Genomic DNA, 52,444 nt, shown 5'->3' with positions numbered 1-52,444 from the left:
CAGTTCGGAGTTGGTGACAAACGGGTGATGGCGCCACACCGGAAACAACGCATCGGGGTAGCGGGCGTCTTTGACCCGGCGCACCACCAGCCGCACGGTCAGGGTGCGGCCAGAGCCCAACCGCAGGGTGTAGGGCGTTTCGGCGACTTGGGCATCAGAGATCAACGCCCCGGTGTCGGGGTCGGTCACCGCACCGGGGTAGTGCACCGGGGTGTAGGCGGCCTCGTCGATGGCTGCGATCGCGGCGTTGATGCGTTTGTTGCGGCTCACCGACAAGGAGAATTCGGCGCCTTGGGCCACGCACGTGGTGATCACCTTCTTGGTGCCAAACGCCGAGTCGCCGCGCACCATGATCGCCCCAGCGGCCCCGCAGGCGCGGGCAGTGCCGATGGCCACCGTGATCTGGGAGGCGGCCGCGCGCCCGGAGCCGGCTTTGCCGCTGCGCAGCCGGGCCTCGGCGATCACCGGTGCGGCTTGTGCGGTGGAGATGGTAGTGATCTGCGGTGAGAGGCCTTTGCGCAGCAGCGCGCGGCTGGCGATCTTGGTGTGCCCGAAGCTGGCGCCCTGCTTGGCTTTTCCGTAGACCGGGCGCAACAGCGAGTCGATGTCGACAAAAGCGCGCTGCTCGATGCCGGGCAAAAGCGGTACCCGCGCCGCGAGCGCCACCAGATGGGCTCGACCTACCGCAGCGAGTTGGTTGGCGTGCCCGAAAGTGAACTCGCGTAGAAAGATCCCCAACGTGGAGGGCGCATACACCTCGTCGAACACCCGCGGGGTGCCGCCCGCGCGTAGTACATTGGCATCGTCGATGCAGTCCGCGCCGCACATCATGCCCGCGATGATCGAAGTCAGCTTGCCGGCCGGATTCACCGCCCCCGACGCCACCCGCGTCGACGGCAGGTCCACATGTTCGCCGATCAACCGCGAAAGACCAGCCTGCTCAGCCAGGTCCAACACCGGCACCAGCCCGGCCGCCGATACCAGATTCTGCTCGTCAAAGACCGCCGAGTCGGCGGTGAACGTATACGATGAGTGCATCGAAAGTGCCTTCTTGAACTCTGGACAAATACGACGTAAGCACTCGTATTATCCCAGTTCAGAAGGCATTTTCGCTGTTCACACGCCGATCAAATCACCGGCCCAACCACGGATTCAGGCTTAGACACCTACAGCGACCTGTTCCCCCGCCGGACCTGGACGCGGTCGCCGCCGCGTTCGACCGCGAGGTGGGGTCGCTTCACTCCACACCAGAACCAACCAACCCCCCGCTCTACTTCGAGCAGGGGGTTGGTTGGTTCTGCGACCCTTTTCCAACACCAGTGAAATTTCTTCATCATCTTCAGTTTATTTGAAGAAACCAGACTGGTTGTCACTGCGGTTAAAAAAGCCCGAATCAAAGTTTCCAGAGTTTCCTAATCCAGAGTCTTCAAGACCAGAGTTCAGTATTCCCGTGTTACTGCCACCGGAACCGAAGTTCAGTATTCCAGTGTTACCGCCTCCGGAACCGAAGTTCAGTATTCCAGTGTTACTCCCACCGGAACCGAAGTTCAGTATTCCAGCGTTAGCGCCACCGGAACCTGAGTTTAGTATTCCAACGTTAAGTCCACCGGAACCGAAATTCAGTATTCCAGCGTTATTACCACCGGAACCGAAGTTCAGTATTCCAGTGTTACTGCCACCGGAACCGAAGTTCAATATTCCAGTGTTACCGCTACCGGAACCTAAGTTCCCTATGCCGGTGTCGAACTTACCAGTACCAGAATTTAAGAAACCTACATCCTGTCCTCCAGTACTTGTGTTGTAGAAGCCCACGTCGTTGTTCCCATTGAAAAATCCCGTGTCAAAATATCCCGTCAGATTCTTGTTCATAAAGCCAGAACTGAAGTTTCCCGTGTTGCCAAAGCCCACGTCGTAGCTTCCGGTGTTACCAAACCCCGACTCGTAGGTTCCCGTGTTCCCGAAGCCAGAAACCGTGCCGTGCTGACTGACCACACTGCCGATACCGGTATTTACACTTCCCGAGTTCCATATTCCGGTGTTGATGTTCCCCGAGTTCCCTATTCCAATGTTGAGGGTACCCGAGTTGAACAATCCGATATTTCCTGTGTACACCTCCGTAACCGGACCAGATGTGGTAAACGCGTCTGTACCGCCGGAATTGAAAGCACCTACATTTTCCCAGCCTGAGTTGAAAATCCCATATTAGTGTTGCCGGAATTACCTATACCCAAATTAGTGTCACCAGCGCTGTATAGACCTACGTCATGTTGACCCGAGTTGAACAATCCCATGTTATCCACCCCGGAATCCAGCAACCCCATGTTATGCGACCCGGAGTCGAAAACTCCTGAGTCGAATGATCCGGCGTTAAATAATCCAGAGTTAATAGATCCGGTATTGAACAAACCGTAGTTCAGAATACCGGCGTTGAACAAACCAAAATCTTCTTCACCAGAGTTGAAAAACCCTGAATTGAAACTTCCAGAATTGAACATGCCATAGTTGTTAGCGCCAGAATCAAACAAACCGGTATTTTCGCCGCCATCGAACTCGGCGTTTCCCGAGTTAAAGAATCCAGTGTTGCCGGTGCCAGAGTTGAACAGCCCGGTGTTATGAGTTCCAGAGTTCAGCCCGCCGAAACCTATCTGGTTGTTCCCGGTGAGACCGATACCGATGTCATGGTTACCAGTGTTGGCGAGTCCGATATTGTAGTCGCCAGTGTTGGATAGCCCCCAGTTGAAGCTACCGGCATTTCCAAGGCCTATGTTTCCGCTACCGAAGTTCAGTCCGCCGATACCAATCTGATTGGTACCGCTGAGGCCGATACCAATGTCGTTACTGCCGAGGTTGCCGAACCCGAAGTCGTGGCTGCCGGAGTTGCCCAGTCCGATATCGAAGCTGCCCAGGTTACTGAACCCGACGTTGTTGTCCCCGTTGTTTCCGGATCCGATGTTGAAGTTACCGAGGTTACCACTGCCCAGGTTCGAGTTACCGAGGTTTCCGCTACCGATATTCCCCGACGAGGGAGTGGGAGTACCGGTCGCATTGTTTTCTGAACTTCCGTTACCGAAACCAATATTTCCGTTTCCGAAATTACCCAGACCCAGGTTTCCGTCACCGCGATTACCCGATCCAAGGTTAAGACTACCGGTGTTTCCTCCACCGATGTTGAAGCTGCCATGGTTACCCGAGCCCAGGTTGAGACTGCCGGTGTTTCCACTCCCGATGTTAAGACTGCCGAGGTCACCCAGACCCACGTTGATGTGGATATTTTCCACAGCTGTTTGTAATGTCTGCAGCGGAGAAGTATTGGCTCCCTCCGCAGCGGCATACCGGAGTCCACCTATGCTCAACGCTTGAGAGAACTGTGCCTGAAAAGCTGCCGCCCGTAGAATTAACCCGTGAAACTGTGAACCGTAGGTATTGAACACCTCCGAGATCGACATGGATATTTCATCTTGAGCTGCGGCAAAAATCTGAGTGGTCGAACCCACCGCCGCCATCTGTGCGTCCTGAATCACCGATTTCAGACTGGTTAAGTCCGAAGCCGTTGCGGCTAAAGCATCAGGTAAGGCGGTCACAAACGACATCTCTCACTCCTGTTCCGTAGGAGATACGAAAATTCTATGTGTTGCCGAACAATACACGAATGAAGTAGATTTTCTAGTCCATGTCGGGTAATGTCGCGGACCGTGCGGCAGACGTAGAAATGCGGAGGGCAGGGCGGGTTCCGTGGGGCTCCGGTCCGCCGCCACCGCCGAAGCGGGATCGGGGGCTCCTCAAGATACTCATCTGTATTGCGGGATACGTGAGCGGTTCATCCTCATACTCCACGCCCCAGTCGTCGTCAGGAGTCCGTCTTGTCGCGTCGGACCAGGACTCGTCCAGCACGGTGTCGATCTCGGTCAGCAGGGAGTCCAGGGCATTCGCGCGGCCATCATCTAGTGTCCTGCGCCGTTAATTCGTTACATAATTGTAATCGGTGGGCTTCGGCGCCGTTCCGCAACGAATGATGTTGGTGGGTGGGGTGATTCGTGTATGGCATCACGTGGGCGACCGACGGCGGAGTTGGCGTTGACCGAGGAGGAGCGTCAGGCTCTGGTTCGGTGGTCACGGCGGGCGAAGTCGTCGCGGGCATTAGCGTTGCGGTCGCGGATCATCCTGACCTGCGGTGAGGGTTTGTCCAACAAGGCGGTGGCCGCGAAACCGAGTGTGTCGCAGCCTACGGTGGGCAAATGGCGTGCCCGGTTTGTGGACAAGCGACTCGATGGGCTGGTCGACGAGGCGCGTACCGGTCGCCCGCCGTCGATCCTGTTGGACAAGGTCGACGAGGTGATCGTGACGACGCTGGAGCACAATCCGCCCCACGCGACACACTGGTCGCGGGCCTCGATGGCAAAGCGCAGTGGCCTGTCGCGCTCGACGATCGGGCGGAAGTTCGAGCTGAAACCGCATCTAAGCGACGGTTTCAAACTGTCCACCGGCCCTCGGTCTGAACTTCTGCCTACCCACTGCCTACCGGGCAGGCTGCCGACCGAAACAAAGAAACCCGCCCTGTCCTGTTTTGCTGGGTCAGAGCGGGTTTTCTGCTGTCGGGGTGGCGGGATTCGAACCCACGACCTCTTCGTCCCGAACGAAGCACGCTACCAAGCTGCGCCACACCCCGTGTGAAGCCACGACAGCCTATCGCACCGGCGGGCAGTCAGCGCATCGAGGCCGCGGGCAGGGAGCGCCCGCGGTCGCTGGTCACGTCGCGGCCTCCCATCGGGGCGGCGATGAGTGTCAGCAGCGTGGCCTCAGGCCTGCAGCAGAAGCGCACGGGCGCGAATGGGGAGGTCCCGATCCCCGCCGAGACGTGCAACTGCATCGTGGCGCCCCACCGCGACGGTCCCTTCGCGCGCGAGCGGTCCAGGCCGCAGTTGGTCACCAGGGCGCCGTAGAACGGCAGGCACAGCTGCCCGCCGTGGGTGTGGCCCGCCATCACCAACTGGTAGCCGTCGGCGGCGAAGCGGTCCAGCACCCGCGGCTCGGGGGAGTGCGTCAGACCGAGCCGCAGATTGGCGGCGGGGCTGGCCGGGCCCGCGATCGTGCCGTAGCGGTCCCGGTCGATGTGCGGGTCGTCGACGCCGGCGGCGGCGATGTGCAGTCCGGCCACCTCGAACTCGCGCCGGGCATGGGTGAGGTCGAGCCAGCCGCGCTCGGTGAACGCCGCCCGCAGGTCCTGCCAGGGCAGCGGCTTTCCGCGAATCCGCTGCGACGGATTGGTCAGGTAGTTGAGCGGGTTCTTCAGGCGCGGCCCGAAGTAGTCGTTGCTGCCGAAGACGAACACGCCCGGTCGCGACAACAGGTCCCCCAGTGCCTGGACGACCGCGGGCACCGCCTTGGGGTGTGCCAGGTTGTCGCCGGTGTTGACCACCAGGTCTGGCTCCCAGCCGGACAGCTCGCGCAGCCAGGCTTGTTTGCGGCGCTGGCCGGGCAGCATGTGGAGGTCGCTGATGTGCAGCACTCGCAGCGGCGTGGAGCCCGGGCTCAACACGGGCATGGTGATCTCGCGCAGGACAAAGGCGTTGCGCTCGACCGCCGCGGCGTAACCGATACCGGCCACCGCCGAGCCGACCGCCGCGGCGCCGGTGCGCATCAGGGCGGGCAAAACGTCAGGCATGAAGGCAGCGTACTGCGGCACACGAATGGGCAGCGCCACCTGTACACCTTCGGCAGTCGGCAGTCGGCAGTCGGCAGTCGGCGGTCGGCGTCACGGCCGGCGGGCGCCGGCGACCGTCGCTGTGCTCATGCCAGCGCGCCGTGGTCCCGGCCGGGCCGCACCCAGGTGATCTGGGTGGGAATCGGCCCGTTCGGCAACCACGGTTGCGTGCTCAGGGCGTCGGCAACTTTCCACGTGCCCCGCTCGATGACTCCGAGTGCGGCGTCGATGAGCTTGTAGTGCTGCACGCCGCTGCCGAATGCTTCGGACTCGACCCAAACGACAACGCACTCGCCGGGGAGGAAATGGGCCTCATCTTGCACGGCCTGGATCATGTCCTCATTGTGAAAGTGGCCCTCGCCGAAATTGAATCCGATGATCGAGTTGCAGAGGAACTCCGCTTCGCGCACGGTGCGGCTGTCGATGTCGGGTAGTTCGCGCAGCAACACCGAGAACAGACCGCGGCCTTGACTGTGCAGGCTGCGCCACGCGATCGTCTTTTGCAACACGATCTCGTTCCAGGGCGCGTCGTAGCCTGCGCCTTCGAACTGGTCGATCTGGTTGCTCGCCGAGCGGGTGACCTTGTTGAGTTTGTCTTCGGCACCGGGTGCGAAAGCCCACAGAGCCGAAGCCCAGTTTCCCGCATACTGCCGCATTGAGGGCAAGAACGAGACCTTGTCGGGCCGCAGGTTTCCGAGAACCGGAAAGAAAAGCAGCCCGGCGAGGATGATGACGGCCAGCCAAGGCGGCGACATGTTCCACGGGGCGTAGCCCTGCCATGCCGGGAAGCCGAGGAAGAGAAACACCGTCGCGTACGCGAACAGGACGTTCCACTCCAGCGGGACGGCCAGGGGGAAAGTGGACACGATGAAGAGGTGGAAGCACACCATGAGGATGACCGCGGCCACGGTCAACCATTTGTTGGTGGACAGCAGCAGGACCAGGGGCGCGGTGATCTCGACGAAGGTCCCATTCATGTGGGCTATGAAGCGCGCGAACGCGGAAGGCTTCATGTCTCGCGGGAAATCGCGGTAGTGAAGACGCCTGATCCACGAGAACGGCACCGCGGGACTGTTGCTGATCATCGGTGGGATCACGCTGGAAAAATGCTTACCGAGTTTGGAAAACCCGGCGCCGAACCACACCACCACGATCAGCATTTTCAACGCGATGATCATGTTGCAGAACGGCAGCATGGCGAAGAAAATCAGGGCCGGAAGATACTGTTCCCCTCGTGCGCCGAGAAAGATGACCTTGTCGCGCAATCCAGTGAGGATCAACAACACGATAGGCGCTGCCAGTAGCACGGGGTCGACCAGTCCGCTCGTGTTGCCCGGCAGCACTGCTGACAGTGAATCACTGTGCACGCCAGGCAAAGCCAAAGTGAGGACGATGCTCGTCAGCAGCGACAGGTACAACACGACATCCGTCGGGGTGCGGCGGCTACCCGAGGTCAACGGGACCCAAGTCCAGGGCCGCAGCCGAATTGTCCCCGTCCGGGCCCAGAACAGGATGCCGCCGGTCATCGGTTTCACCTTGCCTGCCAACGGCCCCCATGACCCGCCGATGCCTATGGCCTCGACCAGGGTGGTCCAGAGGATCGCCTTCTGGTACACGATCGGTTGGTTCCACCATTGCGACACGTGCCAGAACGCCGGCAGGCCCGAAGTGAGGGTGGCGATGGTGATGCCACCGATCGCGTAGAACACGAACACCTTGAGCAAATAGATGCAGTGCACCATTTTCGGTGAGCCGAAACCATTTTCGGCCCAGTCGGCACCGAGGATGCGTACCCGTTCCATGAGCGGCTTCTGCAGAAATGTCTCCGGGTCGACGTCGGGGAGGTCGGGTTTGGTGAAACCCATGCTGGGTGTCCTTTTGTTGCTGGTTGACAAATGACCGGGTCCGCAGAGGACGCCCCTCGAGGCGAGGAGGTGGGCCTACAGTAGGGCGAGTGACCTCTGGCACACAGTGTCGGAGCGACGAATCTGCCGCGTTGATTTGTCGATGGGTCACAAGGACCCCGGCCGTCGATCAGTGCGGGTGAAGCACTGCCGATCCGTACCATCGGCAGACGAGCAGCGCGACCTCGACGTCGAGCCGGTCGTCCCGAATGGGTTTCCCGCGGCGTTCGATAGCCCGATCCATGCGATATTTCACGGAATTGAAATGCATGCCGAGTTCCTCGGCGGCCAGCTTGTAGCTGCCGGCCCGCAGAATCACCCGCAGCGTCTCACGCAGCCGGGCGTCATTCTCGGTGTCGGCTGCCAACGGGCCGAGCACTCCGGCGACCCAGTCGCGCAACAGGGGCACGTTGGCCGCGAGCAGCGCGGCAACGGCGACGCCGGGATCATCGACCGCCAGGGTGATCGGTGTCATCGAGGCCTGGGCAGTGCCCAATCCCCAGGCCAGCCTTGCGCGTCTGTGCGAGCGGCGGAACCCGTCGATGCCGTGATCGACGGACCCGATGGCGATGTTGGGAGGATCGTCGCATCGGGGGATCGCCGTGCGGATGCGATCTACCGAGTTGGCAGGACACGAGCGGTACGGGAGCCATACCCACGAAGTGGCTCGATCGACCGGAGCGAACAGGGGAGTGCCGTCCACCTCGATCCTGGCGCCGAGATCGTGAATGAACCGGTGCAGGCGCGAGAGGTCATCGTGGTGGTCATCGGCGTCGGGGTACCAGACGATCAGGGCCAGGTGGTGCCACCGCAACGGATAACGGATATCGACGGACGCCACGTCGAGATCGACGGACGTATCTGTGGCCAAGAGTTCGCGGACCTTGAGCGTGCGCACGCTGTGCTGGTTTTCCACCCATCGCTCACGTTCGTCTTCGTACACGGCGACGACTTGTTGAGACACCGAGTCGATGTAGTCAAACGTCACTCGGGTGATCGTCTCGATGGTTGCCACGCGTGCCAAGGGATCGATGTTGAGCGCTTCGAGTTCGGCGAAGATGAGCTCAGTCAGCCGACGCTGGCCCAGCCGGTAGCCGCGAACAAGCGCATTGACCGGGACACCGTGCTGGGCCAGTCTGCGTGCGTATTCGACGGCGGCTGCGGGCGCGGTGATGCGATCGACGGCGATCGCGTGATGCAGGGCGTGCAGGATTGTGTCGATGTTGCCCTCGACGCTGGCGCTGAGCAGTTCGACAGTGGCGGCGTCGCCGCGCAGTTCGGGTACCTTGGCGGCAATTTCGTCACGGACTTGACCCGTGACCGTCGCTCGGCGCTCATTGAGCCGAGCGGCGATCGATGCGACGTGACGCTCGACCTCAGCCACATCGCTGGAGTCCGTCGCCGCCACCAGTCGACCATAGATTTTTCCGTTCACATCCGCCTCGATTTTGCTCTGGATTCAGCTCGTCGGGTGTCGTCACCAGTGTTGGGCGCCCCAAATGCAGGTGTAGGCGGCGTTGACCGCGAACACGCCGATCTGTGCGTGAAGGGCCATGCTGGCCAGCCGTTTGCGAAACCGTCCAGTAGGGATGTCGGAGACGGTGCGGCGGAACTGTTTCCCCCGTGTTCGGCTGCGGGCGCCGGCGAAGTCGAGGTCTACGACGGCGATCGTGGTCAACCCGTGCCGCTGGCAGTAGTTGATGAGCGCGGTGACGGCGTCGCGGACCTCGGCGTCGCGTCCCCGGCGGCGCAACCCTCACGTCCCACCCAGTAGGGCACCGAGGGGATCGCCCACAACGCGCTGCGCCCACTCCTGGCCGCGATCGGAGAACACTGCGGGACACGACAACGCGTAGCGCCCGCGCGCAGTGTTGGCGAAGTGTTCCCATGGTTTGGGCAAGCTCGAGAACGACGTGCGCATGGGTCTGCTGGCGTAGGCGTCGGCGGAACGGACAACACTTCTTCCGACGGTCGCAAATCGGCACACGTTTCGTGCGGTGGTGGTCAGGGCTGGGTGAGGTAGTCCCTGAAAGCTTTTCGGGTGATCCCGCTGGTGGAGGAGTGTTGGTCTCGGGCGCGCTGCTCTGACTTTTCGATCAGGGGTGGGGACCGTGGTCTTCGTCGCGGCGCCTACGGGGGCGGGGCGCCCGGCGGCGGCGGTGGGGCCAGCAGCGGGATCGTGATCGGCGGCAGGCCAGGGATCTCCACGACCTGCGAACCGATCGGCACGGGCGCGCCCTCCGGCGGCGGAGGTGGTGCCGGAGGAACGCCGTTGCTGATCTGGATCGTGATGATCGAACCCGGGATGGTCTGGCCGTTGGGCGTCGTCCCGACGACCTCCCCGTACTCGGCGGAACTGTTGACCGAGGCGGTCTGGTCGGCCACCCGGAAACCCGCGTCGGTGAGGCGCTGGCGGGCCGCGTCCACCTTCAGCCCCGCCACGGCGGGCACCCGCGACGCAGGGGAGCCGTCGACGTAGCGGGGATCGGTCGGCGGCAGGTGCACGTCGCCGAACATGGTGGCGATCGGTTTCATCGCCGTGAACCAGGTGCGCGCGGGTTCGTTACCGCCGTACAGGTTGCCTTCGCTGCAGTGGCGCAGCGGCGACGAGCACAGGTCTGTCGGGTTGGTCGAGTCGTCGTAGATGTAGTTCGCCGCCGCGTAGTGGTTCGTGAAGCCCACGAAGCTCGACGAGCGGTGCGCCTCGGTGGTGCCGGTCTTGCCCGAAACGGGCAGGTTCCAGCCCGCCGCGCCGGCCGAACCGGAAGCCGTCCCGCCGCCCAGCGCGTCCTTGCTCATCGCGTTGGCCAGTGTGTTCGCCAGCCCTTCGGGCACCACCTGGTCGCACGTCTCGGTGGTGACGGCCACCTCGGTGCCGTGGCGGTCGGTCAACTTGTCGATGGGACTCGGCGGGCACCACACACCGCCGGAGGCCAGGGTGGCCGCGACGTTGGACAGCTCGAGCGCATTCACCTCGATCGGGCCCAGCGTGAACGAACCGATGTTCTGCCGCTTGATGAAGTCGGCCAGGCTCTCGTTGCTGTCGGGGTTGTAGTCGCGTGCGGTGCCCGGGTCGGCGTAGGACCGCAGCCCGAGCTTGATGGCCATGTCGACGGTGGGCGTCACGCCGACCTGCTGGATCAGCTTGGCGAACGCCGTGTTGGGCGAGGTGGCCAGCGCGTCCGTCACGTTCATCGAGCCGCGGTAGTTGGCGGCGTTGATCACGCACCAGGTGTCCTTGGGGCACCCCTTTGCCCCGCCGCTGCCCATGCCCTTGGCCTGGAACCGGCCCGGCACCTCGAGGGATGCGTTGATGCCCATGCCCAACTCCAGCGCGGCGGCGGTGGTGAAGATCTTGAACACCGACCCGGCGCCGTCGCCGACCAGCGAGAACGGCTGCGGCCGCATGGTCTCGCCGACGTCGATGTCCAGCCCGTACTTGCGGTTGCTGGCCATCGCCATCACCTTGTGGGTGTCCTTGCCGGGCCTGATCACGCTCATCACGCTGGAGATACCCGGCAGGGACGGGCTGGCGAACTGGTCGATGGCCGACTTGACCGGGATCTGCACATCGGGGTCCAGCGTGGTGCGGATGGTGTAGCCGCCGCGGGCCACCTGTTCCTTGCTGAGCCCCGCGCGCGACAGGTATTCCTGGACGTAGTCGCAGAAGAATGCGCGGTCACCGGCCGCGATGCAGCCGCGCGGCAGCTCGTTGGGCTGCGGCAACACCCCCAGCGGGGTCGTCTTGGCGGCGCGCAGGGCGTCGGCCTCCTGCGGGATGTTCTCGATCATGGTGTCCAGGACCAGGTTGCGCCGGGCCAGGGCGCCCTCGGGATTGGTGTAGGGGTTGAGCGTGCTGGTGGACTGCACCATGCCCGCCAGCAGCGCCGCCTGCTGCCAGTTCAAATCGGAGGCGTTGATGCCGAAATAGGTCTGCGCGGCGTCCTGCACGCCGAACGACCCGTTGCCGAACGACACGAGGTTGAGGTACCGGGTCAGGATCTCGGGCTTGGTGAAGGTCTTGTCGAGCGTGAGCGCCATCCGGATCTCGCGCAGCTTGCGCGCCGGGGTGGTCTCGACGGCCGCGCGCTTCTCGGCGTCGGTCTGGGCCGTCACCAGCAGCTGGTAGTTCTTCACGTACTGCTGCTCGATGGTCGAACCGCCGCGGGTGTCGACGTCGCCGCGCGCATACCCGGCCAGCCCGGTCAGCGTGCCCTTCCAGTCCACCCCGTTGTGCTCGGCGAAGCGCTTGTCCTCGATCGACACGATCGCGAGCTTCATCGTGTTGGCGATTTTGTCGCCGGGAACCTCGAAGCGGCGCTGCGTGTACAGCCAGGCGATGGTGTTGCCCTTCGCGTCGACCATCGTCGACACCGCCGGCACCTCACCTTCCAGGAGCTGCGCCGACCCGTTGGCCACCACTTCGGAGGCGCGATTGGACAGTAAGCCCACACCGCCGGCCACCGGGAACATCAGGGCGGTGGCGACCACACTGGCCAACAGGCAGAACCCGGCCAGCTTGAGAACCGTGAGACCTGGTGAGGGGCGGTCTGGCATGCCTACCACAGTAGCGGGCCGCAGTCACCCCGATCGTCTGTCGAGACGACACAACACCGGAACGCGCCGGCGATCAGCGAGGTTGCGCCTGTTCGGTCACCCTGTTCGGGCTGAGGCATGCTACGTCAGGACTGGGGTTACCGGCCAGGACGGCACGCGCGTCCCAAAAAAGCGTTATGAGACTGTTGCGCAATTGCCACCGGACCACCTAACTTATACACACGGTGGGATTCGGCAAACACCGATGTGCACAGTGTGGCGTAGATCGCAGTGGGGTCTGCACCCGAGGAGGGTGGCCGCGAAGGGCGGCCGGGCAGGAAGGGAACGACTCGTGTCAGGAACACGGCCCACCGCGCGTCGAACAAACATCGCGGCTGCGCAAGGCGTACTCCGCAGCGTCGATCCCGATGAGCGGGTCGGCTGGGTTGCCAAAGCGCTGTGCCGGACCACCGATCCCGACGAACTCTTCGTCCGGGGCGCCGCCCAGCGTCAGGCCGCGGTGATCTGCCGTCACTGCCCGGTGATGCAGGAGTGCGGTGCGGACGCGCTGGACAACAAGGTCGAGTTCGGCGTGTGGGGCGGCATGACGGAACGTCAGCGCAGGGCTCTGCTCAAGGAGCACCCCGAGGTGGTGTCCTGGGCGGACTTCTTCGACAAGCGCCGCAATCGCAGCGTCGGCTGACGGGCACCTGTCGCGTCACCGCTGAGGGCGAACCTCTCTAGGTCGACACTGCCGTGCCGCGCGTCCCGTAGGGAGACGGTCAGCTCGTCGCGGCGGTGAGTTGGTCGGCGAGTGCGCGCAACGCCTCGAGGTCCGACACGTCGAACGGCAACGAGGGCACCCCCACCACCGGCACGTGCGGGTTGGCCCCGGTGAATCGCGACAGCAACCGCACCTCCCGCTTGGCGGTGTGCGCGCGATCGGCGTGAATCCGCAGCACGGCCGCGGTCAACGCCGCGGTCTGCGGGTCCTGCCCCGAACCGAGCCCCGAACCGAGCCCCGAACCGAGCCCCGAACCGAGCGTCGCCTCCAACGTCTCGCTGCCGTCCGCAGCCCGCTCTGCCGGCAGCGCACACAGCGTCGGGTGGGTGCGGTTCAGGACCAGCCCCGCCAGCGGCATGCTCTCCTGTGACAGCCGGTCCACGAAGAACGACGCCTCGCGCAGCGCGTCGGGTTCGGCCGCCGAGACCACCACGAACTGCGTACCCCGCCGTTTGAGCAGCGCGTAGGTGCGCTCGGCCTTCTCCCGGAACCCGCCGAAGGTGGCGTCCAGCGACTGTACGAATGCGGCTGCGTCGCCGAGCATCTGGGAACCGAGCACGGTGGAGAGCGCCTTCATCGCCAAACCCATTGCGCCGGTGACCAATCGGCCGATGCCCCGGCCGGGCGCGAGCAGCAAACGCCACAGTCTGCTGTCCATGAAGCTGCCCAGCCGCTTCGGCGCGTCCAGGAAGTCCAGTGCGTTGCGCGACGGGGGGGTGTCGACCACGACCAGGTCCCAGCGGTCCTGTCCCAGCAGCTGCCCCAGTTTCTCCATCGCCATGTACTCTTGCGTGCCGGCCAGCGACGTGGCGACGGTCTGGTAGAACTGGTTGTTCAGGATCGACTGTGCCCGGTCGGGTCCGGAGTACTGGACCACCATCTCGTCGAACGTGCGGCGCATGTCGAGCATCATCGCGTGCAGCTCGCCGGTGACCTCGGGGGCCAGTGGCACCCGCTGCGGGACGTTGCCGAGTTCGTTGACGCCCAACGCTTGTGCGAGCCGCCTGGCCGGATCGATCGTCAAAACGCAGACGTTGCGGCCATATTCGGCCGCTCGCAATGCGAGCGCGGCGGCCGTGGTGGTCTTGCCGACGCCGCCGGCGCCGCAGCAGACCACGACACGGTTCGACATGTCGGACAGAATCGCCTTCATGTCAAGGACTGTCGGCGTGGCGCTCATCGAACCCCCTGTTGGGCAAGCGATTCCGAAAGCTCGTAGAGGCTGCCGAGGTCAACGCCGTCGGATATCGCCGGCAATTCGAGTCGGGGCACCTGTAGCGCGTCGAGCTGTTGGGCGGTCTCGGCGCGCGCGGTGATCCGGGTCGCGTGCTCGATGGTCTCGGTGAGCAGGCCGGCGAAGTCGGCCTCGCCGAGCTTGATCCCGGCCACCTCGAGGCCGGCCCGAACCGAGTCCGCGTCGATCGCCCCCTCGGCGGCCTTGGCGAGGTCGCCCGGGTCCAGGTACGCCGGGATGTTGCGGTTCACGATCACGCTGCCGATCGGCAGCGCCATCTCCGCGAGCTCCTCGATGGCTTCCAGCGTTTCCTGCACCGGCAGCGCCTCCAGGAGTGTGACGAGGTGGATCGCGGTCTGGTCGGAGTGCAGCAGGTTCACCACCCCCTCGCTCTGCGAGTGCACCGGCCCACCCTTGGCCAGGTCGGACACGGCCTTGGTGACGTCCAGGAAGCGCGCGATGCGGCCGGTCGGCGGTGAGTCCACCACCACCGCGTCATACACCGGCAGCCGGTTGCGGTCGACGCGCACCACCGACTCCTTGATCTTTCCGGTGAGCAGCACGTCGCGCAGGCCGGGTGCGATCGTCGTCGCGAACTCGATGGCCCCGATGCGCCGCATCGCCCGGCCCGCGATGCCCAGGTTGTAGAACATGTCCAGGTATTCCAGGAACGCCGCCTCGATGTCGATCGCCAGCGCGTTCACCTGGCCGCCGCGCTCCGCCGTCGCGATCTTGAGCTCCTGGTAGGGCAGGGGGGGCACGTCGAACAACTGCGCAATCCCTTGCCGGCCCTCGACTTCGACGAGCAGCACCTTTCGACCGCCCGCGGCGAGCGTCAGCGCCAGTGCGGCCGCCACCGTCGATTTGCCGGTGCCGCCTTTGCCGGTGACGAAATGCAAGCGGGCCTTGGACAGGCGCGCCGGCCAGCCCGCGGGACCACCGCCAGGAGTGCCGGAATTGGTTGCCACCTTCGCATGCTAGCCCGAGCGACTCCGGCCCCCCGCAGATCGGGGTGGACCGATAGGCTCACGGCATGAGTCAACCGACCGCCTGGGAGTACGTAACGGTTCCGCTGCTGACGCACGCCACCAAACAGATCCTGGACCAATGGGGCGCCGACGGCTGGGAGCTGGTGTCGGTGCTGCACGGGCCCACCGGCGAGCAGCACGTCGCGTATCTGAAGCGCCCCAAGGGATGAATGCTTCGGCCCGGCTCGTCCAGCTCGGCGTCACGCTTCCCGAGGTGGTGACGCCGCTGGCCGCCTACCTTCCTGCGGTGCGGACCGGAAACCTGGTCTACACGGCGGGCCAGCTGCCGATGGAGGCGGGCAAGCTGGCCGGGACCGGCAAGGTCGGCGCCGAGGTCACCCCCGAGGAGGCCAAGACGATGGCGCGGGTCTGCGCCCTCAACGCGCTGGCTGCCGTGAATGCGCTGGTCGGCATCGACGCGGTGACCCGGGTGGTCAAGGTCGTCGGTTTCGTCGCATCGGCCGCGGGTTTTCACGGCCAGCCGAGCGTGGTCAACGGCGCCTCCGAACTGCTCGCCGAGGTTTTCGGCGACAGCGGTGCGCATGCGCGGTCGGCGGTCGGCGTCTCCGAGTTGCCACTGGACGCGCCGGTGGAGGTCGAGCTGATCGTGGAGGTGGCCTGACGGCCGGTGTCGGGGCTGACGAGCCGCTGAGCCATCCCGCATACCGGCGGTTGCGGGCGGTGACCGACACGGCCTCGGTGCTGTTGGCTGACAATCCCGGGCCGCTGACGCTGGAGGGCACCAACACGTGGGTGCTGCGCGGCCCCGGCAGCGACGAGCTGGTGGTCGTCGACCCGGGCCCCGACGACGACGAGCACATCGCCCGCATCGCCGCGCTGGGCCGCGTCGCGCTGGTGCTGATCAGCCACCGCCACGGCGACCACACCGACGGCATCGACAAGCTGGTCGAGCTGACCGGCGCGACGGTCCGCTCGGCCGGCAGCGGTTTTCTGCGCGGTCTGGGCGGCGAGCTCACCGACGGCGAGGTGATTGATGCGGCGGGGCTGCGGATCACGGTGCTGGCCACCCCCGGCCACACCGCCGACTCGTTGACGTTCATGCTCGACGACGCGGCGCTGACGGCCGACAGCGTGCTGGGGCGCGGCACCACCGTCATCGACAAGGAGGACGGCAGCCTGGCCGACTACCTGGAGTCGTTGCGGCGGCTGCGCGGCCTGGGCCGGCGCACGGTGCTGACCGGGCACGGGCCGGAGCTGGCCGACCTCGAAGCCGCGGCGTCGGGCTACCTGGTGCATCGCGCCGAACGTCTCGAGCAGGTACGCGCCGCGTTGCGCGAGCTGGGTGAGGACGCCAGCGCACGCCGGATCGTCGAACACGTCTACGTCGACGTCGACGAGAAGCTCTGGGACGCGGCGGAATGGTCCGTCCAGGCGCAGCTGGACTACCTGCGCCGGTAGTCGCGCCGGAGACTGAAGATCCGCAGGAGAAATGCGAGTAGAGGGCTGCAGAATTACGGCCTCGCGCCCCGCGCACCTAGCGGGCGCGGCGGGCCAGCCGCTCGGAATCAGAGATGAGCACGCTCTTGCCCTCCAGGCGGATCCAGCCGCGGTGGGCGAAATCGGCCAGCGCCTTGTTCACCGTCTCTCGGGACGCGCCCACCAGCTGGGCGATCTCCTCCTGGGTCAGGTCATGGGTGACCCGCATGGCGCCGCCCTCCTGCGTGCCGAAACGCTGGGCCAGCTGCAGCAGCTGCTTGGCCACCCGTCCGGGCACGTCGGTGAAGATGAGGTCGGCCAGGTTGTTGTTGGTCCGGCGCAGACGCCGGGCCAACACGCGCAGCAGCTGCCCGGCGATCTCGGGCCGGTCGGCGATCCAGGCCCGCAGTGCTTCGCGGTCCATCGAGACCGACCGAACCTCGGTGATCGTGGTCGCGCTCGACGTCCTCGGCCCGGGGTCGAAGATCGACAATTCGCCGAACATGTCCGACGGGCCCATGATGGTCAGCAGGTTCTCCCGGCCGTCCGGTGAGCGGCGGCCGATCTTGACCTTGCCGGAGATGATGATGTACAGCCGGTCTCCGGGTTCGCCTTCGGCGAAGACCGTGTGTCCGCGGGGGAAGTCGACGGGTTGCAGTTGCTTTGTCAACGCGTCGACCGCGCCGGGCTCGACCCCTTGGAAGATTCCTGCTCTTGCCAGGATCTCGTCCACGTTGCCCTCTTCAGCTTTCCGACGATGTGATGTAGTCAGGCTAACCGCATGCTCGCATCTTGAGTCTAGAGGTAGGCCGCAGCGCCCAACGTGACAACGCTACACACGATTGACATCTCGTGGGGTCCCGACCCGCGGATTGCCGTGTGGTTCGGTGTGTCGCGATGTCGGGAACACGGACTCGCCCACGCCGGAGAAGTCGGTGGCCGGTGTCGGCGCGGCGTGACGCGGTCCGCCGCGCGCCCCGGCCGGCGGGGCTTGCAGTTCCCGCTGCTCCCGGCGCCTGTGCAGGTATTCCAGCGCCTCGGGCATGCCCTCGCGGGCCAGGGTGTGCATGTCGATGGCCTCGGCGGGCTCCGCGGACTGGTCGGCCCCTCCGGCCGCGGGCGGCCGGAGGGGCCGGAGGGGTAGGTCGCGTTCAAGCCGTCCGAGGCCGAAGGCCGTCAGCATCAGCAGCCCGGGAACACAGGCCACCAGCAACCACGACACACGAAGAGTAAACATGGCCATCCATCACCACGGGATCTCGGCGAGATCACGAAATCAGTACTCTGTCGAAGGTGAGTGCGGCAGACGCGTCCCGGCGCACCCGGCCGACCGCGGCCGAGCGGCGCTGGGCGCAAGAAACTCGGACCGGTTTGGTGCGACGGGCACGCCGGATGAATCGCACGCTGGCGCAGGCCTTTCCTGATGCGCATTGCGAGCTGGACTTCGCCACGCCGCTGGAGCTGACGGTGGCGACCATCCTCTCGGCGCAGAGCACCGACAAACGGGTCAACCTGACGACGCCGGCGCTGTTCGCGCGCTACTCCTCGGCGCTGGACTATGCGCAGGCCGACCGCACCGACCTCGAGGGCCTCATCCGTCCCACCGGGTTCTTCCGTAGTAAGGCGACCTCCCTGATCGGCCTCGGGCAGGCTCTGGTCGAGCGGTTCGACGGCGAGGTGCCGGCCACGCTGGCCGAGTTGGTGACGCTGCCCGGAGTGGGGCGCAAAACAGCCAACGTCATCCTTGGCAACGCCTTCGGTGTTCCGGGCATCACCGTCGACACCCACGTCATCCGGCTGGTGGGCAGGTGGCGCTGGACTGCCGAACAGGACCCGGTCAAGATCGAGCATGCGGTCGGCGCGCTGATCGAGCGCGCCGAGTGGACGATGTTGAGCCACCGCGTGATCTTCCACGGTCGCCGTGTCTGCCACGCCCGGAAACCGGCCTGCGGGGTCTGCGTGCTCGCCAAGGACTGCCCGTCCTTCGGGCTCGGTCCCACCGAACCGCTGCTCGCCGCGCCGCTGGTGCGGGGCCCCGAAGCCGAGCACCTGCTGGCCCTGGCCGGGCTGTAAGCACGACCTTGGCCCGCAGCACGCGCTGGACCATCGCGATCGTGGCGGTGGTGGTGGCACTGGCGGCCGCGCTGGTAGCCCAGCTGCGCGACGACACCCCGGGGCCCGCGGCGACCCGTGTCGGCGCCGAGCGCGAGCACCGCGACGCCGACACGCCGGCCGCGCTGGCGGGCCCGCGGCGGCGGGCGAATCTACGGCCCTGCCCCGCTCCGGCCGGCGGACCCGGCTCCGCGGCGCTGCGCGGGGTCACGGTGGAATGCGCCGCCGACGGGGCCGTCGTCGACGTCGGCGCCGCGCTGGCCGGGCGGCGGGTGGTGCTGAACTTCTGGGCGTACTGGTGCGCCGCGTGCACAGCCGAGCTGCCCGCGATGGCCGAGTACCAGCGCCGGGCCGGCCCGGCCGTGACGGTGGTGACCGTGCACCAGGACGAGAACGAGGCGGCCGCCTTGCTGCGGCTGGCCGAGCTGGGGGTTCGGCTGCCGACCCTGCAGGACGGCCGGCGCCGGGTGGCGGCGGCCCTGCGGTTGGTTAACGTGATGCCCGCGACGGTGGTGCTGCGACCGGACGGTAGCGTTGCCCAGACGCTGCCCCGCGCTTTCGCCAGCGCCGACGACATCGCGGCTGCGGTCGGAGACCAGGCGGAATGAGGCGGCAGCTCGAGACGGACGGGCGTCCAGGCGAGCCAGTGGAGGTGGCGGTGAGTGCACGGGGTACCGCCCGCACGCAGGGGTCGGATCCCATGCCGTCCGAACTCTGTCCGCGCTGGTTGCGGCCCCTGCTCGACAACCGCGGCCAGATTCCCGACGCTTATCGGCGCCGGCTCCCGCCCGACGTGCTGGCGATGCTGACCTCCGGGGCGGCCGGGGGTGGGGGGCCGGGCAGCGCGAGGCGCGACGCCGCCGTGCTGGTGCTGTTCTCGGGCCCTGAGTCCGGGCCCGCCGGCGACGGCGTTCCCGATGAGGCCGACCTGCTGGTCACCGTCCGGGCCGCGACGCTGCGCCACCACGCCGGCCAGGCGGCGTTCCCCGGCGGCGTCTGTGACCCCACCGACGACGGTCCCGTGGCCACCGCCCTACGCGAAGCGCGTGAGGAGACGGGGATCGACCTGGCCAGGCTGTATCCGCTGGCCACGCTGGAGCGGGCCTTCATCGCACCGTCGCAGTTCCACGTGGTCCCGGTGCTGGCCTATTCGCCAGATCCCGGGCCGGTGGCCGTCGTCGATCCTGCCGAGACCGCGGTCGTGGCCCGCGTTCCGGTGCGCGCGTTCATCAACCCGGCCAACCGGCTGATGGTCTACCGCGGCGACCTCGGCCGCCGTTGGGCCGGACCGGCGTTTCTGCTCAACGAGATGCTGGTCTGGGGCTTCACTGGCCAGGTGATCTCCGCGCTGCTCGACGTCGCCGGGTGGGCCCGGTCCTGGGACACCACCGACTTACGCGAGTTGGACGAGGCGATGTCGCTGGTCGGCGACCGGGGTGGGTCGCCCCGATGAACGTGAACTCGATGACACCGTCGCAGTGGCTGGACGTCGCCGTGCTGGCGGTGGCCTTCATCGCGGCGATCTCGGGATGGCGTTCGGGCGCCCTGGGTTCTGTCCTGTCGTTCGCCGGCGTGCTGCTCGGCGCGATCGCCGGCGTGCTGCTGGCGCCGCACATCGTCAGTCACATCGCCGCCCCCCGTGCCAAGCTGTTCACGGCACTGTTCCTGATCCTGGCGCTCGTGGTCGTCGGCGAGGTGGCCGGTGTGGTGCTGGGCCGGGCGGTGCGGGGAGCCATCCACAGCCGTGTCATCCGGACCGTCGACTCCGTCATCGGGGTGGGCGTCCAGCTCGTCGTCGTGCTGACCGCGGCCTGGCTGCTGGCCACACCGCTGACCCAGTCGAAAGACCAGCCGGAGCTGGCCGCCGCGGTGCGGGGCTCGCGGGTGCTCGCGCAGGTCAACGACGTCGCCCCGCCCTGGCTGAAGACGGTGCCCAAGCGGCTGTCGGCGCTGCTGAACACCTCGGGGCTGCCGGCGGTGCTCGAGCCGTTCAGCTCCACGCCGGTCATCCCGGTCGCGTCCCCGGATCCGGCCCTGGCCACCAACCCGGCGGTGACGGCCGACGCGCCGAGCGTCGTCAAGGTGCGCAGCCTGGCGCCCAGCTGCCAAAAGGTCCTCGAGGGCAGCGGATTCGTCGTAGCACCCGACCGGGTGATGACCAACGCGCACGTGGTGGCCGGGTCCAACAGCGTCCAGGTGTACGCCAGCGGCAACCCGCTGGACGCGACCGTGGTGGCCTACAACCCCGCGGTCGACATCGCCATCCTCGCCGTCCCGCACCTGCCGCCGGCGCCGCTGGCCTTCGCCCAGACCCAGGCCAAGACCGGCGCCAACGTCGTGATCCTGGGGTATCCCGGTGGCGGCAACTTCACCGCGACCCCGGCCCGGATCCGCGAGATCATCAAGCTCTCCGGCCCCGACATCTACCGGGATCCCACACCGGTCACCCGTGACGTCTACACCATCAGAGCCAATGTGGAGCAGGGTAATTCGGGTGGGCCGCTGATCGACCTCGACGGCCATGTGCTCGGCGTGGTGTTCGGCGCCGCCGTCGACGACCCGGATACCGGGTTCGTGCTGACGGCCGACGAGGTGGCCGGGCAGCTGTCCCGGATCGGTGACACCCAGGCGGTGAACACCGGGGCCTGTGTCAGTTGACTCCGTGCACCTGGTCGAGGAACCGCATCAGGTGCCGGTTGATTTCCGCGGGCAGCTCTTCGTGGCTGAAATGCCCCGCGTCGGCGACCGATACGTAGCGCCCGTGCGGGGCGTAGCGCTGTGTCCGGTCGACCGGGTCGGCCAGAACGTAGGGGTCGTCATCGCCGCGCAGGTGTAGCAGCGGCACACCCAGCTGTTGCGACATCGAGGCCATGAATCGCCGGCCTTCGCTGCGCAGCTGGCTGCGCACCGCCCAGCGTTGGTATTCCAGGGCGCAGTGCGCGGCCGCCGGGATCTGGATCGCCGTGCGCAGGTAGCGGATGCTTTGGGAAAAGTCTTCGGAGGCAACCCATTTCGCGCTGCTGCGGCTGATGACGAGGCGCTCGATCTCGGCCGCGTCGTCCCGGGTCAGCAGGCGCTCCGGCCAGAGCGGCAGTTGATAGCGCAGCAGCATGGGCAGCAGCGCGTAACCCTGGTCCCGCCGGTTCAGGGCCGAGCGGCGCAACGCGGCCGGATGTGGCGAGCTGATCAGCGCGACGGCGCGCACCAGGCGCGAATGCAGCAGCGCGGTGGTCCAGCACGCCAGCCCGCCGTCGGCGTGGCCGATCAGGGTCGCCGAGGAGTGCCCGAGCGCGCGAATCAGTCCTGCGGTGTCACCCGCGAGCGTCCAGCCGTCGTAGCCGCGCGGGGGCTTGTCGCTGCCCCCGTAGCCGCGCAGGTCGACCGCCACCACGCGCGCACCGGTCAGCCCGCGCAGTTGGTGACGCCACGACCACCAGAACGATCCGAAACCGTGCAGCAGCATCACCAGCGGTGGTGCCGTGGCCGGGTTCCCCGGGTCCGGCCCGGCCGCCAGCGCTTCGACGACATGGAACCGGATGCCGTTGGCGTGCACGTCCAGATGCCGCCACGGCCCGTCGATGCGGGTCATCGACGGATCGGGAGCCGCCACCTACCAGCCCGAAGTGTCGGCGGGGGTGCTGCTGCCCGGCGTCTCGTGCTTGCCGCGCGGCTCGGCGCCCCCCTTGTCGCGACCGGAGGTCAGGGCCGTGCGTGTCTCGCGGACCGATTCGATCGTCGTGCGCGGTCCACGAATCCGGCGCACTTTCACAAAGCCCAGCAGCGCGAGCAACGCCCCGACCACCACCATGATCGCGAACACGATCAGGTACGCCACCCAGTGCCACAGCCAGGTGTCGAGCAGTTCGGCGAGGAAGAAGAAGAAGAAAAACGTGGAGTAGAACAGCACCACCAGGGCGGCGATGAAGAACACGCTGCCGGTGAGGCCCTTCTTGACGTCGCGGGTGATCTCGGCGCGGGCCAGTTCGACCTCGGCGCGCAGCAGCGTGGACACCTGAGTGGTGGCGTCTTTGATCAGGTCACCGATCGAGGGCTCGGCCGGCCGGGCGTGCGGATCGGTCAACGGAATCGCGGTCAGCGTGCTGGGCACACCGTTCTTGCGATTGGCTCTGCTCACAGACGGTCCTCTTTCCTCAATCCCCGGCAGCTTCGAGTGCCCGGCGTGCGTCGTCGCGGATTATCGCGGATTATGTTGCCATGCGTCGCGCCGCCGGACGAGGTCAGCCGAGAAGCGCGGCGCAGCCGCGACGGCTGCGGACCGAGCAGTCGATCAGAGGTGGCTCGCGGCGTAGTCGGCTCCCCTGGTGACCATGCCGTCCTCGTACGCGGACACGTTGTGCATGGCGAAGTCGAGCCCATCGGAGCACACGGGGTCGTTGTCGGCGCACAACTCGATCGTCTTGGGCTCGTACAGCGGGCCGATGGTCACCGGCGGCTCGCCCAGGAAGCTCATGGCCCTCTCGTTCGGCAACCCGAACAGGACGACCGAGGAGACGTGCTCGGCGACGTCGGGCCCAAGCGGCTTGGGTACGGTCGCGGGATCGACGCCGTCGGGCACCACAGGCGAGGTCACGAAGCCCATCACCGCCGCGCCCTGCGAGTACCCGCTCAGCACCATCTTGGTCGTGGGGCAGTTCTTGGTCATCGAGACCACGTGCGCACCCGCGTCCCGGACTCCGTCGATTCCGGTGTCCCACTGATCGGTTGCGGGGTAGTTGACCGCGTACACCCCCAGCGACTGCGCGCCCACGCGGGAACGCAGCTGGTTGACGAATGACTCGCCGACGGGGCCGATCCCGGGCGGCTCACCGGTGCCCCGGGCGAACACCACCTGCGTGGCGGGGCACGGCGCGGCGGCCGCCGGCGGCACGGGCGCGCCGAGCTGAACGCAGGCCGCGACGGCGGTTGCGGACAGCAATTTCATGATGCGCGATGAACTCATGTTTAATAAATTCCCGCTCGCACCGCGGTCAATCTGAGAGAACTCTGTGGGCCTGTGCTGCAGCAACTTCTGTAATGCCGGGTGCATCGGCTTGCCGGGCTTTCCGCCTTCGTTCATTCTCGTGCGACCGCCTACTTCGATTTCCATCTTCTTCGGATTTCGGCATTCTTCGATGAGAAATGGTATCGCACGACGGCCTGTACAGCGACGACCCGCCGTGGGGACATCGAATTCGGTACCGAACCTCTTTGTGGAGGAACGCAATTAGGAACCTGTTCGTCGGGTATGCCGACCCCGCAGCTCCGGTGGCCCGTCCGACTAGACTGGCCGAGCGCCTCGAAATTTGGGGACCGATCGATAGGAGTGTTGCTTTGCAGACGGTGCACCGTTGCTTCCTGGCGGCGATGGTGGCCGTGCTCGTGGTCGCCGGTTCGCCGGCCGGCCCAGCTGCCGCCGACGACAGGGTGCCTATGGGAGGCGGTGCGGGCATCGTCATCAACGGCGACGCGATGTGCACCTTGACGACGATCGGCAACGACGCCGCGGGCGAGCTGATCGGGTTCACCTCCGCGCACTGCGGCGGTCCGGGCGCCAAGGTCGCCGCCGAGGGCGCCGAAAACAGAGGCACCCTGGGCACCATGGTCGCCGGCAACGACACCCTCGACTACGCGGTGATCAAGTTCGATCCCGCCAAGGTGACACCGGTGGCCGACTTCAACGGCTTCCAGATCGACGGCATCGGCGCGGATCCGGCCTTCGGCCAGATCGCATGCAAGCAGGGCCGCACGACCGGGAATTCCTGCGGCGTCACCTGGGGCCCCGGCCAGGATCCCGGCACCATCGTCATGCAGGTCTGCGGCCGGCCCGGTGACTCCGGTGCGCCGGTGACCGTCGCCAACATGCTGGTCGGGATGATCCACGGAGCCTTCACCGACATCCTGCCGACCTGCGTCATCAAGTACGTCCCGCTGCACACCCCGGCGGTGGTGCAGTCGTTCAGCGCGATCATGGCCGACATCAACGCCAAACACCGGGCCGGCGCCGGGTTCGCGCCGATCTCGCCGGCCTGAGCTACCGGTCGGTCCGGATCGCCTCGAACACCGCGGGATCCAGCAGTGTCGAGGTGTCGCCCAGTTCACGGTTTTCGGCGACATCGCGCAGCAGTCTGCGCATGATCTTGCCGCTGCGGGTCTTGGGCAACTCCGGCACCACATGGACCTCCCGCGGCCGGGCGATGGGGGAGATCTCCCGGGCCACCTCGATGCGCAACTCGTCGACGATCCCGTCGTGCACCGTCACGTCGGCGCACAGGACGACGAACGCGCAGATGGCCTGCCCAGTGGTCTCGTCGGCCATCCCGACGACGGCCGCCTCCGCGACCGCGGTGTGGCCGACCAGCGCCGACTCGACCTCGGCGGTCGACAGCCGGTGCCCGGACACGTTCATCACGTCGTCGATGCGGCCCACCACCCAGATGTCGCCGTCGGCGTCGTACCAGGCGCTGTCGCCGGCGAAGTACCAACCGTGCTCGGCGAAGCGGGACCAGTAGGTCTCGGCGTAGCGTTGCGGGTCCCCCCAGATACCGCGCAGCATCGACGGCCACGGCTGATCCAGGACCAGGTAGCCGGTGGCGTGCTCGCCGCGGCCGGCGCCGGGCGGCAGTTGCTCCCCGTGATCGTCGACGATCTTGGCCGAGATGCCCGGCAACGGCGTCATTGCCGAACCCGGCTTGGTCGCCGCGACCCCGGGCAGTGGCGAGATCATCACCGCACCCGTTTCGGTCTGCCACCACGTGTCCACGATCGGGAGGCTGTCCGCGCCGAGCACTGTGCGGTACCAGCGCCACGCCTCGGGATTGATCGGCTCGCCGACCGACCCGAGCAGCCGCAGGCTGGACAGGTCGTGCGCGTCGGGAATTTCGCGTCCCCATTTCATGAACGTGCGGATCAGGGTGGGCGCGGTGTAATAGATTGTGACGCCGTACTTTTCGATGATCTCGAAGTGCCGGTGCCGAGTCGGCGTGTCCGGGGTTCCCTCGTAGAGCACCTCGGTGGCCCCGTTGGACAACGGGCCATAGACCCCGTAGGTGTGTCCCGTGACCCAGCCGATGTCGGCGGTGCACCAGAACACGTCGGTCCCGGGTTTGATGTCGAAGACGTAGTGATGGGTGTACGACGCCTGCGTGAGGTAGCCGCCGGTGGTGTGCACGATCCCCTTGGGCTGACCGGTGGTGCCCGAGGTGTAGAGCAGGAACAACGGTTGCTCGGCGTCGAAGGGCTCGGGGATGTGTTCGCAGGCTGCGGAATCGACGACGTCGTGCCACCACAGGTCACGGCCGTCGCGCCAGGACACGTCAATCCCGGTGCGGCGCACCACCAGAACGTGCTGCACCGGGCTGCGGCCGTCCGGGCCGTCGGCGACCGCGTCGTCGGCCGCGTCCTTGAGTGGCGCTGGTTTGCCGCGGCGGAACTGCCCGTCACTGGTGATCAGCAGCTTGGCCTGGGCGTCGGCGATCCTGGCCCGCAACGCCTTTGCGGTGAACCCGGCGAAGACCACGCTGTGCATCAGACCCAGCCGGGCGCAGGCCAGCATCGCGATGACGGCTTCGGGGATCAACGGCAGATAGATCGCGACCCGGTCGCCGGCGACCAGGCCAAGGCGGGTGAGCGCGTTGGCCGCCCGGCACACCTGCGCGTACAGATCGGAATACGTCAGGCTGCGGCTGTCTCCGGGTTCGCCCTCCCAGTGGATGGCGACCCGATCGCCGTGACCTGCCTCCACGTGGCGGTCCACGCAGTTGTAGGCGACGTTGAGCTTGCCGTCGGCGAACCATCGGGCGAACGGGGCCTGCGACCAGTCCAGCACCTCGGTGAACGGCGCCGCCCAGGACAGCCGATTGGCCTGCGCCGCCCAGAAACCCAGCCGGTCGTCCTGTGCGTCGCGGTACATCTGAGCAAGCCCGTTGGCCTGCTCGGCGAACTGCGGTGGCGGCGGATACGACTCGGGGCCCTCGGTACCGGTGGCGGTCACTGGCATACTCCTAGGTCGAGGTACGGCCGTTTGCCGGGCTCGCGATTCGCCGCGGATCGGTGCATCAACCGTCTGGTGAGCCTGACCTAGCGATGATACGGCCGCGCACGTCATTGCCGGGTCCAGGGTCTGCCGCGGTGGATGGGAATCGGTGCTGCAATGTGTCGCCGTCGCCGGTTGCGTGGCCGGCGCCGCCGGTCTTCGCTTAAGGTCGGGTGTCATGCGTCGGATGCGGGAACGGCTGGTGCTGTTCGCCGCCGCAATGCTGGCGCTCGTGCCCTCGGCCGGCTTTCTGGCCGGATGCGGCGGCGGGATCCTGAGCCCCGACCTGGTGGTGGTCAACGGCGGGGAACCGCCGAACCCGCTCGTCCCGACCGGCACCAACGACAGCAACGGCGGCAGGATCATCGACCGGATCTTCGCCGGGCTGCTGTCCTACGACGCCCACGGGATGCCGGCCAAGGAGGTGGCCCGCTCCATCGACACCACCGACAACCTCGACTACCGGATCACCCTGAAACCGGGCTGGACGTTCACCGACGGCTCCCCGGTGACCGCCCACTCCTTCGTCGACGCATGGAACTACGGGGCGTTGGGTGCCAACGCTCAACTGCAACAGAGCTTTTTCAGCCCGATCGAGGGGTTCGACGACGTCGCGGGCCGGGCGGCCGGCACGACGCCGGGGCCGATGACGATGTCCGGGCTGCACGTGGTCGACGATCTGCAGTTCACCGTGCGGTTGAAGGCGCCGACCATCGACTTCGAACTGCGGCTGGGCCACAGCTCCTTCTATCCGCTACCGGCCGCGGCATTCCGCGACATGGCCGCTTTCGGCCGCCACCCCGTCGGCGACGGGCCCTACCAACTTGCCGACGGCCCGGCCGGCCCGGCCTGGGAGCACAACGTCCGAATCGACCTGCGGCCCAACCCCGGCTACCACGGCAACCGCAAGCCCCACAACAAGGGGCTGCGGTTCGAGTTCTACTCCAACCTCGACACCGCTTATGCCGATCTGCTGTCCGGCAACCTCGACGTCCTGGACACGATGCCGCCCAGTGCGCTGCCGATCTACACACGCGACCTGGGTGACCGCGTCGCCGCCGGCCCGGCGGCGACCAACCAGACCCTCGACACACCGCTGCGGTTGCCGCATTTCGGCGGTGAGGAGGGCCGGTTGCGGCGCCTGGCGTTGTCGGCCGCCATCAACCGGCCGCAGATCTGCCGGCAGATCTTCGCCGGAACCCGAAGCCCGGCAAGTGATTTCACCGCCCGTTCGCTGCCGGGGTTCGATCCGAACCTGCCCGGCAACGACGTGCTGGACTTCAACCCCGACCGGGCGCGCACACTCTGGGCCCAGGCCGACGAGATATCGGCGTGGAGCGGCCGCTACGAGATCGCCTACAACGCCGACGCCGGCCATCGGGAGTGGGTGGACGCCGTGGCCAACAGCATCAAGAACGTGCTGGGCATCGACTCACTCGGGGCGCCGCAGCCGACATTCGCCGGGTTCCGCACCCAGATCACCAACCGCACCATCGGCAGCGCCTTCCGTGCCGGATGGCAGGGCGATTACCCGTCGCTGATCGAGTTCCTCGCCCCGCTGTTCGTCACCGGGGCGGGATCCAACGATGTCGGCTACTCCAGCGCCAAGTTCGACGCGGCGCTGACGGCCGCCGAAGCCGCACCCGAGCTGCGGCAGGCCGACGCGCTGGCCAACGATGCGCAGCGAATCCTGTTGCACGACATGCCCGTCGTCCCGCTGTGGGACTACATCGGCGTGGTGGGGTGGTCGTCGCAGGTGAGCGGAGTCGCGGTCACCTGGAACGGCCTGCCCGACTACGAGCGCATCGTCAAGGCGTGACGAGATGGGCTGGTACGTCGCACGCCGGATCGCCGCCATGGTGCCCGTCTTCCTCGGGGCCACGCTGCTCATCTACGGCATGGTTTTCCTGCTTCCCGGTGACCCGGTGGCCGCGATCGCCGGGGACCGCCCGCTGACACCGGAGGTGGCCGCGCAGCTGCGGGCCCGCTATCACCTCGACGACCCGTTCCTGCTGCAGTACCTGCGCTACCTGGGGGGCGTGCTGCGCGGCGACCTGGGCCGCTCCTACTCCGGCCTGCCGGTGAGCGACGTTCTGGCGCATGCGTTTCCGGTCACCGTTCGGCTGGCGTTCATCGCGCTTTTCGTCGAGGCGATACTGGGTGTGGGATTCGGGGTGGCAGCCGGCCTGCGCCAGGGCAGCATGCTCGATGCCACGGCGCTGCTGGGTGGGCTGATCCTGATCGCGATCCCGATCTTCGTGCTGGGGTTCCTGGCCCAGTTCGTGTTCGGCATCTGGCTGGGCATCGCACCGGTCACGGTGGGCGAACGGTCGACGTTCGCTCGCCTGCTGCTGCCCGGGATCGTCCTGGGTTCGGTGTCGTTCGCGTATGTGCTGCGGTTGACCCGTTCGGCCGTGGCGGCCAACGCCCACACCGACTACGTGCGCACCGCCACCGCCAAGGGCCTGTCCCGGCCCCGCGTCGTGGCGGTGCACATCCTGCGTAACTCGTTGATCCCGGTGGTGACGTTCCTGGGCGCCGACCTGGGGGCGCTGATGGGTGGGGCGATGGTGACCGAGGGGATCTTCAACATCCACGGTGTCGGTGGTGTGCTGTATCAGGCGGTCACCCGGCAGGAGGCGCCGACGGTGGTGTCGATCGTCACGGTGCTGGTGCTGATCTACCTGGCCACCAACCTGGCCGTGGATCTGCTCTACGCCGCCCTGGACCCGCGGATCCGGTATGGGTGAGGGCGGATTCTGGCGCGCCACCTGGGGCGGGCTGCGGCGGCGTCCCACGTTCGTGCTCGCGGCCGCCCTGATCCTGGTGATCCTCGGCGTCGCCGCGTTCCCCGGTTTGTTCACCTCGGCAGACCCCGCGTATGCCGACCCCGCCCAGAGCCTGCTGCCCCCGTCGGCGGCTCACTGGTTCGGTACCGACCTGCAGGGCCACGATATTTACGCGCGCACCGTCTACGGGGCGCGAGCCTCGGTCGCCGTCGGGCTCGGGGCCAGCCTGGCGGTGTTCGTCGTCGGCGGCGCACTGGGCGCGGTGGCCGGGTTCTACGGTGGCTGGGTGGACGCGGTGGTCTCACGGGTCACCGACGTGTTCTTCGGCCTGCCACTGCTGTTGGCCGCCATCGTGCTGATGGGTGTTCTGCGCCAGCGCACGGTGTGGACGGTGATCGCGATCCTGGCCCTGTTCGGCTGGCCGCAGATCGCCCGGATCGCCCGCGGCGCGGTGCTGGAAGTCCGGGCCGCCGACTATGTCATTGCGGCCAAGGCATTGGGCATGAACAACGTTCAGATACTGCTGCGACACGCCCTGCCCAATGCCCTGGGCCCGGTGGTCGCGGTGGCCACCATCGCCCTGGGCCTGTTCATCGTCACCGAGGCCACGTTGTCCTACCTCGGAGTCGGGCTTCCGGCGTCGGTGGTGTCCTGGGGCGGCGACATCAGCGTCGCGCAGACCCGCCTGCGGTCGGGCTCGCCCATCTTGTTCTATCCGGCCGGTGCGCTGGCGATCACGGTGCTGGCCTTCATGATGATGGGCGACGCGTTGCGCGACGCGCTGGACCCGGCATCACGGGCGTGGCAGCCGTGAGCGCCGCGTCGCCGCCGCTGCTGTCGGTAGAAGGCCTGCAGGTCAGTTTCGGTGACCGGCCGGTGGTGCGCGGGCTGGACCTGAGCGTGCTGCCCGGGCAGACCGTCGCCATCGTGGGTGAGTCGGGCTCGGGGAAGTCCACCACGGCGGCCGCCATCCTCGGGCTGCTGCCGCCCGGCGGGCGAATCACGGCCGGGCGCATCGTGTTCGGCGGGCAGGACATCGCTTCAGCCGGTCGCGGGGCCGATCGCCGGCTGCTTCGGTCGATCCGGGGACGCTCGATCGGCTACGTGCCCCAGGACCCGATGACCAACCTCAACCCCGTCTGGAGCGTCGGATTCCAGATCCGGGAAGCGGTGCGGGCCAACGCCGGAAGCCGAGCGGCACGACGGCGCGCAGTGGAGTTGCTCGGCGAGGCGGGGATGCCGGACCCGGAGCAACAGGCAGGCAGCTACCCACACCAGCTCTCGGGTGGCATGTGTCAGCGGGCGCTGATCGCGATCGCGCTGGCCGGGGACCCGCGGCTGCTGATCGCCGACGAGCCGACGTCCGCGCTGGACGTCACCGTCCAGCGGCAGGTACTCGACCACCTGCAGCGGCTCACCGAGCAGCGCGGCACCGCTGTGCTGCTGATCACCCACGATTTGGCGCTGGCCGCCGAACGTGCCGAGTCGGTGGTCGTCGTGCACCGCGGCGCCGTCGTGGAATCCGGTGCCGCAGCGGTGATCCTGCAAAATCCGCAGCACGAGTACACCCGGCGGCTGGTGGCCGCGGCACCGTCGCTGACGGTCCGCAGCCCGCGCCGCAGGACGGGCGTCGATACAGGAGGTGACATCCTCGTCGTCTCCGGGCTGACGAAGGTCTACCGCGAGTCGCGGGGGGCGCCGTGGCGGCGCGCCGAGTTCCGGGCCGTGGACGCCGTCTCGTTCCGGTTGCGCCGGGCGGGCACCCTCGCGATCGCCGGAGAATCGGGATCCGGCAAGTCGACCCTGGCGCGCATGGTGCTCGGGCTGCTGGAACCGACCGCGGGCACGGTGGAGTTCGACGGCACCCGGATCGACGGCGCCCTGGACCGGGACGCCGAGCTCGCGTTTCGCCGACGGGTGCAGCCGGTGTTCCAAAACCCTTACAGCAGCCTGGATCCCAGGTACACGGTGCTGCGCGCCATCGAGGAACCCTTGCGGATCCACCGGATCGGCGACCGCGCCGCGCGGACGCGGGCGGTGCGTGACCTCCTCGACCAGGTGGCGCTGCCGTCGTCGGTGCTGGGCCGGCTGCCCCGCGAGCTGTCGGGTGGTCAACGCCAGCGGGTCGCGATCGCCCGGGCCCTGGCCCTTCGGCCCGACGTGCTGGTCTGCGACGAGGCGGTCTCGGCGCTCGACGTCCTGGTGCAGGCGCAGATCCTGGATCTGCTGGCCGATCTGCAGGCCGACCTCGGGCTGGCCTACTTGTTCATCAGCCACGATCTGGCGGTGATCCGCCAGATCGCCGACGAGGTGCTGGTGATGCGGGCCGGCCGGGCGGTGGAATGCGCGCCCACCGACGAGCTGTTCGGTCGGCCCCGCCACGAATACACCCGGCAGTTGCTGGAGGCCATCCCGCGCGCCCTAGCCCCCGCAGATAGGTTGAGAACCCGTGACCGATGACCCGCTGGCCCCGCTGATGGGGCTGCCCGGTGTGGCCGAGGCCAGCGACCATGCCCGCGACGCGCTGAGCCGGGCGCACCGGCACCGGGCCAACCTGCGGGGCTGGCCGGTCACCGCCGCCGAAGCCGCGCTGCGGGCGGCGCGCGCCTCGTCGGTGCTCGACGGTGGACCCGGGCAGGTCGACGATCCGGGCGAGATCACCCAGGTCAGCGATCCGGTGTTGGCCGGTGCGCTGCGGGTGGCGCAGGCCCTGGAGGGCGGCGAGGGGCCGGTGGTCGGGGTCTGGCGGCGGGCGCCGCTGCAGGCGCTCGCGCGCCTGCACGTGCTGGCGGCCGCCGACCAGGTGACCGAGGAGCGGCTGGGCCGCCCGCGGGCCGGCCCGCAGGTCGGGCCGCGGCTCGAGCTGCTGGCGGGCCTGGTCGCCGGTGGCACCCGGGTGCCGGCACCGGTGGTCGCCGCGGTAGCGCACGGAGAATTGTTGGCGCTCAAGCCTTTCGGCAGCGCGGACGGCGTAGTGGCCCGGTCGGTGTCGCGGCTGGTGACGATCGCCGACGGGCTGGACCCGCACGGGCTGGGGGTGCCCGAGGTCGACTGGATGCGCAGGCCCGCCGAATACCGTGACGCAGCTGAGGGATTCGCCGAGGGCTCCTCCGAGGGGGTGCGGGCGTGGCTGCTGATGTGTTGCCGGGCACTGCAAGCCGGCGCGCAGGACGCGGTGGCGATCGCCGACGCTCTCCCGGGCCGATAGCCGGTTGGTGGCCGATTGCGGCCGGGAACGCGGCCGGGGTGAACCGTCCGGGGTTAACCGTTCGGCGACGCGAAGCGGGCGGCGGTCCGACATCTGTCGTCCCGCCGCCCGCCAGCACCGAACCCGGTTACCATGCGTGCATCTGTGGGCTGCGTGGGTTGGCCTCGGCGATCTCGCGAAGCCTCCGGTTGCAGTCCCACCCAAAGGACCGTCGATCCCTTCGAGATTCGCAATTACGCAGGCCCGCAACACTTTTGCCATTATCGCGGCTGTGACTCCGCGTGGGTGCCGAGAACCGTGCTGGGGTGCCCGGGTCGGGAGAACGATCCTTCTCTTCCGGACCGAACTAGGCCTTGCCGGGCTGCCGTGGTTTCCTTTGTACTACCAGACCTCGAGCGCGGCAAGGCCCGAATCCGTAAAGATCGCGAAAACGTACCCGATGTTCGGGTTGGCCGGGTGCGCGCTACCACTCCCGCTCAGATGCCGAAGCGGCGCAGCAGCGAGTAGGTGACCGCCCCGGCGGCCAGCGCGCTGATCCCCACCGCGACAGTGGTGGCGATCGCGGCGCCCGACGGGGCGGGGATCCGGTCGCGCAGCGACACCGGCCGGGAGAACGCCAGTACCGGCCATCCGCGATCGATGGCTTCCTTGCGCAGGCTGCGGTCGGGATTGACCACGCTGGGATGGCCGACGGCCTCCAGCATGGGCAGGTCGGTGATGGAGTCGGAGTAGGCGTAGCAGTGTTCCAGCGGGTAGCCCTCCCGGGCGGCCAACTCCTTGATCGCCTGCACCTTGCCCTGGCCGTAGCAGTAGAACGCGATCTCGCCGGTGTACTTGCCGTCCTCGACGACCATGCGCGTCGCCATCGCGTGGGTGGCGCCCAGCGCCCGGGCGATCGGTGCGACGATCTCCTCGCCGGACGCCGAAACCAGCACGACGTCGCGGCCGAACAACTTGTGCGCCGCGATCAGGTCCGCGGCTTCGGCGAAGACCAGCGGGGTCACGATGTCGTGCAGGGTCTCGTTGACGATCGCCCGGACCTGTTCCACGTCCCAGCCGGTGCACATGTTCGTCATGTGAGCGCGCATGCGGTCCATCTGGTCATGATCGGCGCCGGAGAGCAGGAAAATGAACTGGGCGTAGCTGGACTTGAGTACCGCGCGGCGGTTGAGCAGACCCTGATCGAAGAAGGGTTTGCTGAATGCCAGTGTGCTGGACTTGGCGATGATCGTCTTGTCCACGTCGAAGAAAGCGGCGGTGCGGGGCTGCGGAGAGCTACTCGCACTCGCTGTCGGTGTTGCCTGCTGCTGCGCGGCCGGATCGGAGACGGTCACCGACTCAGCATAGGTCGGGGATCGGACGGTGCCGGGGCGTTGCACCGAAAACAGTGGGCGGCAAGTCCGCTCTGCGCGGGTGAGCAGTGTCTTTGCATCCCAACATGTGATCTCGATGGAACAACCACTTGCGTTGGTCGGCACTGTCGTGTGTATAGTAAGCATCACTCGGCGTGAGCCGAGGGTGTATCAGCCCGACCCCCCGGGGCTGATACACGACGACCCTCGCCTCCTCCCCCCCTGGCGGGGGTCGTCCCTTTTCTGTTGTGGGAAATCTCCTTGCCGGCCGGCCTGGCCGATTCTGTCTCACGTTGCGGGCGAGCGCGTATTCCGCCGCGGTGTGCACGCGCCCCGGTCATGGTTGTGCACAGTGGCGTCTCTATCCACAAATGCGGCTTTGGGACTGTTGTCCCACGATCGCCGCCCTGCACGGTGGGTGCGTGACCAGTACTGCACGCAGCGCCGGGGCGCCGGCCGTGTTGGCGGTGTTGACCGAGCCGTCGTTGCGCGCCGAGCTGGACCGGATGGCCGCGGCCGTCGGAGTCCGGATCGTGCACGCGGGTGGAGCACCGGCGGTGAGCCGTAAGAACTGGGCGGCCGCCGCCGCGGTGCTGCTCGACGAGGCGGCGGCGCAAGGGTGCGGGCAGGTGGGGCTGCCCCGGCGCGCCCGTGTCTTCGTGGTGACCGCCGCCGAACCCGCCACGGCGACGTGGTCGGCGGCCATCGCGGCCGGAGCCGAACGGGTGCTGCGGCTGCCCGGGCAGGATCACGAGCTGATCCGCGGACTCGCCGACGCCGTGGAAGCGGTGCGCGATGACGGCGTGCGCGGCGACGTGGTCGCCGTCGTCGGGGGGTGTGGCGGGGCGGGCGCCTCGCTGTTCGCGACCGCCCTGGCGCACGCGGCGGCCGGCGCGCTGCTGGTGGACCTCGATCCGTGGGGCGGTGGACTCGATCTGCTGGTGGGTTGTGAGACCACACCGGGCCTGCGCTGGCCCGACCTGGCATTGCAGGGCGGCCGGCTGACCTGGCCGGCCGTGCGTGATGCCCTGCCCCGGTATCGGGGTATCAGCGTGCTGTCCGGCACCCGGCGCGCCTACGACCTCGAGCCCGGGCCGGTCGACGCCGTCATCGATGCGGGCCGGCGCGGGGCGGTCACCGTGGTGTGCGACCTGCCGCGCCGTCTCGCCGATGCGGCGCAGGCCGCACTCGATGCGGCCGATCTCGTCGTGGTGGTCACCCCCTGCCACGTGCGCGGGTGCGCGGCCACCGCCGCGATGGCGGAGTCGTTGACGGCGCTCAACCCCAACGTTGGCCTGGTGGTGCGTGGCCCGGCGCCGGGCGGCTTGCGGGCCACCGAGGTCGCCGAGGTCACCGGCCTGCCGCTGCTCGCGGCGATGCGGGCTCAGCCGCAACTCGCCGATCAGCTCGAGCGTGGCGGCCTGCGGCCCGGGCGGCGGTCGCCGCTGACGGCCGCGGCGCGCCGGGTACTTGCCGTGTTGTCCCGGGCGGGGTCGCCCCAGATCGGCAGGGCGGCGTGAACGGCTCCCTGATCGAACGCGTACGTGAGCGGCTGGCCGCCGAGGCCGCTCCGCTGTGGTCCCCGCTGCGGCCCGAGGCGGTCGCCGCCGCGATCCGCGCCGAATCCGGCGGCATGCTCGGGGACACCGAGGTGCTCGCCCATCTCCGGGTGCTCGAGACCGAACTGATCGGTGCCGGCATCCTCGAACCCCTGCTGCGCGCGGACGACACGACCGACGTCTTGGTGACGGCACCGGACGCGGTGTGGGTCGATGACGGGAACGGCCTGCGCCGCGCGGGGATCCGATTCTCCGACGAGGCCGCGGTGCGGCGGTTGGCCCAGCGCCTGGCGTTGGCCGCGGGCCGGCGTCTCGACGACGCCCAGCCGTGGGTGGACGGGCAGCTCACCGGAGTCGGTGGCGCACGGGTCGCGGTGCGTCTGCACGCGGTGCTGCCACCGGTGGCGCCCGCGGGCACCTGCCTGTCGCTGCGCGTGTTGCGGCCCGCCACCCAGGACCTGGCGGCCCTGGCCGCGGCGGGCACGATCGACCCCGAGGCCGCCGAGCTGGTGAGCGCCGTCATCGCCGCCCGGTTGGCATTCCTGGTGTGCGGCGGCACCGGGGCAGGCAAGACGACGTTGCTGGCGGCGATGCTGGGTGCGGTCGCGCCGACCGAGCGGATCGTCTGCGTAGAGGACGCCGCCGAGCTGGCGCCCCGGCACCCGCACGTGGTCAAGCTGGTCGCGCGTTGCGCGAACGTCGAAGGTGTCGGCGAGGTCCCGGTGCGCCAACTCGTCCGGCAGGCGCTGCGCATGCGGCCCGACCGCATCGTCGTCGGGGAGGTGCGGGGCGCCGAGGTCGTTGATCTGCTGGCCGCGCTGAACACCGGTCATGACGGCGGGGCGGGCACCGTGCACGCCAACAACCCCTCGGAGGTTCCCGCCCGGCTGGAGGCGCTGGCGGCGCTCGGTGGTCTCGATCAGGCCGCGCTGCACAGCCAGCTGGCCGCCGCGGTGCAGGTGCTGCTGCACGTGGCCCGTGACGGGGCCGGCGCTCGCAGGCTGACCGAGATCGCTGTGCTGCGCCCGGCGGACGGCCGGGTTCGGGCGGTCGCGGCGTGGCGCGCGGGGCGGGGACACACAGAGGGTGCCGACGCGCTGCGTCGGCTGCTGCGCGACCGGATGCCGACATGAGCGGGCCAGTCCTCGTGGCGCTGCTGCTGGCGCTGGCGCTGCTGGCGCTGCCCGGGTCGTCGCACCGCCGCCTCATCCGGGGAGCGGTCGGCCGCCGGCGGGCCGGGCTGCCCGCGGTGAGCGCGGCCGGGTGCATCGTCGCGGGCAGCGCGGTCGCGGCCGCCGCGGCTTTGTCGCCGACGACGGTCCTGGCCGGCGCGGTCCTGGGCGTCACGGCGGTCCTGCGTCACCGCCGCCGTCGCCGCATCCGCCAAGCCATGGACGAGGGCCGGATGCTGGAAACCGCCTTCGACGTCGTCGCCGGCGAACTGCGGGTGGGTTCTCATCCGGTGCGTGCGTTCGGTGTCGCCGCCGACGAGACCGCCGGCCCGGTCGCGGTGTCGCTGCGCTCGGTCGCGGCGCGGGCCCGGCTGGGCGCCGACGTCGCTGCCGGCCTGCGCACCGCGGCGGGTTCGTCGTCGCTGCCCGCGCACTGGTATCGACTCGCGGTGTGCTGGCAGCTCGCTGGTGAGCACGGGCTGGCGATAGCCACCCTGATGCGCGCCGCGCAGCGCGATATCGCCGAGCGGCAACGGTTCTCGACGCGAGTGGGGGCGGGTATGGCGGGCGCGCGCGCCACCGCCGCCATTTTGGCCGGGCTCCCGGTGCCGGGGGTGCTTCTCGGTGAGCTGATCGGCGCGCGCCCACTGAGTTTCCTGCTGGGCGGGCACGTGGGGGGATGGCTGTTGGTTGCCGGTTCGACGCTGGCGTGCGGGGGGCTGCTGTGGTCGGATCGCATCACCGATCGGCTGTTCGGATGAATGCCGCGGCGGTGCTGCTGGCCGTGGCGCTGTGGGTGGGCCCCGGCCCGGCGCTGGTGCGGGCGCGCGCCGGTATACCCGCGCGGGCACGGGACCCGCTCCGGAGGCCGCCGCGGGCCCGGGCGCACGGTCCGGACCCGCTCGCCGTCGCCTCCAGCCTCGACATCCTGTCGGTGTGCCTGGCGGCGGGCATGGCGGTGCCGGCTGCCGCGGCGGCCACCGCCGGATCCGCCCCGCCCGTGCTGGCGGCGGTGTTGCGCCGCGCCGCCGACCTGCTGGCGCTGGGCGCCGATCCCGCCGTGGCGTGGTCGGTTTCGGCGGTTTCACCGGTCGGGGCACCCGACGCGCAGACCGATGCGCTGCTGCGACTGGCCCGGCGTTCGGCGGCCTCCGGCGCGGCCCTGGCCGGCGGAGTCGCCGAACTGGCCGACCAGTCCCGCCACGACGCCGTGCACGCGGCCGCCGCGGCCGCCGAGCGCGCCGGGGTCTTGATCGCCGGGCCGCTCGGGCTGTGTTTCCTGCCGGCGTTCTTCTGTCTGGGCGTCGTTCCGGTGGTGGCCGGGCTGGCGCACAACGTCCTGCAGTCGGGTCTGCTGTGATAAGTGAACGAGGAAGGAAAAACATTGTTGGCCAACATGTTCCGTATATTTCTGGCTCGCGTGACCGCCCTGGCGGTCGACGAGTCGGGCATGTCGACGGTCGAGTATGCCATCGGCACTTTGGCTGCCGCGGCCTTCGGTGCGATCCTCTACGCGGTCGTCACCGGCGATTCGGTCGTGTCGGCGCTGACCAACATTATCGGTCGCGCGCTCAACACCAAGGTCTAGCGGACTGTGCGGGTGCGAGCACTGTCGAGGCGGCCCTGGCGATCGCTGCGCTGGTGGCGGTGTTCGTGCTGTGCCTGGGCGGTGTCACGGCGGTGTCCATGCAGGTGCGCTGCGTCGACGCGGCCCGCGAGGCCGCACGTCTGGCCGCGCGCGGCGACCAGCGCGCGGCGCTCGACACCGCCCGCCGCATCGCACCTGCGGGGGCGCGCATCGAGGTTCATCGGGACGGCGATCTCGTGGTGGCCACGGTCGTCGCGCGCTCGCCGCTGTTGCCCGCCCTCGACATCGGCGCCACGACTTTCTCGGCGGCCGAGGTGCCGGGATGAGGGCGGGTCGGCCACCGTGGTCGCGGCCGCCATGGTCGTGGTGGTGCTGTGCATCACGGTGGCGGGCGCCGCGCTCGGCGCGGTGGTGGTGGCCCGGCATCGGGCGCAGGCGGCGGCCGATCTGGCCGCGCTGGCCGCTGCGGCCCGGCTGCCGGCGGGGGCGGCTGCGGCCTGCGCACACGCCGCAGCGGTGGCCTACCGGATGGGGGCCGCTGCGACCGGCTGCGAGGTGGACGGGCTCGACGTTGTCGTCACAGTGGCCGTGGCCGTCGGCTGGAGGGGGCCAGGCGGCACCGCCCGGGCGGCCGCCCGGGCGGGACCCGCCGGCCCCGGATGGTCACGTCGCGTCGCCTTGCACCAGTCCGGCCACGGCGAGTTCGGCGTCGCTGGGCAGCCGCAGCGAGATCAACCCGGCGAAGGTCTGCGGTTGCAGTTCCACCCGGTTGACGGTGACGTGCACGGGTACCCAATCCGCGTCGTGTCCGGGCATCCGCAACACCCGGCCGGCCGCACCGTCGCCGCATTCCGCTGTCATCGAGGCCAGCAAGTGTTCGTCGTCGGGGTGAACGTCGGGTTTGCCCACAGTGCCGGCGCGCCGGTTGTAGAACGGGCACGGCTCGTCGAGCCATTGCAGCAGAGTCCAGTCCGCGAGGTCGACCAGCGCCCGGTGAACCCCGGCCCGCGCGAGTCCCGCCAGGATCCGCTGCGCCAGTTCGTCGGTGGACACGACGGGGCCTTCCACTGCGGCGCGCCAGTTCATCGCTCGCGCGACGAGGTGGTCACGGCCGTCGGGGCCCACCTCCAGCGCGGTGCGGGCGACGAAGCCGATCCGGATGGGCATGCTCTGCCAGTCGGTGAAATCCCAGGTGCTGCAAAATGTCTGGTCCGGCCCGGCTTCGACGGCCAGGGCCAGCACCTTGGCTTCGTTCGGGTTGAGCTCGCGCGACGGCAGGTCTTCGGTGAACGCCCTGCCCAGGGTGACCCCGATTTCGGGATTCTTGCCGCTGTTGGTGAGCGATTCCTGCGTATCGGTGGCCACGCCCAGCGTCAGGTCCCACTTCAGCGGGCCGGGGATGGGCCGTTCGGGCGGATCTTCGTCGGGGGGGCCGATCCACACGTGCACGCCGTGGACGCGGCCGTCGGACATCACCACCGGTTCGGTGCGAATGACACGGTCCCGCTTGGAGGTGATGCTGGTGAACGGCTGGCCGGTCTGCACCGACTCCGCGATCGCGGTCCGCACCGCGGGCAGGTACCGGCCCCGGCGCAGGAGTGCGGTGATCGGGACGAGATTCTGCAGCTGCCGGCCCTGCGCCACGACAGCCGGGTCGCCCCCCAACGTCTCCACGAGCAACCAGTCGTGGGCCATGCGCGCAGTTTACCGGCCGCGCCGCGTCCCCGGACCCGGCGGGCGGCCCGCCCTATCGGCGTGCCGGTGAGCAGAAACGGCCGGCTACGGCGTCGTCCCGTCGACCCCGGGAGCGCCCACCAGCAACCCAGGCGCGCCGCCAGTTTCGCTGTTACCGCCGAGTCCGCCGTTGCCGCCGTCGCCGATCAGCACGGCGTTACCGCCGTTGCCGCCGTCGCCGCCACCGACACCAGAGCTGTTGCCGCCCTCCCCGCCGGCGCCCGCGTTGCCGAGCAGGCCGGCGTCGCCGCCCGTCCCGTCCGTCCCGGCGTCTCCACCGGCGGAGTTGCCCACTCCGCCGCCGGCACCCCGATCGCCGAGCAGCGCCGCATTGCCCCCGTTGCCCCCGTTACCGATCAGCGGGCGGTCGGTGAGCGCCAGGCTGGGCGCGTTGATCGCGCCGAGCACGGCCTGCTGTATCGACTGCACCGGATTGGCCGTGAACGCCGAAACGGTGGCGGCCTCGGCGGTGGCGTAGGAGTGCGTCGTCGCGGTCAACTGCTGCACGAACTGGTCGTGGAACGCCGCCGCCCGCGCGCCCAGCGCCTGAAAGTCGCTACCGTGGGTGGAGAACAGCGCCGCGATGGCCGCCGAGACCTCGTCCTGGGCCGTCGGCAGCCCCCGTGATCCGTGCGGCCGCGGCCGCGTTGGCCGTGTCGATTCTGGAGCCGAGATCGGCCAGATTTCCCGCGGCCGTCCCCATCGCGTCCGGCACCACCACCAACGACATCGCAGCCCCCTCGGTCTGACACGAACGGTAATTTCGGGCTAAAACCTACCCACGTGTTGACGCCGACGAGCGGTCAGTCAGCGGTTCGTCAACACCCGGCAGCCGTCCGTTAACGCGTCGGGCTGGATCCGACCTGTTCAGCGCGATTCGCCGACCAACCGCCCCAGCACCAGCCGCAGCACCGTCACCGCGCCGGCCTTGTCGAGCGGGTCGTTGCCGTTGCCGCATTTGGGTGACTGCACGCACGACGGGCAGCCCCGCTTGCATTCGCACGCCTCGACGGCCTCCGCCGCGGCGCCCAGCCAGGTGGCGGCCCGGCGGAAGCCGCGTTCGGCGAACCCCGCCCCGCCGGGGTGGCCGTCGTAGACGAACACACTCGGCAGGCCGTCGGGGCCGGTCGCGGTGGACAGCCCGCCGATGTCGCCGCGGTCGCAGCTGGCCACCAGCGGCAGCAGCCCGATCGCCGCGTGCTCGGCGGCGTGCAGCGACCCGGGGATGCGGGGTGCGTCGATACCGCCGTCCAGCAACGCCTCCGGCGTGACGGTGTACATGACCGCGACCGTTTCCAGGGAGTGCTCGGGCAGAGCCAGCTCCACGAAGTCGATGACCTCACCGGAAAGCCGGCGACGCAGGTAGCCGACCAGCCGGCGGGTGACCCGGACCGGCACCAATCCCACCGTGACCGAGCCGAACTCGCTCCGTTCGCCGTCACCGGTGACGACGATGTCGGTGAGCTCGCGCGCGAACGTCGTATGGCCGGGTTCCTCGGCGTGCACGAACGCGATCCCGCTGTCGAAGTCCAGGGAGTCGACGACGTAGCTCTCGCCCTGGTGCAGATACACCGCCCCCGGGTGGACGCAGGTCGGGGCCTGGCTGAGGCCGACGCTGCCCAGCAGCCGCCCGGTGTCGGCCTCCACGATCACGATCTGGCCACCTGCACCCCGGATGTCCACGGCGCCGTGGGGGTCCAGGCCTGGCGCGGGGAAATAGCGGTCGTTGCGCAGCCGCAGCAGTCCCTCGTCGACCAGGCCCGCGGCGACCTCCGTCGCGCCCAGAGCCCGCACTTCGGCCATATCGAGTGGCAGTTCGGTTGCCGCACAGAGCAGTTGCGGGCCCAGCAGATAGGGGTTGGCCGGATCGATCACCACCCGCTCGACCGGTTTGCCCAGCAGCGCGGCGGGGTGGTGCACCAGGTAGGTGTCCAGCGGGTCGTCGCGGGCGATCAGCACGACCAGCGCCCCCTGGCCCCGTCGGCCCGACCGGCCCGCCTGCTGCCAGAACGAGGCGACCGTGCCCGGGAACCCGGCCAGCACCACCGCGTCCAGCCCGGCGATGTCCACGCCCAACTCCAGCGCGTTGGTGGTGGCCAGACCGCGCAGCCTGCCCTCGGCCAGCGCACGTTCGAGTGCGTGGCGGTCCTCGGCGAGGTAGCCGGCCCGATACGACGCGACCGTGCCCGACAGGTCGGGGGCGACGTCGTCCAGACGTGCCCGCGCGCCCAGGGCGGTCAACTCCGCGGCCCGGCGCGACCGCACGAACGTCAGGGTCTGGGCACCCTCGGCGACCAGGTCGGCCATCACCTGCGCCGCCTCGGCTCCGGCCGAACGGCGCACCGGCGCGCCGTGTTCGCCCGTCACGTCGGTGCGCAGCGCCGGCTCCCACAGGGCCACCGTCCGGGAGCCCCGGGGTGAGCCGTCGTCGGTCACCTCCTCGACGGGCTGCCCGATCAGCTCGGCGGCCGTCGCGCCCGGCGAATCCGTGGTCGCGCTGGCGAAGATCACCGTCGGGTAGGACGAGTAGCGCGCGCACACCCGCAGCAGCCGGCGCAGCACCATGGCCACGTTTGACCCGAAAACCCCTCGGTAGTAATGACATTCGTCGACGATCAGGAACCGAAGACGGCGCAGCAGGGCCGCCCAGCGAGCGTGGTTGCCCAACATCGACACGTGGATCATGTCCGGGTTGGAGAACAGCCAGCGGGAGCGTTCGCGCGCGAAGCGGCGCACCTCGGCGGGGCTGTCGCCGTCGTAGGCGGTGGGCGCCACCCCGAGACCGGGATCACGCAGCCGCGTGACGGCCTCGGTCAGGGTGCGCGCGGCGCGCAACTGGTCGTGGCCGAGCGCCTTGGTGGGCGACAGGTAGAGCACCCGCGCCCGCGGGTCGGTGGCCAGGGTGTGCAGGACGGGAAGCTGATAGGCCAGCGATTTGCCCGACGCGGTGCCGGTGCTGACCACCACGTGCCGCCCGGCGTGGGCCAGCTCCGCGGCCCGCGCCTGGTGTGACCACGGGCGGGTGATGCCGCGTTCGGCGAACGCCCGGACCACGTCCGGCTCGGTCCAGTCCGGCCAGTCGGCTGTCCGCCCGGGGCGCGCGGGCAGCTCGGCGACGTGGCGCAGCGGGTGCTCGCCCGCGGCGGCGCCGGCGAGCGCGACGGCAAGCAGGTCGGCGCCGAAACTGGACACCAGGCACCCTCCGATACCCCGTCGCCGGTACAAGTCTGTCGCCGACGCGACGAACGTGATTGACTGCTGGGGGTCGCAGCTTCTGTGTTCGTGTCACACTTTCGCAGGATCGACGTTGCGGCCGCGGTTCCTGCGAGGTTAATCGGTCGGGTGAAGTTCCGGCGACTCGGCGAGGTATGGCGGTCGTATCAGGCCCGGGGCACCGAAAAGCGGTGCCCCGCACCCAGAAGAAAAGAAAAGGAAAGATCGAGAAATGCCACAGGGAACTGTGAAGTGGTTCAACGCGGAGAAGGGCTTCGGGTTCATCGCCCCCGAAGACGGTTCCGCGGATGTTTTTGTCCACTACACGGAGATCCAGGGTTCGGGCTTCCGCACCCTTGAGGAAAACCAGAAGGTTGAGTTCGAGATCGGCCACAGCCCGAAGGGCCCCCAGGCCACCGGCGTCCGCTCGCTGTAGAGACGAGCAGGCTCCCACGACAACCCCCGGTTGGCCCCGTCCAGCGGGCCTCCGGGGGTTGTTGTCGTGGCCCGGCCGCGCCACAGCGACGCCGCGCCGATCAGCTCGGGGCGCAGATACCCGAACTGCCCTACTGTCGGTGGCGTGAGCCAGCTGTCCTTCTTCACCGCGGAGTCGGTGCCGCCTGCGGCCACCGATCTCGCCGGGGTGCTGGCGGCTTCCGGGCAGATCGTGATGGTCGGCGCGCCCGGTGACCACGGTGCCCGGCTCTCGGTGGTGGTGGATCAGCTCTGGCGGGCGTCGGCACTCGCCGAGATGATCCGGGACGCGGGCCTGGTCCCCGAAATCGGCCGCACGGAGGAGGACACCCCGTTGGTGCGAACGGCGGTGAGCCCGGCGTTGGTGACCATCGCCGCCGAATGGACGCGCGGCGCGGTCAAGACGGTGCCTTCGCGGTGGTTGCCCGGGCCGCGCGAGCTGCGGGCCTGGACCCTGGCGGCGGGCCGCCCCGAAGGCGACCACTATCTGCTGGGTCTGGATCCACACGCGCCCGACACCCACTCGCCGCTGGCGTCGGCCCTCATGCGGGTCGGGATTGCACCCACCCTGATCGGCACCCGCGGCGGCCGGCCGGCGCTTCGGATCAGCGGTCGCCGACGCCTGTCGCGCCTGGTGGAGAACGTGGGGGAGCCACCTGGCGACGCGGACGCGTCGGCGTCGTGGCCGCGGGTGTGACGCTGCGTCAGGGCCCGCGTTCGGCGGAGCCGGTTTGCGCAGGCGCGCCCCAGGGTGCGAAATTGTCAGGTGCCCTGAAGACGAAGGAACGCCCGCGTGCCCGAAGTTCACCGGAATTTTCGCCCTCGGCCTGTCATTCTTCCTGCAGGGCGGTCTCGCGAGGGGCCGGGACGAGAGATGGAGCGTAAGCGCAGTTGGCTGACCCGAAGCTGAACGAACCGAGAAGACCTGGCGGCGCCGTGAACGGGAGCCCCAGGCGACTGGTGATCGTCGAGTCGCCGACCAAGGCGCGAAAGCTGGCCGGCTATCTGGGCTCCGCGTACATCGTCGAGTCGTCGCGGGGCCACATCCGTGACCTGCCGCGGGCGGCGGCCGACATCCCCGCGAAGTTCAAGTCCGAACCCTGGGCGCGGCTGGGGGTCGATGTCGACCACGACTTCGAACCGCTCTACATCATCAGTCCGGAGAAGAAGAGCACAGTCAGCGAGCTGAAGGGCCTGCTCAAAGACGTCGACGAGCTCTACCTGGCCACAGATGGCGACCGCGAGGGCGAGGCGATCGCCTGGCATCTGCTGGAAACCCTGAAGCCGCGTATCCCGGTCAAGCGGATGGTGTTCCACGAGATCACCGAGCCGGCCATCCTCGAGGCCGCGGCCAACCCGCGCGACCTGGACATCGACCTGGTCGACGCGCAGGAGACCCGTCGCATCATGGACCGGCTGTACGGCTATGAGGTCAGCCCGGTGCTGTGGAAGAAGGTCGCGCCCCGGCTTTCGGCGGGTCGGGTGCAGTCGGTGGCCACCCGGATCATCGTGCAGCGCGAGCGCGATCGGATGGCGTTCCGCAGCGCGTCGTACTGGGATGTGGTCGCCGAACTGGACGCCGGCGTGTCCGACCCGACAGCGTCCCCGCCCATCTTCAACGCCCGACTGACCAGCGTGGACGGCATGCGCGTGGCCACCGGCCGCGATTTCGACTCCCTGGGGCAGCTGCGCAACCGGGGCGATGGGGTCGCCCCGGACGTTGTGGTGCTGGATGAGGCGCGGGCGACGGCGCTGGCGGCCGGCTTGCGGGGCAGCGAGCTTTCCGTGGCGTCGGTGGAGGAGAAGCCCTACACGCGGCGCCCTTACCCGCCGTTCATGACCTCCACGCTGCAGCAGGAGGCGGGCCGCAAGCTGCGGTTCTCCGCCGAGCGCACGATGAGCATCGCCCAGCGGCTCTACGAGAACGGCTACATCACCTATATGCGTACCGACTCGACCACGCTGTCGCAGTCGGCCATCGACGCCGCGCGCACCCAGGCGCGTCAGCTCTACGGCGAGGAGTACGTCGCCGCATCCCCGCGCCAGTACACCCGCAAGGTGAAGAACGCCCAGGAAGCGCACGAGGCGATCCGCCCGGCGGGTGAGACGTTCGCCACCCCGGACGCGGTGCGCCGCGAACTCAACGGCGACGAATTCCGGCTCTACGAGCTCATCTGGCAGCGCACGGTCGCCTCGCAGATGGCTGACGCGCGCGGGACCACGTTGAGCCTGCGGATCGCGGGGCGCTCCGGGGACCAGCAGGTGGTGTTCTCGGCCAGCGGCCGCACCCTGACCTTCGCGGGCTTCCTCAAGGCCTATGTGGAGACCGTCGACGAACTCGCCGGCGGCGAGGCCGACGACGCCGAGCGGCGGCTGCCGCAGCTGACCGAGGGGCAGCGGCTGGCCGCCCGCGAGCTGACCCCCGACGGGCACGTCACCAACCCGCCGGCGCGCTTCACGGAGGCCTCGCTGGTCAAGGCGCTCGAGGAGCTGGGCATCGGCCGGCCGTCGACCTACTCGTCGATCATCAAGACCATCCAGGATCGCGGCTACGTCCACAAGAAGGGCAGCGCGCTGGTGCCCTCGTGGGTGGCGTTCGCCGTCACCGGCCTGCTCGAGCAGCACTTCGGCCGGCTCGTCGATTACGACTTCACCGCCGCGATGGAAGACGAGCTGGACGCGATCGCCTCGGGCCAGGAACGGCGCACCGACTGGTTGAACAACTTCTACTTCGGCGGGGACCACGGCGTGGCCGACTCGGTGGCCCGCGCCGGGGGGCTGAAGAAGCTGGTCGGGGTCAACCTCGAAGGCATCGACGCCCGCGAGGTCAACTCGATCACACTGTTCGACGACGATCAGGCCCGACCGGTCTATGTCCGGGTGGGCAAGAACGGCGCCTACCTGGAGCGCATGGTGACCGGCGAGGACGGCGAACCGAAGCCGCAGCGCGCCAACCTCAACGACTCGCTGACGCCCGACGAACTGACTCTGGACCTGGCCGAGGAACTGTTCGCCACGCCGCAGGAGGGACGCGTGCTCGGGGTGGATCCGGAGACGGGCCACGAGATCGTTGCCAAGGACGGCCGATACGGCCCGTACGTCACCGAGGTCCTGCCTCCGGCGCCCGACGAGGACGGCGGCGCCGCCGCGCCCGCGAAGAAGGGCAAGAAACCCACCGGCCCCAAGCCCCGGACCGGTTCGCTGCTGCGCAGCATGGACCTGCAGACCGTCACCCTGCAGGACGCGCTCACGCTGCTGTCGCTGCCCCGCGTGGTCGGCGTCGACCCCGACTCGGGTGAGCAGATCACCGCGCAGAACGGCCGATACGGGCCCTACCTCAAGCGCGGCACCGATTCCCGGTCACTGGCCACCGAGGAGCAGATCTTCGACATCACCCTCGAGGAAGCGCTGCGCATCTACGCCGAGCCCAAACGACGCGGCCGGCAGGCCGCTGCCGCACCGCCGCTGCGCGAGCTGGGGACCGATCCGGCGTCGGGCAAGCCGATGGTGATCAAGGACGGCCGGTTCGGCCCCTATGTCACCGACGGAGAGACCAACGCCAGCCTGCGCAAGGGCGACGAGGTGGCGTCGATCACCGACGCGCGGGCCGCCGAGCTGCTGGCCGACCGCCGGGCGCGGGGTCCGGTGAAGCGGCCCGCCAAGAAAACCGCGCCGCGCAAGGCTGCCGCCAAATCGGGGGCCAAGAAACCCGCCAAGCGCGGCTAACTCGACACCGGCTGCCGGGTGACCCCGCCGTGGGCGGCGAGCTTCACCGGCCGGGCCAGCTGGGTGGGGGCCACCCGCCCGCGCAGCTCGACCACCTCGCCGACATCCCAGCACAGGGCCTCGGCGTCCAGCGCGCCGCTGACCGCGTTCGCCGACGCGAGCACGTGACCGGTCTCCAGCTTGGCCAGCTCGGTGAGGCGCGCGGCCTCGTTGACGGGATCGCCGATCACGGTGTACTCGAAGCGGGCCTGCGCGCCGATATGGCCGGCGATGGCCCGCCCGGCTGACACCCCGATCCCGAACTCGGCGGACCCGATGACCGGCAGCAGCGCGTCGTGCAGCTCACGGGCGGCCGCCAGCGCCCCTCCGGAGGCGTCCGGGTGTTCGATGGGAGCGCCGAAAATGGCCAGCGCGGCGTCGCCCTGGAACTTGTTGACGAACCCGCCGTGCCGGCCGACGGTGTCGACGACCACCCGGAAGAATTCGTTGAGCAAATGCACGACCTCGGCGGGCGGGCGGGTCGCGGCCAGCTGGGTGGAACCGACCAGATCGACGAACAGCACGGCGACGTGACGTTCCTGCCCGCCCAGTTCGGTGCCCCGCTCCAGGGCCCGGCGGGCCACGTCCTCGCCGACGTAGCGGCCGAACAGGTCCCGCAGCCGCTGCCGCTCGGACAGGTCGCGGACCATGTCGTTGAACCCGGCCTGCAGCAGTCCCAGCTCGCTGGCGTCATAGATCTGCATGTGCGCGTTGTAGTTTCCGCGCTGCACCTCGCTCAGCGCCCAGCGCAGCTGGCGCAGCGGGTCGGCGATCGACATGGCCACCAGCAGCGTGCTGACGAACCCGATGCCCAGCGCCGCCAGGGCCAGCAACAGGATCGGAGTGAACAACTTCTCCGGCGTGGCGTGCAGCAACGAGGCCTTGTCGGCCACCACCGCCAGCACGATCGCCAGCACCGGCACGGCGGTGGACAGCATCCAGGACAGGATCTGCCGCAGGATGACGCCGGGCGCCTTGACGTTCTCCGGCACGCCGCTGCGCAGTGCGGCGACGGCGACCGGCCGCAGCACCCGCTCGGACTGCAGGTAGCCGATGATCGCGGTGGCGGCGGCGCCCAGGCCGATGGCGACGGCCACGACGGGCGCCACGAACCCGGCGACCGACCAGCTGGCGACGATGAACACCACACCGCCGATGCACCAGGCCGCCATGCTGGTGAGCGTGCGGTAGAACGGCATGCGCAACGCCCGGCTGCGCGCGAGTTCGGTGGCGGCCGGGTCGGCTTCGGTGAGCAGGTTGTCGCGGCGCTGCCAGCGGAAGACGGGCATCAGCAGCTTGAGGTTCACCACCGAGACGGCGAGGAACAACACCACCAGCGAGGCCGCGAACACCGCCAGGTTACGGACCGGAAGATCCTGCAGCTGGAGGCGGTCCGTGGGCGGCAGGCCGTAGCGCAGGAAACCGAGCACGACCAGGGCGCCGACGATGTCGGCCTGCACCATGCCCAGCAGGAACAGCGGCCACGGGGTGCGCACCACCCACCGGACGAACCCATTGATCCGCCCGGGCAGTGTTGCCGCGGTTGCCATGGATCCACCGTATCGGTCCACGGCTATTTGTTGGAAAACTCTAAGGACCACGGCACGTCGGGCGGCGGGGCCCGTGTCTTGGCTAGGTCACGAAACGATCGCGAAACGGTGGCCGGCCGGTGTTCGTCGGACGGTGTCACTAGCGTTGCCGGTGATGTCCGGGGTGTTTACGCGGTTGGTGGGCCAGGAGGCGGTGGAGGCCGAGCTGCTGGCCGCGGCCAGGGCCGCGCGCGGTGATTCCGCTCACAGCGACAGCATCGACGGCACTATGACACATGCCTGGCTCATCACCGGGCCGCCGGGTTCCGGGCGCTCGGTGGCGGCGCTGTGCTTTGCGGCCGCACTGCAGTGCACCGGGTCGATCGCCGACGGCGGCCCGGGTTGCGGGCGCTGCCGGGCGTGCACGACGACGATGGCCGGCACCCACGCCGACGTACGCCGGGTGATACCCGAGGGCCTGTCCATCGGGGTCGACGAGATGCGCGCCATCGTGCAGATCGCATCGCGCCGTCCCTCGGGCGGGCATCGCCAGATCGTGGTGATCGAGGACGCCGACCGGTTGACCGAGGGCGCGGCGAACGCCCTGTTGAAAGTCGTCGAGGAACCGCCGCCGTCGACGGTGTTCCTGCTGTGCGCGCCGTCGGTGGATCCCGAGGACATCGCGGTCACGCTACGGTCCCGGTGCCGCCACGTCGCGCTCGTGACGCCGTCGACGGCGGCGATCGCGGGCGTGCTGGTCGACACCGACGGTGTGGACGCCGAGACCGCCGGCTGGGCCGCCTCGGTCAGCGGCGGCCACGTGGGCCGCGCGCGGCGGCTGGCCACCGACCCCGAGGCCCGGCAGCGACGGGAGCGGGCGCTGGCGCTGGTGCGCGACGCCGCGATCCCGGCGCGGGCTTATGCGGCCGCCGAGGAGCTGGTGGCCGCGGCCGCGGCGGAAGCTGTGGCGTTGACCGCCGACCGCGCCGGGGCCGAGACCGAGGAGCTGCGGACCGCGCTGGGCGCCGGCGGGACCGGCAAGGGCGCCGCGGGTGCGCTGCGCGGCGGGGCGGGCGCGATCAAAGACCTGGAACGGCGGCAGAAGTCGCGTCACACCCGGGCGTCGCGGGACGCACTGGATCGTGCCCTGATCGACCTGGCGACGTATTTCCGGGACGCGCTGGTGATGTCCGCGGGTGCGTGCGAGATCCGGCCCAACCACCCGGACATGGCCGAGCGGGTGGCGGCGCTGGCCCGCCACGCCACGCCTGAGCGGCTGCTGCGCTGCATCGAGGCGGTGCTGGGATGCCGCGAGGCGCTGGCGAGAAACGTCAAACCCAAGTTCGCCGTCGACGCCATGGTCGCCACCATCGGCCAGGAACTCGGGTAATCGACGTCGCCCGGCGACGATGCTTGCCGTATGGGCGGCCCGAGGAGGAGCCGGGCAATCCTGACTTGCGTTAGACTCGTGCCGCCCCACGCGGGCGCGCCGCCTTAGCTCAGTCGGTAGAGCGATTCACTCGTAATGAATAGGTCAGGAGTTCGATTCTCCTAGGCGGCTCCGAACATGCAGTGAGGGGCGGTTCAGTTCTTCCTTACGACGCGTAGATGAGGCTCAGCTCGACGCTTATTCGCCGGAAATGTGTTGTCGCGTCGAGCGCGGCGGTGTAGTTCCCCGCCTGATAAGCGCGGTCGATGTAGTGCTTTCCGGTCACGTCGGGGGTCGAGTGCGCCGGAATGATGCGCGTCTCACGATGACGGCTACTCGGGGTAGATACCGGCGAAGCGGTCGCCGACGTTCCGTAGCGCGGCGCGAAGTCAGATCGGGTCGATGTTTTGTGGATCAACCGGCCGCTGCGATGGGTGCGCGGCGATGCTCAGACATCCGAAAATGGGACGGAAACGTCGCTGGTGCTCCGATGCCTGCAAGCAGATGGCGCGGCGGCAGGGCGGGGTGTGACGAGCCTGGGGCGTGGTCGCGGCGGCGGCGGTGCAGGGGCGAATTATCTGGAATTATCCCGATTTCTTCCTAGAGCTAAAGTCGTAAGCTTGCTAAAGTTCTTGCAGCACACACGAATCAGTCTCACTGACGCAGATTGGAGCTGTGAAAACCTTGTCGTTTCTTGCCGTGATTCCCGAAGAGATTCTTTCCTCAGTTTCCAGCTTGACCGGCATCGGTTCGTCCCTCGACGAGAGCCTCTCGTCGAAGATACCCGCCCTCACCGACATTCCGGCCATGGCCGAAGACGAGGTGTCCGCCGCGATCAGTGCGCTGTTCAACAGCCACGCCGCGGTGTTTGAGGGGATCGCGACTCAGGCGACGAATTTTCACGCCCGGTTCGCCAACATTCTCGGTTCGGGAGCCAGTCTGTATTCCGATGCGGAATCCTCGGTGGTGTCAACATTGTCGACACCCTCCGCGTCTTTCCTCGGTGTGCATTGGTTTTCTCCTGTTCTCGACCTGACCGGGCGGCCCTTGTTCGGTAACGGTGTCAGCGCAGCTGCGGGTACAGGTAAGGCCGGTGGTGCCGGTGGATGGATTTTCGGCAACGGAGGTAACGGCGGTTCCGGCGCAGCGGGTCACGCGGGCGGCGCGGGCGGTGCCGGAGGGTTCCTGTTCGGCAACGGAGGTAACGGCGGTTCCGGCGCAGCGGGTCAAGCGGGCGGCGCGGGCGGTGCGGGCGGATTCCTGTTCGGTCACGGTGGCAACGGCGGCAACGGCGGCACCGGTTCCACCGCGACCGGGGCGGGGACGGGCGGGCGCGGCGGTGCCGGAGGCGCGGGCGGGTTCCTCTTCGGTCACGGTGGCAACGGCGGCAACGGCGGCAACGGAGAAACCGGGGGTGCAGGCGGGGCCGCAGGCCATTCCGGTGGGTGGGGCGGCGTAGCGGGGGATCCGGGCAGCCTGGGGAAGTCAGGATTCTCCGTCATCGACACCATCCACGTGGACAACAATCCGTACGGGGTGGCGGTCAATTCCACCAGCGGCGAGTCCACCACCGGCGACGTGTACGTCACCAACGATGTCAGTAGCGGCACGGTGACGGTGATCAGCCCCTCAAACAGCATCACCGGTGATCCCATCACCGTGGGCAGCAACCCGGACGCGGTAACGGTCAGCCCCGGAACCGGCTCCGTGTACGTGGCCAACGCAGGCAGCGACACGGTATCGGTGATCAGCTCCTCAGGCAGCGTCTCCAACCCAATCACCGTGGGGGACGATCCGGTCGCGGTAGTGGCGGGCTTCCGAGGCGAAGTTGTTGCCGCCAACAACGTCAGCGGCTCGGTTTCGT

At 68.6% G+C, this 52,444-nt stretch carries 46 protein-coding genes, 2 tRNA genes and 3 pseudogenes; 28 read left to right on the top strand and 23 right to left on the bottom strand.

The features are described 5' to 3' along the window. From ACOJVU_RS20000 to ACOJVU_RS19990, 3 genes are all read right to left on the bottom strand, one after another. Positions 1-1,038: IS1380 family transposase (locus tag ACOJVU_RS20000; RefSeq protein ID WP_421531366.1), on the bottom strand; the 1,038-nt coding region annotated here is incomplete at its 3' end. A gap of 306 nt (positions 1,039-1,344) precedes the next feature. Further along, complete coding sequence (locus tag ACOJVU_RS19995) at positions 1,345-2,112, bottom strand: hypothetical protein (protein ID WP_421531365.1); 768 nt, start codon at positions 2,110-2,112, stop codon at positions 1,345-1,347. Between the two features lie 56 nt (positions 2,113-2,168). Continuing rightward, a complete protein-coding gene (locus ACOJVU_RS19990; RefSeq protein WP_421531364.1) occupies positions 2,169-3,590 on the bottom strand; it encodes a PE domain-containing protein in 1,422 nt (473 codons plus the stop codon). Positions 3,591-4,038: 448 nt separating this feature from the next. Between ACOJVU_RS19990 and ACOJVU_RS19985 the strand changes: the two are divergent. Further along, positions 4,039-4,422 (top strand): annotated as a pseudogene (locus tag ACOJVU_RS19985) (helix-turn-helix domain-containing protein); the annotation flags it as partial. A 170-nt stretch (positions 4,423-4,592) separates the two neighbouring features. Here ACOJVU_RS19985 and ACOJVU_RS19980 read toward each other — a convergent pair. The 6 genes from ACOJVU_RS19980 to ponA2 form a co-directional block, all read right to left on the bottom strand. Then, positions 4,593-4,666: transfer RNA gene (locus ACOJVU_RS19980), tRNA-Pro, on the bottom strand. Between the two features lie 36 nt (positions 4,667-4,702). Beyond that, positions 4,703-5,662, bottom strand: a complete 960-nt coding sequence (locus tag ACOJVU_RS19975) for a metallophosphoesterase (RefSeq protein WP_421531363.1) — start codon at positions 5,660-5,662, stop codon at positions 4,703-4,705. A 125-nt stretch (positions 5,663-5,787) separates the two neighbouring features. Then, a complete protein-coding gene (locus ACOJVU_RS19970) occupies positions 5,788-7,566 on the bottom strand; it encodes a DUF3556 domain-containing protein (protein ID WP_421531362.1) in 1,779 nt (592 codons plus the stop codon). 169 nt (positions 7,567-7,735) lie between these two features. Further along, the gene (locus ACOJVU_RS19965; RefSeq protein WP_421531361.1) at positions 7,736-9,013 is read right to left on the bottom strand and encodes a PucR family transcriptional regulator; all 1,278 of its coding nucleotides are present in this window, start codon (positions 9,011-9,013) and stop codon (positions 7,736-7,738) included. A gap of 69 nt (positions 9,014-9,082) precedes the next feature. Continuing rightward, positions 9,083-9,358 (bottom strand): hypothetical protein, encoded by a 276-nt coding sequence (locus ACOJVU_RS19960; RefSeq protein ID WP_421531360.1) that lies wholly within the window; start codon positions 9,356-9,358, stop codon positions 9,083-9,085. Between the two features lie 377 nt (positions 9,359-9,735). After that, positions 9,736-12,162 carry a transglycosylase/D,D-transpeptidase PonA2 gene (gene ponA2 / locus ACOJVU_RS19955; RefSeq protein ID WP_421531359.1) on the bottom strand — a complete coding sequence of 809 codons (2,427 nt, stop codon included), beginning with the start codon at positions 12,160-12,162 and terminating at the stop codon, positions 9,736-9,738. 331 nt (positions 12,163-12,493) lie between these two features. Between ponA2 and ACOJVU_RS19950 the strand changes: the two genes are divergently transcribed. Continuing rightward, positions 12,494-12,844, top strand: coding sequence for a WhiB family transcriptional regulator (locus tag ACOJVU_RS19950; RefSeq protein WP_421531358.1), 351 nt, complete (start codon positions 12,494-12,496; stop codon positions 12,842-12,844). 79 nt (positions 12,845-12,923) lie between these two features. Here ACOJVU_RS19950 and ACOJVU_RS19945 read toward each other — a convergent pair whose 3' ends face one another. Together ACOJVU_RS19945 and ACOJVU_RS19940 are read right to left on the bottom strand one after the other, a co-directional pair. Beyond that, positions 12,924-14,105 carry an ArsA family ATPase gene (locus ACOJVU_RS19945; protein WP_421531357.1) on the bottom strand — a complete coding sequence of 394 codons (1,182 nt, stop codon included), beginning with the start codon at positions 14,103-14,105 and terminating at the stop codon, positions 12,924-12,926. Continuing rightward, on the bottom strand, positions 14,102-15,127 hold the full coding sequence (locus ACOJVU_RS19940; protein ID WP_421531356.1) for an ArsA-related P-loop ATPase: 1,026 nt from the start codon (positions 15,125-15,127) through the stop codon (positions 14,102-14,104). The genes ACOJVU_RS19945 and ACOJVU_RS19940 overlap by 4 nt, the downstream gene beginning before the upstream one ends. Before the next feature lie 65 nt (positions 15,128-15,192). On the opposite strand from ACOJVU_RS19940, the gene ACOJVU_RS19935 reads away from it, so the two are divergent. From ACOJVU_RS19935 to ACOJVU_RS19925, 3 genes are read left to right on the top strand one after another with little or no spacing between them, the layout of a single operon-like run. Next, positions 15,193-15,357 carry a hypothetical protein gene (locus ACOJVU_RS19935; RefSeq protein WP_421531355.1) on the top strand — a complete coding sequence of 55 codons (165 nt, stop codon included), beginning with the start codon at positions 15,193-15,195 and terminating at the stop codon, positions 15,355-15,357. After that, positions 15,354-15,809: a RidA family protein gene (locus tag ACOJVU_RS19930; protein WP_421531354.1), complete on the top strand. Its 456-nt coding sequence runs from the start codon at positions 15,354-15,356 to the stop codon at positions 15,807-15,809. Before ACOJVU_RS19935 ends, ACOJVU_RS19930 begins: the two co-directional genes overlap by 4 nt. Further along, positions 15,806-16,606 (top strand): MBL fold metallo-hydrolase, encoded by an 801-nt coding sequence (locus tag ACOJVU_RS19925; RefSeq protein ID WP_421531372.1) that lies wholly within the window; start codon positions 15,806-15,808, stop codon positions 16,604-16,606. Before ACOJVU_RS19930 ends, ACOJVU_RS19925 begins: the two co-directional genes overlap by 4 nt. A 76-nt stretch (positions 16,607-16,682) precedes the next feature. Here the strand turns inward: ACOJVU_RS19925 and crp are convergent, their stop codons facing one another. Both crp and ACOJVU_RS19915 read right to left on the bottom strand, forming a co-directional pair. Next, complete coding sequence (gene crp, locus ACOJVU_RS19920; protein ID WP_421531353.1) at positions 16,683-17,357, bottom strand: cAMP-activated global transcriptional regulator CRP; 675 nt, start codon at positions 17,355-17,357, stop codon at positions 16,683-16,685. Positions 17,358-17,456: 99 nt separating this feature from the next. After that, positions 17,457-17,861 carry a hypothetical protein gene (locus ACOJVU_RS19915; protein WP_421531352.1) on the bottom strand — a complete coding sequence of 135 codons (405 nt, stop codon included), beginning with the start codon at positions 17,859-17,861 and terminating at the stop codon, positions 17,457-17,459. 155 nt (positions 17,862-18,016) lie between these two features. Here ACOJVU_RS19915 and nth point away from each other — a divergent pair, with 155 nt between their 5' ends. The 4 genes from nth to marP are packed head-to-tail and all read left to right on the top strand — an operon-like array spanning position 18,017 to position 21,394. Continuing rightward, entirely contained in the window at positions 18,017-18,697 is a 681-nt protein-coding gene (gene nth / locus ACOJVU_RS19910) for an endonuclease III (protein WP_421531371.1), read from the top strand. A gap of 8 nt (positions 18,698-18,705) precedes the next feature. Further along, on the top strand, positions 18,706-19,344 hold the full coding sequence (locus ACOJVU_RS19905; protein ID WP_421531351.1) for a TlpA family protein disulfide reductase: 639 nt from the start codon (positions 18,706-18,708) through the stop codon (positions 19,342-19,344). 50 nt (positions 19,345-19,394) lie between these two features. After that, positions 19,395-20,189 (top strand): NUDIX hydrolase, encoded by a 795-nt coding sequence (locus ACOJVU_RS19900; protein WP_421531350.1) that lies wholly within the window; start codon positions 19,395-19,397, stop codon positions 20,187-20,189. Positions 20,190-20,200: 11 nt separating this feature from the next. Then, positions 20,201-21,394, top strand: a complete 1,194-nt coding sequence (gene marP, locus ACOJVU_RS19895) for an acid resistance serine protease MarP (protein ID WP_421531349.1) — start codon at positions 20,201-20,203, stop codon at positions 21,392-21,394. Here the strand turns inward: marP and ACOJVU_RS19890 are convergent. The 3 genes from ACOJVU_RS19890 to ACOJVU_RS19880 form a co-directional block, all read right to left on the bottom strand. After that, a complete protein-coding gene (locus ACOJVU_RS19890; RefSeq protein WP_421531348.1) occupies positions 21,387-22,346 on the bottom strand; it encodes an alpha/beta fold hydrolase in 960 nt (319 codons plus the stop codon). The two genes, marP and ACOJVU_RS19890, sit on opposite strands and share 8 nt — an antisense overlap. Beyond that, positions 22,347-22,871 (bottom strand): phage holin family protein, encoded by a 525-nt coding sequence (locus ACOJVU_RS19885; RefSeq protein ID WP_421531347.1) that lies wholly within the window; start codon positions 22,869-22,871, stop codon positions 22,347-22,349. 153 nt (positions 22,872-23,024) lie between these two features. Beyond that, positions 23,025-23,678 (bottom strand): cutinase family protein, encoded by a 654-nt coding sequence (locus tag ACOJVU_RS19880; protein WP_421531370.1) that lies wholly within the window; start codon positions 23,676-23,678, stop codon positions 23,025-23,027. A 389-nt stretch (positions 23,679-24,067) separates the two neighbouring features. On the opposite strand from ACOJVU_RS19880, the gene ACOJVU_RS19875 reads away from it, so the two are divergent. Further along, positions 24,068-24,766 (top strand): serine protease, encoded by a 699-nt coding sequence (locus tag ACOJVU_RS19875; protein WP_421531346.1) that lies wholly within the window; start codon positions 24,068-24,070, stop codon positions 24,764-24,766. A 1-nt stretch (position 24,767) separates the two neighbouring features. Here the strand turns inward: ACOJVU_RS19875 and acs are convergent, their stop codons facing one another. Further along, on the bottom strand, positions 24,768-26,732 hold the full coding sequence (acs, locus tag ACOJVU_RS19870; RefSeq protein ID WP_421531345.1) for an acetate--CoA ligase: 1,965 nt from the start codon (positions 26,730-26,732) through the stop codon (positions 24,768-24,770). Between the two features lie 214 nt (positions 26,733-26,946). On the opposite strand from acs, the gene ACOJVU_RS19865 reads away from it, so the two are divergent. From ACOJVU_RS19865 to ACOJVU_RS19845, 5 genes are read left to right on the top strand one after another with little or no spacing between them, the layout of a single operon-like run. Next, positions 26,947-28,587 (top strand): peptide ABC transporter substrate-binding protein, encoded by a 1,641-nt coding sequence (locus ACOJVU_RS19865; RefSeq protein WP_421531344.1) that lies wholly within the window; start codon positions 26,947-26,949, stop codon positions 28,585-28,587. Positions 28,588-28,591: 4 nt separating this feature from the next. Then, entirely contained in the window at positions 28,592-29,518 is a 927-nt protein-coding gene (locus ACOJVU_RS19860) for an ABC transporter permease (RefSeq protein WP_421531343.1), read from the top strand. Next, on the top strand, positions 29,511-30,371 hold the full coding sequence (locus ACOJVU_RS19855; protein ID WP_421531342.1) for an ABC transporter permease: 861 nt from the start codon (positions 29,511-29,513) through the stop codon (positions 30,369-30,371). The genes ACOJVU_RS19860 and ACOJVU_RS19855 overlap by 8 nt, the downstream gene beginning before the upstream one ends. Next, positions 30,368-32,017, top strand: coding sequence for a dipeptide ABC transporter ATP-binding protein (locus ACOJVU_RS19850; protein WP_421531369.1), 1,650 nt, complete (start codon positions 30,368-30,370; stop codon positions 32,015-32,017). The genes ACOJVU_RS19855 and ACOJVU_RS19850 overlap by 4 nt, the downstream gene beginning before the upstream one ends. Continuing rightward, positions 32,007-32,765, top strand: a complete 759-nt coding sequence (locus tag ACOJVU_RS19845; RefSeq protein WP_421531341.1) for an oxidoreductase — start codon at positions 32,007-32,009, stop codon at positions 32,763-32,765. The genes ACOJVU_RS19850 and ACOJVU_RS19845 overlap by 11 nt, the downstream gene beginning before the upstream one ends. Before the next feature lie 476 nt (positions 32,766-33,241). On the opposite strand, the gene ACOJVU_RS19840 is transcribed toward ACOJVU_RS19845, so the two are convergent. Further along, a complete protein-coding gene (locus ACOJVU_RS19840; protein WP_421531340.1) occupies positions 33,242-34,099 on the bottom strand; it encodes an HAD-IB family hydrolase in 858 nt (285 codons plus the stop codon). A 485-nt stretch (positions 34,100-34,584) separates the two neighbouring features. On the opposite strand from ACOJVU_RS19840, the gene ssd reads away from it, so the two are divergent. The 7 genes and pseudogenes from ssd to ACOJVU_RS19805 form a co-directional block, all read left to right on the top strand. Further along, complete coding sequence (ssd, locus tag ACOJVU_RS19835) at positions 34,585-35,637, top strand: septum site-determining protein Ssd (RefSeq protein WP_421531368.1); 1,053 nt, start codon at positions 34,585-34,587, stop codon at positions 35,635-35,637. Then, positions 35,634-36,809, top strand: a complete 1,176-nt coding sequence (locus ACOJVU_RS19830) for a TadA family conjugal transfer-associated ATPase (RefSeq protein ID WP_421531339.1) — start codon at positions 35,634-35,636, stop codon at positions 36,807-36,809. The genes ssd and ACOJVU_RS19830 overlap by 4 nt, the downstream gene beginning before the upstream one ends. After that, positions 36,806-37,609 carry a type II secretion system F family protein gene (locus ACOJVU_RS19825; RefSeq protein ID WP_421531338.1) on the top strand — a complete coding sequence of 268 codons (804 nt, stop codon included), beginning with the start codon at positions 36,806-36,808 and terminating at the stop codon, positions 37,607-37,609. The genes ACOJVU_RS19830 and ACOJVU_RS19825 overlap by 4 nt, the downstream gene beginning before the upstream one ends. Continuing rightward, positions 37,606-38,208, top strand: a complete 603-nt coding sequence (locus tag ACOJVU_RS19820) for a type II secretion system F family protein (RefSeq protein ID WP_421531337.1) — start codon at positions 37,606-37,608, stop codon at positions 38,206-38,208. Before ACOJVU_RS19825 ends, ACOJVU_RS19820 begins: the two co-directional genes overlap by 4 nt. A gap of 36 nt (positions 38,209-38,244) precedes the next feature. Continuing rightward, positions 38,245-38,436, top strand: coding sequence for a DUF4244 domain-containing protein (locus ACOJVU_RS19815; RefSeq protein ID WP_421531336.1), 192 nt, complete (start codon positions 38,245-38,247; stop codon positions 38,434-38,436). 35 nt (positions 38,437-38,471) lie between these two features. Continuing rightward, complete coding sequence (locus ACOJVU_RS19810; RefSeq protein WP_421531367.1) at positions 38,472-38,762, top strand: TadE family type IV pilus minor pilin; 291 nt, start codon at positions 38,472-38,474, stop codon at positions 38,760-38,762. A 31-nt stretch (positions 38,763-38,793) separates the two neighbouring features. After that, positions 38,794-39,024 (top strand): annotated as a pseudogene (locus ACOJVU_RS19805) (Rv3654c family TadE-like protein); the annotation flags it as partial. A 75-nt stretch (positions 39,025-39,099) separates the two neighbouring features. On the opposite strand, the gene ACOJVU_RS19800 reads toward ACOJVU_RS19805, so the two are convergent. The 4 genes and pseudogenes from ACOJVU_RS19800 to ACOJVU_RS19785 all read right to left on the bottom strand — a co-directional run bounded on the left by ACOJVU_RS19800 (position 39,100) and on the right by ACOJVU_RS19785 (position 43,362). Then, complete coding sequence (locus tag ACOJVU_RS19800) at positions 39,100-40,131, bottom strand: PAS domain-containing protein (RefSeq protein WP_421531335.1); 1,032 nt, start codon at positions 40,129-40,131, stop codon at positions 39,100-39,102. Positions 40,132-40,215: 84 nt separating this feature from the next. After that, complete coding sequence (locus tag ACOJVU_RS19795) at positions 40,216-40,677, bottom strand: hypothetical protein (RefSeq protein WP_421531373.1); 462 nt, start codon at positions 40,675-40,677, stop codon at positions 40,216-40,218. A 9-nt stretch (positions 40,678-40,686) separates the two neighbouring features. Next, positions 40,687-40,873 (bottom strand): annotated as a pseudogene (locus ACOJVU_RS19790) (PE family protein); the annotation flags it as partial. A 164-nt stretch (positions 40,874-41,037) separates the two neighbouring features. Next, entirely contained in the window at positions 41,038-43,362 is a 2,325-nt protein-coding gene (locus ACOJVU_RS19785; protein WP_421531334.1) for a DEAD/DEAH box helicase, read from the bottom strand. A 253-nt stretch (positions 43,363-43,615) separates the two neighbouring features. Here ACOJVU_RS19785 and cspA point away from each other — a divergent pair, with 253 nt between their 5' ends. The 3 genes from cspA to topA all read left to right on the top strand — a co-directional run bounded on the left by cspA (position 43,616) and on the right by topA (position 47,583). Continuing rightward, positions 43,616-43,819, top strand: coding sequence for a cold shock protein CspA (gene cspA / locus ACOJVU_RS19780; RefSeq protein WP_007772268.1), 204 nt, complete (start codon positions 43,616-43,618; stop codon positions 43,817-43,819). Between the two features lie 144 nt (positions 43,820-43,963). Then, positions 43,964-44,554 carry a hypothetical protein gene (locus tag ACOJVU_RS19775; RefSeq protein ID WP_421531333.1) on the top strand — a complete coding sequence of 197 codons (591 nt, stop codon included), beginning with the start codon at positions 43,964-43,966 and terminating at the stop codon, positions 44,552-44,554. Positions 44,555-44,748: 194 nt separating this feature from the next. Next, positions 44,749-47,583 carry a type I DNA topoisomerase gene (gene topA / locus ACOJVU_RS19770; protein ID WP_421531332.1) on the top strand — a complete coding sequence of 945 codons (2,835 nt, stop codon included), beginning with the start codon at positions 44,749-44,751 and terminating at the stop codon, positions 47,581-47,583. Here topA and ACOJVU_RS19765 read toward each other — a convergent pair. Further along, on the bottom strand, positions 47,580-49,172 hold the full coding sequence (locus tag ACOJVU_RS19765) for an adenylate/guanylate cyclase domain-containing protein (protein WP_421531331.1): 1,593 nt from the start codon (positions 49,170-49,172) through the stop codon (positions 47,580-47,582). The two genes, topA and ACOJVU_RS19765, sit on opposite strands and share 4 nt — an antisense overlap. 154 nt (positions 49,173-49,326) lie before the next feature. Here ACOJVU_RS19765 and ACOJVU_RS19760 point away from each other — a divergent pair, with 154 nt between their 5' ends. The 3 genes from ACOJVU_RS19760 to ACOJVU_RS19750 form a co-directional block, all read left to right on the top strand. Further along, positions 49,327-50,541 (top strand): DNA polymerase III subunit delta', encoded by a 1,215-nt coding sequence (locus ACOJVU_RS19760; RefSeq protein WP_421531330.1) that lies wholly within the window; start codon positions 49,327-49,329, stop codon positions 50,539-50,541. A gap of 98 nt (positions 50,542-50,639) precedes the next feature. Next, positions 50,640-50,712, top strand: a tRNA-Thr gene (locus ACOJVU_RS19755). A gap of 603 nt (positions 50,713-51,315) precedes the next feature. Beyond that, on the top strand, positions 51,316-52,444 hold a 1,129-nt coding region (locus ACOJVU_RS19750; protein WP_421531329.1), incomplete at its 3' end, for a PE domain-containing protein.

It is taken from the genome of Mycobacterium sp. THU-M104 (assembly GCF_049197365.1).
Lineage (GTDB): Bacteria > Actinomycetota > Actinomycetes > Mycobacteriales > Mycobacteriaceae > Mycobacterium.
Note: the sequence above shows the minus strand (reverse complement) of the source record. Positions and strands in the feature narration are given on the sequence as shown.

Excerpts from the sequence above, each read along its gene's own strand:
- ACOJVU_RS19880 (WP_421531370.1), bottom strand. The coding sequence starts at position 23,678 with ATGAAATTGCTGTCCGCAACCGCCGTCGCGGCCTGCGTTCAGCTCGGC.
- marP (WP_421531349.1), top strand. The coding sequence starts at position 20,201 with ATGACACCGTCGCAGTGGCTGGACGTCGCCGTGCTGGCGGTGGCCTTC.
- ponA2 (WP_421531359.1), bottom strand. The coding sequence starts at position 12,162 with ATGCCAGACCGCCCCTCACCAGGTCTCACGGTTCTCAAGCTGGCCGGG.
- cspA (WP_007772268.1), top strand. The coding sequence starts at position 43,616 with ATGCCACAGGGAACTGTGAAGTGGTTCAACGCGGAGAAGGGCTTCGGG.
- ACOJVU_RS19760 (WP_421531330.1), top strand. The coding sequence starts at position 49,327 with ATGTCCGGGGTGTTTACGCGGTTGGTGGGCCAGGAGGCGGTGGAGGCC.
- ACOJVU_RS19930 (WP_421531354.1), top strand. The coding sequence starts at position 15,354 with ATGAATGCTTCGGCCCGGCTCGTCCAGCTCGGCGTCACGCTTCCCGAG.
- ACOJVU_RS19855 (WP_421531342.1), top strand. The coding sequence starts at position 29,511 with ATGGGTGAGGGCGGATTCTGGCGCGCCACCTGGGGCGGGCTGCGGCGG.
- ACOJVU_RS19765 (WP_421531331.1), bottom strand. The coding sequence starts at position 49,172 with ATGGCAACCGCGGCAACACTGCCCGGGCGGATCAATGGGTTCGTCCGG.
- nth (WP_421531371.1), top strand. The coding sequence starts at position 18,017 with ATGAATCGCACGCTGGCGCAGGCCTTTCCTGATGCGCATTGCGAGCTG.
- ACOJVU_RS19915 (WP_421531352.1), bottom strand. The coding sequence starts at position 17,861 with ATGTTTACTCTTCGTGTGTCGTGGTTGCTGGTGGCCTGTGTTCCCGGG.
- ACOJVU_RS19865 (WP_421531344.1), top strand. The coding sequence starts at position 26,947 with ATGCGTCGGATGCGGGAACGGCTGGTGCTGTTCGCCGCCGCAATGCTG.
- ACOJVU_RS19970 (WP_421531362.1), bottom strand. The coding sequence starts at position 7,566 with ATGGGTTTCACCAAACCCGACCTCCCCGACGTCGACCCGGAGACATTT.
- ACOJVU_RS19935 (WP_421531355.1), top strand. The coding sequence starts at position 15,193 with ATGAGTCAACCGACCGCCTGGGAGTACGTAACGGTTCCGCTGCTGACG.
- ACOJVU_RS19800 (WP_421531335.1), bottom strand. The coding sequence starts at position 40,131 with ATGGCCCACGACTGGTTGCTCGTGGAGACGTTGGGGGGCGACCCGGCT.
- ACOJVU_RS19975 (WP_421531363.1), bottom strand. The coding sequence starts at position 5,662 with ATGCCTGACGTTTTGCCCGCCCTGATGCGCACCGGCGCCGCGGCGGTC.
- ACOJVU_RS19990 (WP_421531364.1), bottom strand. The coding sequence starts at position 3,590 with ATGTCGTTTGTGACCGCCTTACCTGATGCTTTAGCCGCAACGGCTTCG.
- acs (WP_421531345.1), bottom strand. The coding sequence starts at position 26,732 with ATGCCAGTGACCGCCACCGGTACCGAGGGCCCCGAGTCGTATCCGCCG.
- ACOJVU_RS19945 (WP_421531357.1), bottom strand. The coding sequence starts at position 14,105 with ATGAGCGCCACGCCGACAGTCCTTGACATGAAGGCGATTCTGTCCGAC.
- ACOJVU_RS19825 (WP_421531338.1), top strand. The coding sequence starts at position 36,806 with ATGAGCGGGCCAGTCCTCGTGGCGCTGCTGCTGGCGCTGGCGCTGCTG.
- ACOJVU_RS19815 (WP_421531336.1), top strand. The coding sequence starts at position 38,245 with ATGTTCCGTATATTTCTGGCTCGCGTGACCGCCCTGGCGGTCGACGAG.
- ACOJVU_RS19820 (WP_421531337.1), top strand. The coding sequence starts at position 37,606 with ATGAATGCCGCGGCGGTGCTGCTGGCCGTGGCGCTGTGGGTGGGCCCC.
- ACOJVU_RS19860 (WP_421531343.1), top strand. The coding sequence starts at position 28,592 with ATGGGCTGGTACGTCGCACGCCGGATCGCCGCCATGGTGCCCGTCTTC.